The following is a 57,671-nucleotide window of genomic DNA, read 5'->3' as shown; positions in this document are numbered from 1 at the left end:
CCACATAATCATCTTCTTCTTTGATCACAGTTTCCAGATAATCCTGAAGATAATAATTATAATTTACATTTTTTGCAATGGAATCCACTTCCTCCAGATAGCTGTTCAGATAGGCTTCCATATTTACCAGATTTTCTTCTTCGTACTTTCCCCGTTCATTAAATGCCCTTGAATGAAAGACCATATAAAAAACAGTAACCATAATACACATGGTAACAATAATCAGCACCGCTGTCTGACTCAGGGCCCGGTTTTTCAGGCTGCTTTTCTGTTTTTTCTTCATGGCTTACTCCTTTGCCCTGAACTCGGAAGGAGACATTCCTGTATATTTTTTGAAAGAAACACTGAAATAATGAGGATTGGAAAATCCTGTTTCATAAGCAATCTCATAGGTTTTCATATCTGTTGATCGAAGCAGCTGCATGGATTTTTCCATACGGACATCTGTAAGATATTTTACAAAATTCGTTCCCGCTTCTTTCTTGAAGAGTCCGCTTAAATATCCTGTACTGACAGATGCAAATTCCGCTGCTGATGTAAGGGAAATCTCCGGATTTTTATAATTTCTCATTACATAATCCTTCACCTTGTCAATAACCTGCATTCCACTGTTTGTCTGAGCAGAATTCATTTCGTCACGGATACTGCATGCAAATCGGATCAGCTCATCCTCCATCTCTCTCAGGGAACTGTATGTTTCAAATTTCTGGTATAATACAAATCCTCTGTTCCACATTTCATCCGGGATATCCTTAAGCCCGGCAAGTTCTCTCAAAAGCGCATTCATTGCCTCCATATAAATAACCTTGACATTTTTTCCGGAAAGGGAACCGTTCTTTCCATTGTCATGAAATACAGAACGTACTGCTCGTTCGATTTCTTCCGTATTGCCGATCATGATACTCTTAGTAAGATGGTGAAGTTCCTGCTGCGGATAATAGAAGGAACGCTCCAGATAATTCAGGTCTTCAATATCATAAACATTATTGCTTCCCAGTGAATATTTACACTCCAGTGCTTTCTTTGCATTGCGGTAGGCCTGGTTCAGTTCATCCAGGGTGGCTGCCGTTGTCCCCAGTGCACAGGTGGTTTTCAGCCGGATCGTGTTATAGATAGACTTCTGGATAATACAGAGGACATCATAAATAAGATCATGCGATTCTGCTTCAAGTGTACCGCAGCGAAACAAAATTACCACTCTGTCTTTTCCATCTTCAAAAACATAATGCTCTTTTCCCAGACATTCTTTCACAATATTCCGGGATGCAAAAAGATAAAGATCATAATCTGCCCCTGAAATATTTTCCATATCAAGATCCATGACTCCAATCTCATATGGTGCCTGGCTCATATCCAGCTGAAGGCTTTTTGCCCTCTCCAGATACAGCCTGAGATTACGGTCTGCAGAACAGACGATCTTGTTCAGTGTCTGTTCCTGAAGTACAGGCAGGCTCTGGCGAAGCTGATTCTTCATTGACTGGATATACTGTCTCTGGCTGTTCTCTATATGAAGCTTCTCGCAGATCTCCTTCATTTCCTTATAAAGGCTTTCGGCACCGATAGGCTTCAGGATATAGTTCTTCACTCCAAGTCCGACAGATTTCTGTGCATACTGAAAATCCTCATGTCCAGTGAGGATCACAACATGGATCTGCGGAAATTCCCTTGAAAGGATCTCCGTCAGCTCCAGACCATCCATAAACGGCATCACAATATCTGTCAGCACAAGATCCACATGATTTTTCCGTATGATATCCAGTGCCTCCTGTCCATCCTCCGCAAGAAAAATCTCCGAAAATCCCAGAGATTCCCAGTCTATGATCTTTTTCACCCCATTGCGGATAAGAGGTTCATCATCAGCAATCAGAAGTGTATACATTTTCTTCCCCTCCCATCTGTACATTGCCCGTGATTATATATAATTTTTGTCTGTTTTTCGTGCACTTTTTCGTTGATTATACTATATTTTCACAAAAGTTACAACTTTTCCCACAATTATTCTTGTGTATATTGCATATTACAAAAAATTATCAAACGTGGTTTTTCGTCATCTTCTGAATATTTCATGAATCGTTGGATATCCATACATGCTGAACAGGTGATCCGCCTCTTCCTGTGCTGCTTTCAGCGCCTCCTCAACAGAGATATCTCCCTGATATGTTTTTCGCAGAGCCTGACACATGATCTTCTCAATCTGCTCTACAGGAATAATCAGGCGATTCTTTCGATACGGACTGTTTCGTCTTTTTGCATACTGAAGGCTCTCCTCAGTGCTGGCCAGCCAGGGATACAGCTTCAGCAGCTCACTGTTGCGGTACGGTGTCACAACTGTTGACGCACCATTCAGTATAGTCAGATACAGATTCGTATCACTGTTGCACAGCCAGGAAAAAAATCGGCAGACAGATTCTCTGTGTGAGGAAAAAGGATTCAGTCCCAGATTCCATCCTACACTGGCAGGTGCTTTTCCCGGAACCATACCGGAAGCGATCCGACCGGATACATTCTCTTTCACCCGCCGGTTTATTCCATGGGCAAACTCTGAATATGTGATCAGCATAGCTGTCCTGCCTGTACAGAAATCATCTACTGTCTGAGTGATAGATCTGTTCATATCTTTCTCCGGTATATAATCCAGCGTATGGAGAATACTCTCAAAAGCCATTCTGTTCTCCTTCGTATGAAAGGTTGGCCTATGATAATTATCCCACAGCTTTCCGCCGCAGGCCCAGAGCCTGATCAGGATCTCCGGTGCCAGTTCTTCATCGATCGCTCCCGCAAAAGAAGCTCCGTATTCTGTAGGTGACGCAGGATTCTCCTTCCTTGTAAAAAAGGCAGCCACATCATTAAATTCCTTCCATGTTCTCGGTGCGCGAAGTGATATCAGACTCCTTTTCTGATATTCAGCCTGAAGCTCCCTGTTTTCAAACAGATCTTTTCTGTAGAAAAGAAGCTGTGTTCCTCCGCTCACCGGGATTCCGAAATACCGTCCGTTCAACTGGCAGTTTTGGAAACCTGACTGAAAAAACTGATCCTTTCTGAAGCTGTCACTTTCAATAAAGGAAGAAATATCTGCAAGACACATATTCTGAACCATATATTCCAGCCACGGAACATCATAAGTATAAAAATCATAGGTCTGCGTCAGTGTAGCGCAGGACTCCGAGATCATGGAAAGCAGCTGGTTCTGAGGTACACAGTGAAACTCTACCTGAATCCCGGTTTCCGCTTCAAAATGTCCGGTAAGAAGCTGCAGTGCCTGGATAGTCGGATTGTCCACTGCCAGAAAACGGATTTTCTCTTTGCAGGATATCCGGAAGCTCTGTTTCTGCTGCTTTTCTTTTTCCGGCAGACTCACAAGCCGGATATCCTTTTCCGAAAAATCAATCTCCTGTATAGTCTGCTCATACAGCCTTGGGTTATGGATATTCTGCAAAAGTATCCTGGCTGCCTGCTCCCCCAGAACAGTACTGTTTCTGGAGATTTTGATCACACCATCATTCTGATTGATGTTGATCCAGGATTCCTCGGAACAGCTGATCAGAACAATATCCTCCGGGGTTCGCAATCCGCAGTATTCCATGGCAGTCTGAATTCCATATGTGATCTCACGACTTGTTGACAGCAAAACCTCCGGCGGCTTCCTGGAAAAAATTTTCATAAAACTGCTGAATGCATCTTCTCTGGTAAAATTCGTCGCACATATCTTCTCCGGTGCCAAATCTTCACCCAGTGTTTCCATGGCATCTCTGCATGCCCGGACATAATTCCGCTCAGAAGAAAACTCAAGAGGACCACAGACAATACTGATATCCCGGTATCCCTGTTCCAGAACCTGTTTTGTTATGCTGTAAAAGGTATCGTAATGACGAAACCCTACATAATTACAGAACACGGAATCCGGTTCACGCTCAACAAAAACCGCCGGAATCTGATAATCCATAATGTGGTTCTGAAAAAAAGCTGTATTACCGGGCTGTGTCGTCACGATAATAAGCCCTGCTGAATTCTGGGTAATAAATTCGTCGATCTTCGTACATTCCACATCTGCGGAATCATTGGAAAACGCAATATTAATGGAATATCCATGGGACTGAAGATAAGAAGATATTCCGTCAAAGAGCCCTGAGTAAAACTGGCTCCTCATTCCCGGAAGCAGCACGCTTACCATATTGCTGGCTTTTTTTTTCAGATTTCTGGCAGAATAATTCGGAATATATTTCAGCTTCTCCACCGCGTCCATTATCTTTGTATAGGTTTCCGGACGGACTGCTTTCTTTCCGCTCAGTGCACAGGAAACGGTTGCTATGGATACACCTGCTTCCCTTGCAACGTCTTTTAATGTTATCATTTTTATGTCCCTTCAAACGCCTCTGTTTCGTCGTTTTTCTCTCTGTTTTTATCTGTTTTTCATTATAAGCACTATGAGATCCGCTTCATTTAATATGGTAAAATTCGTAGTAAAACGTTTAGATTTTTATTCCGGCAACCGTATTGAAACACGCACTTTTTTTTCACATAATGTAGTTATAAGTTGAAGCAGATGAAAAACTACAGGAGGTAAAAATATATGAAAATGACACCAAGAGAACGTGTAATGGCGTCGATCAATCATCAGAATCCAGATTCGCTTCCTATGGATCTGGGAAGCAACGTAAGCGCCGGAATCAGCGGTATGGCTTACGGGAAATTAAAAGATTATCTCGGAATCAAAACCGGACACAACCGTATTTATGATGTTGTCCAGCAGGTTGCACAGCCTGAGATCCAGGTGCTTGATATCATCGGAGCAGATGTTCTTGATGTTGGTCGTGTGTTCAACACAGAAGACTCTGACTGGTACGATGTAACTCTTTCCAACGGAGTTGCCGCACAGTGGCCAAGCTGGTTCAAGCCGAGACATAACAAGGACGGCTCCTATGAATATTTTGACTGCGAAGGCACACTTATTGCCAAGATGCCAAACGGCGGAATGTGTTTTGACCAGCAGTACTTCCCATATAAAGAAGATTATCCGGAAAACTACAATGATCTGGATAAAGAGATGGGAAAAGTTATCTGGAGTGCTATGGTTCACAGTCCATGGGATCATTCCAGCGAAAAATATTTCTGGGAAACACTTCGTGAGAGATGTCTGGTACTGAAGAACAGCACAGACCGTGCCCTGATGATAACCTGCGGATGCAACTTCTTCGAATGGGGAACTTTCCTTCGCAGAATGGAAAATTATCTCATGGATATTTATGAGGAACCGGAGCAGGTTCTTGCACTTAATGACCAGCTTCTGGAACGCCACCTTAAAAATCTGGAAAACACATGTAAGTACCTTGACGGAATCGTAGATATCGTCCGCTTCGGTGATGACCTTGGAATGAACAACAACATGTTCATGTCCCTGGAAAAATACCGCACCTTATTCAAGCCGTATCATACCAAGATCAATGAGTATGTACATAAACACAGCAGCATGAAGACTTTCCTTCATTCCTGTGGTTCCATTTTCCCGGTGATCGGTGATCTGGCAGAAGCCGGCTTCGATATTCTTAATCCGGTTCAGACTTCTGCAGCTAACATGGATCCTGCGAAGCTGAAACAGGAATACGGCAAGGATATCACCTTCTGGGGTGGCGGCTGCAACACCAGGAAAATTCTGAACATGGGAACCGAAAAAGAGGTTTACGATTATTGCAGACGCATGATCGATATCTTCTTCCAGGATGGTGGATTCGTATTCAACCAGGAGCACAACATCCTCGGCGATGTTCCTCCTCAGAATATCATGGCTATGTATAAAGCTGTTGAGGATGCCAGAAGATAAAGTACAGACAATATGTTTCTGAAACCCCAAAAGGGATGCCGCATGAACAGAATCTCTGAATTCTGTTCCATACGGTATCCCTGATGGCATAGGTTTATCATAAGCGGTTGGATTATTCAGTTATGCTCCGATCAGCTGATTTGCCAGTGTTGCAGCACTTGCAGCATCCTCGGAATATCCGTCTGCGCCGATCTCGTCTGCGAATTCCTGAGTGATCGGTGCTCCGCCGACCATAACCTTGATATTGCTTCTGAAATCAGATTTGTTCAGTGCATCTACAGCATCACGAAGTGCAGGCATTGTTGTTGTAAGAAGAGCGGAAAGAGCGATGATCTTTGTATCCGGGTTCTCTCTGTAGCACTCGATGATCTTGTCATTGGAAACGTCAACACCAAGGTCGATAACCTCGAAGCCTGCACTCTCGATCATCATGGCAACAAGGTTTTTACCGATATCATGAAGGTCTCCTGCTACTGTTGCAATGATAAGTTTACCCTTTACGCCTGTAGCTCCGGATGCAAGATGCGGTTTCAGAACCTCAACACCTTTTTTCATGGCTCTTGCTGCTACCAGCATCTCAGGTACAAAGATCTCATTATTTTTGAACTTCTCACCTACAACAGCCATGGCATCGATCATACCTTTATTTAAGATCTCCTGTGGATCGCAGCCTTCATCAAGAGCTTCCTGCACTGCTTTTCCTACCAGTTTCGCTTTACCGATTTCTACTAATTTTGCAACTTCTTCGATTTTTGACATTGTTCTACCTCCAAATATTATGTATATTCATTATTTGCTACGGACAGGCTGATAATTTTTCGCACTCATCTCAGCTTTTATCGTATTTTTTATGGGATTCGTTTGCAGAGTCCTCCGCAGGCTCTGCAAACCTGAAGGGATCCTGATTATTTTTTTACAGGTCCAATAAGACCCTCTCTGTATGCTCCGATGTACTCCATACAGTAGTCATCTTCTCCAAGAAGAGCTTCTGTTGCATAAATAAGGCCAAGCATGTCTCTGTTTGTCGGATCAAGGATTCCACTGTCCAGTCCGGCATTCATAGCCAGTACCATAAATCCAAGGTTGATCAGCTTACGAACCGGCAGGTTGAAAGAAATATTGCTGATCGCTGCTGTAATGTGAATGGACGGATACTGCTCACGAACAGAAGTGATAACTTCGATATTTGTCTCAATTCCGTTCTCAGATGTACAAAGCATCTCTACCAGCGGATCAATGTGGATCCTGGATGGAGCGATTCCGTACTCTTTGGCTTTTGCCATGATCTTATCAAATACGCGAAGTCTGTCTGCTGCATTTTTCGGGATTCCGGTATCATCACTGAGAAGAGCGATAACTTCCCAGCCTTTATTTTCTTCCTGTGCCATAACAGGGAAAATCTTGTCGATCTTGTCGCCCTCGCCGGATACAGAATTGAAAAGTCCCGGACGTTTACAGAATTTATAAGCCTGAATCAGTACATCAGCACTTGGACTATCCACAGAAATCGGAAGGTCTGTTACTTCCTGAATACAGTCGATCATCCATTTCAGTGTTTCAACTTCCTCTTCCTCCGGAACAGATGCACAGCAATCGATAAATGTTGCTCCGGCCTCTGCCTGTTTTCTTGCACGGTCTTTGATAAACTCCGCATCTCTTTTTGCAATAGCCTCTGCAACAGAAGGAATGGAACCGTTGATTTTTTCTCCAATAATAATCATATTTTTCTTCCTCCCTATTCGTAGATCTTGGTTGCTTCGTCAAACAGCGCCTTGATATTGCTTGGCGGAACATCCGGCTGTAATCCCTCATGGCTTGGTGATACGATAAGGCCTGTCGGGAAGTAGGTACGAAGCTCTTTAACCTTTGCAGCTACCTGCTCCGGTGTTCCGTTCGGAAGAAGATCCTGTGTATCAACACCGCCGCAGAAAGAAATCTTTCCGTCGAATTTATCTTTCAGGTTTGCAGGATCCATACCTGCTGCAAGTGCCTGGATCGGATGGATAACATCAACGCCAGCCTCAATGAGAAGCGGGATAGCTTCAACAATAGATCCGCAGGAATGATATACAACCTTTACGCCATAGCTGTGTGCCAGATCGATAAGTTTCTTTGCTCCGGGAATAACGAACTCGCTGATAAGAGCCGGGCTGATCATCAGGCCTCTCTGACTTCCTACATCATCACCGATGAGGATTGCCTGTACTTTACCTTTTGTTGCCTCAAGGAAAATCTTAAGAGCTTTCAGATAAAAATCTACAATATGATCATCTACATAATGTACCATCTCAGGCTCTGCAACCATGTTCATAAGGCATGTCTGCATTCCGAATGCAGCACAGGTATCCTGGAAGTGGCAGGCCCAGAGCATACCCATAACTACTTTATCATCCGGTGCCTCATCAACAAGACGGCGGCACTCTTCCGGATCGATATAAAGCTCCGGATCCGGCCATGGGAAATTCACTGCCTCCACATCTTCAAGATCCTCACACTGTGCAAAGCATCCGTCTGCTGTCAGTGTTCTGTGCTCTGTATCTACATTGCTTCCGTTCATATACCAGTCAAATGCCGCGAAAATTGCGGAGCATGTCGGGGATTTGTACGGGATCTCTACTGCGTAGAAGTCATCTCCGCATACTTTTTTCAGTTCTTTGATATTGTCTACATGGTAGTAATCGCAAAGTGCAGGAACTGCCTCCGGTGTCGGATCACCCAGCCAGCAGGCCGGTCTGTCTACCGGTTTTCTTTCTACAGTTGCGATAAATCTTTCTCTACTGTTCATGTTTCTTTTCCTCCATATCTATTGCTTTTGCTTATTAGTTAAGGTGATAAATTTCTTCCATATCTGACCAGAATTCGCCCTCTGCTCTGTCAGGAAGGGGTGACATCAGCGGTTTTACAACATCCCACCATCTTTGTGTTGCCGGATCTGCTGCCATCTTTGCCATATCTGCATCGAAATCTTCGCCTTCGTACTCAAAATATGTAAAAAGATATTCTCCTCTGCTGTAGATAGAATAATTTTTCAGGCCGCATTCTTTGATCATTTCATTTACGCCCGGCATTGGATTTGCATGCCATTTTTTATATTCGGCAAGCTTTTCCGGTTTTACCTTGATCATCTGACCAAATCTTTTTTTCATACTTTCACCCTTTCCCTGCTGCTTCCAGTTTACAGTTCTTACATTCCGTTCTTTATGAAAATCATTATAAAAAAAGCCGGTAAAAATATAAATTCAATATTTTCATCGGTTTAGTCCTTTTTTTCATGTAAAAAATCTGAACATGTAAAAAATACACCTATAGCAATTCCAGAAATTAATAAAGTCAATCGGATATTCGCAATCCGCTTTCGCTACTTGCTCATAACCGAATAACTGCTCCGCAGTTTATCAGGAGGGGCTTGTACCCCTCCTGATACAAGTAAGTCCCACCCACTGCTTATTGCTCCTCGCAATTGAAGCAGGGGACTTACTTGATTCGGTTAAAAAGAAGTTGGACAGAGCATGATGCAGTGATTTCCGGAAGTGCTGTAATCTGATTAATGTAACTATTGAATAAAAACATGAATGTATTATACTGGAATCATACTCAGACAATGGGAAAATCAAAAAATTTACAGGGAGGTTTTTTATCATGGAATACAGACGTTTTGGAAACACGATCTATCTTCGACTTGATCCGAAGGAAGAGATCCTGGAGGAGATCGGCAAGGTTGCAGAGAAAGAGAACATCCGCCTTGCACAGGTCACAGGCCTTGGTGCCATCAATGATTTCACTGCAGGTGTATACAACACCGTAACAAAGGAATACCACTCTATCCAGTTTCAGGGAGCTTATGAGATTGTTTCTCTTACCGGTACCGTTACCCGTAAAGACGGTGACGTTTATCTTCATCTCCATATCGCGGCCGGTGACGAAAAAGGCCTTGTACACGGCGGCCATCTGAACCGTGCCATCATCAGTGCTACCGCCGAGATCCAGATCCAGGTGATCGACGGAGAAATCGGTCGTGAGTTCAACGAAGAGATCGGTCTGAATCTGTTTAAATTCTGATTTTGCCAGACGGAGTTCAGCTACAGTCTACTGCTTTACAGTTTTAGATTTCATCACACATAAAAAGGGTGAGACTACACAGCGTAATGCTGTCAGCTCACCCTTTTCTTATTCCGAAAAGCTATACCGACAAATCACCACATCTCCCTGAGCCAACCTTCCTACATATACATTGACAAATTTCTCCGTTATGATATACTTTGATGATAAAACTATTTTATATTAAAATCATTTAAAGAACGCAAATGAATGTGAGGATCTGATCATTATGAAGAATTTTAAAATCGGTGATAAACTTACGAGATTTCCCCTGATCCAGGGTGGAATGGGTGTCGGCATCAGCCTTGGCCGGCTGGCAGGCACCGTTGCAAAGGAAGGCGGAATCGGAATCATTTCCACCGCTCAGATCGGCTACCGCGAAAAGGATTTCGACCGGAATACCGAAGAAGCCAACCAGCGGGCTATCCTGTCCGAGATGAAAAAAGCACGCAGGATTTCTCCTGACGGTATCATTGGCTACAACATCATGGTTGCACTGAAAGAGTATGCATCTCATGTAAAGGCAGCTGTCCAGGCCGGTGCTGACCTGATCATCTCCGGTGCAGGACTTCCTACAGAGCTCCCTGCTCTTGTCAGCGGAAGCAAAACAAAGATCGCCCCCATTGTCTCAACGGACAAATCTGCAAAGATTATCCTGAAATACTGGGAAAGAAAGTACAAACGCACTGCAGATCTTGTGGTGATCGAAGGTCCCCAGGCAGGCGGTCATCTGGGCTTCCACAAGGAAGAGCTGGATTCCTATACACCGGAAGCCTACGACAATGAGATCCGAAAGATCGTCCAGACTGTAAAAAGCTATGCCGCAAAATTCGGCACGGAAATCCCTGTAGTAGCTGCCGGCGGCATCGCCACGCACGAGGATGTAAAGCATGTCCTTGATCTTGGTGTGGACGGCGTTCAGGTCGCCACCCGCTTTATCCCAACGGAAGAATGTGACGCAGACATCCGGCTGAAAGAATCCCTGATCCACGCCGCAAAGGACGACATTGCCATTGTAAAAAGCCCGGTAGGTATGCCGGGACGTGCCATTATGAATCCCTTCATGCAGCACGTCATGGCCGGTGAAAAAATCCCACACAGCCCATGCCACCGCTGCCTTGCCAAATGTTCCCCCGGCGAGATCCCTTACTGCATTACAGACAAGCTGATCGCCGCCGTAAAGGGCGACGTGGAAAACGGCCTGCTGTTCTGCGGAGCAAAGGCCTATATGGCAGATAAGATCGAAACCGTGCACGATGTGATCGCTGATCTGTTTGGCACAGAATCAGAATGCATCCGGCTGTCATAAAGATAAGCCTACGCTGTCAGGCACACTAAACAAAAAGCCCCTGCTTTCATTGCTTTTCGCAGTAAAAACAGGGACTTTTTGTTTTTCTACCGGTTATCGATCTTTTCCGGGTACATGTCATGCTCTGCAAGGCGTTTCCAGGCAATCTCCTCCCATCTGGTTCCGGCCTTTCCATAATTGCAGTAGGGATCAATGGAAATGCCGCCTCTCGGAGTAAATTTTCCCCAGACCTCAATGTATTTCGGGTCCATAAGACGGATCAGATCCTTCATAATGATGTTCACGCAATCCTCATGAAAATCTCCGTGATTGCGGAAGCTGAAAAGATACAGCTTCAGAGATTTGCTCTCCACCATTTTTTCACCGGGTACGTAGGATATCGTGATCGTCGCGAAATCCGGCTGTCCGGTAATGGGACAAAGGCTTGTAAATTCCGGGCAGTTAAATTTTACAAAGTAATCGTTGTCCGGGTGCTTGTTCAAAAATGTTTCCAGTACCTCCGGAGCATAATTGTCCGGATATTTTACTTTCTGATTTCCGAGAAGGGTGATCCCTTCTTTTTCCAGGTTTTTTCTGCTCATATTTTTTTCCTTTCTATGGTCAAACGGATATTTATGATCCGATCTATCTGTCAAGTGCCGGATCCTTCACTCCATTGAGCCGGAATGCCTCTGCTCTGTCAATACAGGTTCCACACACACCGCAGGGCTTTTCGCCGCCTTCGTAACAGCTCCAGGTCAGTTCATAAGGAACATTCAGCTCCAGGCCGGTTTTTACGACCTCTGCCTTTGTGCAGCTGACAAAAGGCGCCTCAACCTTCAGCTGGCCGCCGCTTCCCTGATAGATCGCCTCGTTGATCGCATTGTGAAACGCACTGCTGCAGTCCGGATATGCATTTCCGGCTGCATCATCCGCATGTGCTCCGTAATAGATCACACTGCAGTTTTTTGACAGCGCAATACTTGCTGCCGAGGAAAGAAATAATCCGTTCCGGAACGGCACATAGGTTGAAACCGGTGAGCCATCGGTTTCCTTCAGCTGCTCTGCATAGCTTTCGTGCGGGATCTCTCTGTCTGAATGCTTCAGCAGCGAGCAGTCACTGTACCGGAAGATCGGCTCCAGATCCAGATAAAGATGCTCCACTCCGTAATATTCTGCTGTTTTTCTGGCAGCCTCGATTTCTTTTGTGTGCTTCTGTCCGTAAGCTACTGTTAATGCAATTACATTCTCTTTTCCATATTTGTTTACGGCAAGCCCCAGGCAGGTGGTGGAATCCACACCGCCGCTTGCAAGTACAAGTGCTTTCATAGCGTTCTCCTTTTCTGCGGTATTTCTTGTTATATTGTGATATGTTTTCCTGTCATACTCCCCGTTTCTGCGGGTCCCAGATCACCTTATGAAGCTGGATCTGAAGCTTTACATCGTTGAGCTTTTTTTCCATAAGGAAATCCACGATCTCCACCGGCTGGATCCTGCCGAAAACAGGGCTGAAATAAACTGCCGTTTTTCCGACCAGCCTGTACTTTTCCAGGATTTCCAGAGCTTTTTCCATATCTCTGCGGCTGCTGACCACGAATTTCAGCGTATCCTCACTGCCCAGAAGCTCCAGATTGGAAAGGAGCATCTCTTTTTCCATGCCGCTGTCCGGTGCTTTATAATCCATGGTAAAGGACGGACGTTTTTTTAATATATGATAAGGCTTCAGATCTACGCTTCCATTGGTCTCAATCTCCACCCGCCGGAATGGATCCTCCAGGATTGCCTCGATCAGCTCCTCCATGCCTTTCCGTAAAAGTGGTTCCCCGCCTGTAAGTGTCACATTTTTTACGCCTGTTTCACGGATCCAGGAAAGGAGCTCTTCTTCTGTCAGCCTTTCACTCTCACATCCCGGCTCATTTGCCCAGCTGGTATCACAATAGCTGCACTGAAGATTGCAGCCCTTAAACCGGATAAAAGCGGCAAGCTCTCCTGCCCGTCTGCCCTCTCCGTTGATGCTGACAAATTTCTCTACAACCTGATAGGTACTCATAGCCATACCGCCTCCGTTTCTTCTTCCGTTTCCCGGTAAGCTGCACAGTTATTTGGTGTTTCGTAAACAACAGCTCTTTTTACAGGATAGCCCTTTTCTTCCATTTTCCTGAAAAAATATTCTGAAAAATTCTCTGCTGTAGGGCGAAAGGGAACCTTCACCAGATGAAAGCCTTCCTCATCCAGTGCTTCCAGCGTTTTCGGACGTAATGTATTTTCTTCATAGATCAGCGTGTGATCCATGGAATCTGCCAGCTCCCGAAGATCCTTTTTCAGATCTCCGAAGTCTACCAGCATCCCTCGCCCCTGACCGTTTTTCTCCAGCTTCCGGCTTTCGATCTCAATCTCCACATGCCAGCGATGACCATGGATGTTGGAACATTTGCCGGTGTAACCGGACAGAAAGTGTGCCGAATCGAAATCTGCTTCTGTTTTTAACTGATACATAAATTTTTCCTCCTTCTGGATCTGTCACACCACCCGGATATTTCCATAAATAAAAAAAGCCGGGATTCCCGGCCTTGATCCAGTTAAAGTAAAAAAAGGGCAGACCCGCCACGAGTCTGCCCTGATTCTCACATCTTCTTCAGCCCTGGTTTTATTTATAGACAGGATGGTACAAACGAACTGTCTTATATTAATTTGTATGGTATTTCCGGAGATACTGCATCAAACGATAAATCGGACCAGATCATCCGCGTTCGCTGCTCACTCATGAGCGCAGTCGCTCCGCAACGATCTATGGGAACTTTCAGCTCCGGAATTACGGTAAATTTTCTGCAGAATTATCTTCTTCCGCAGCACTTCTTATATTTCTTACCGCTTCCGCACGGACACGGATCGTTGGGATAGATTTTTCTTGCAGATGCCGGCTGCATCGGCATTGCTGTCGGCACAAAGCTGTTCGGCATTGCAGTGTGCGGCTTGCCTGTGGCAAACGGCCATACTGCTCCTGAGATCTCATTCGGTGTGTAACCGCGGAATTCCAGCATTCTTGTGTTATTGTTTGCCTCCATGATCAGCTTTGTAAATTTCTCAAGCTGCTCATCGTTAAACTGGATCCCCTTCTGGTTCAGGTTTTCCATGATCGCTGACATTCTGCCATCCATGGAGCATTCTTTGTAAATAAAGAACAGTACCTGATCCTTCACTGCATCGGAAACCTTTATCTCATCCAGCAGGAATCTGCCCAGTCTCTGGTAAGAAGCAGATTTTGTTGGATACCCGTTTTCGGAATAATCCAGGATCTCATCTACAGACGGAATATAGAATTTCCGTCCACCCTGACGTCTCTCGATATCCTTGTAAATGTTATTGACCAGTGCGGATTTCAGAATCAGCTGATCCTCCGCAAGCTCACAGATACAGGCCTTCTCCGGAATGGTATGATACAGCTCGATGAATCTGTCATATCCGATGTCAAAGCCTTTTCTCTGCTTAAACATCTCATATACGGTCTTTGCCGGTGCAGATACATACAGATAGCTTACCATAATAAGGCAATCCTTCAACCAGTTTACCTGGCTGCGAAGTGTCTGGAACTCCGGTGTATTGATCTGATCGTAAACAGCTACAACCTCTGCCGGAACTTCTGCGTAATCATCACTGTAGGAAACAAGGTAGCCCATATCGTTCAGCCATTCTAATGTATTCCACTCATCCTCTGCAACATGGAAGCATTTTCTCTGAATAGCCGCCTCAAAAGCCAGTACCTCCTGATCGTCTGCTACGAGGAAGCTTGCTTTCATAACCTCCGGTTTAAGAACCTCTGCGGCAACCTTTGCGGCGATCTCTTCCTGATCCATTCCCTTGCAGTGAAGTCCAAGCTCACCTGCAATGCTGAGAAGGTCTTCTTTACGATAGGACATGAGGAAATCTTTTACTGTAGGATTTCTTCTGCTGCCTGTGGCTGCCTCATCTGCTTTTGCAGCTCTGGCTGCTGCCTCTACTGCCGCTACTGTTGCAGCAATGTCTTCAGATGCTTTGGCTGTTTCCACCTCAGTTTCAACTGCTACAGTGCATCCCAGCTCTGGTGCCTCTGTCCAGTACGGATCATCCTCACCCTTTACTTCTTTTATAATAGAAGGAGCTTCTGCTGTTCCCTCGTCTTTCTTCTCAATATCAACTCTGTATTCCGGAGTTTCCTTATCCGCACCATACTGACGGAAGGTAAACCATTTCTCGGAATCCATAAGCTCTGCAGTCTCTGTCTCGCCTGCATTTAATAATGTGAAATTATTCTTCGCTTCTCCGTCACCGTTCTCACGGATCTGTACTTTTTTCTGAAAAAATTCAATCTCATATAGGCTGCCTGCCGGATACTGAACCAGTTTTTCAAGCATGGCTGCCATATTTGCAAATGTAACGTCAGCCGCAACAGTACAACGTCTCCATACCGGCGGTTTCGTTCCTTTTCTTGTGATTTTTAACTGATAAAACATTCCTGTGTTCCTCTCCTGTAAATATATGCCGGATCAGGAGATACGAATAACTCCTGATCCGGCGTAAGCAACTTCCCCTATGTTATACAAAAATAGAGAAATTGTCAATATTTGAGAGGCTTCTACAACACAATATCATATTTCTCAACCTGGATCACAGCATTTCCGTCACTGTGAAACAGGATCTCATCTGCTTCCACTGGTGTTGGGATCACGGTAGTCGCAGTTTTGCTTCCATCATTGATAAAAAGCTCTATGGAGCTTCGATCCAGGATAAAACGCAGCTTCAGATTTTGTCTGTCATCTGTGATCTGGAGCTTTCTTGTACATATAACATCACGCTGCACCCCGCTCCAGGTTCTGTCGATTTCCAGTATCTGTCTTTTTCGATCATAGGTAAAGACCGTTGTATATTCTTCATTGCGTGCAAGCTCAATCCGGAACTCATTGTACACATCCAATGCTTCCTGATTTGGATTTCCGGAGTTCCTGCTTCCATCCATGATGCCATCTGCGTTCTGCAGTTCCACAGTCAGATCGATCATTCGGCCACGGACGCCTTCAAGGCTTAAGCTCTCACCCACTTTTACATTCTCATAACAGCAACGGTTTTTCCGATAATTCTCAATTTCCCGGACCGGCTTCTGCCAGATCTTTCCGTCACGATATTCCAGCTCTCTCGGAAGAGTCATCATTCCCTGCCATCTCTGCTTTTCCTTGATCACACAGCTATCCCAGGATTTCATCCAGGCGATCATCACTCTTCTTCCATCTGGAAGAAGGGTTGTCTGCGGCGCATAAAAATCAAGTCCGTAGTCCAGACTTACCGGTGCGTCTTTTTCAAATGTATGTTTTTCGCTGTCATAATCTCCCGTAAAATATAGGGAATTATGTCCATTATGAAACTCATACCCTTTTGCCCGCATATGCTGCGGAGAACAGATCAGCACATGTTTATCCCCAAGCGGAAAGAAATCGGGGCATTCCCACATAACACCGATTTCTCCTGTGGAGTTCTCCGCAAGAATTGTTTCAAATTTCCATTCTTTCAGATCTTTACTGGAAAACAGAACTACCTGTCCAGGAATTTCTTCGCTGCGGCATCCTACGAGCATATGGTATGTTCCGTTATCTTCCCATACCTTCGGATCACGGAAATCAACTCTGCTGCATTTCTCCGGAAGCATATCCCCGGTGACTACCGGATTTTTCTCTGCCTTTACATAATCTTTTCCGTCACCCCAGGCAAGGCACTGATTCTGCCGGACTTCTTCTTTTCCATCCGGCAGCTTTTCTGTTGTAACTCCTGTGTAGATCAAAGCCTGTTTTCCATCCGCTTCAATAGCACTTCCGGAAAAGCATCCCTCTCGATCATATTCCTGATCCGGTGCAAGCGCTGTAGGAAGCTGCTCCCATCTGATCATATCCTCCGTCACACTGTGGCCCCAGTGCATAGGGCCCCAGTCACGGCTGTAAGGATGATACTGGTAAAAAAGATGTACCTTTCCTTTAAAAACAGAAAATCCATTGGGATCATTGATCCAGCCAACCGGTGCAGATACATGAAAGGCCGGTTTCTCTTCCTGCGGGATATTTTTTGCTTCCTCTATTTCATAAAGACGTGCTTTTTCAAGTTTTTCACTCATACTCTGCTCTCTCTTTCCTTTTTATGTTTCTGACCGGTATCTTTTTCTGTTTTTATTTCTCTGTCTCACTAAGAGACTTCTGATACTGGTCAAAATATTTCTGTTTGATTGCCAGATAATCAGACAGTCCATACTGCTCCATCTTTTTCAGATAGGAATCCCATTCTTTATCGATGCCGCCATTCAGGATCCAGTCTGCTTTTTTCTGTTCCGCATACTTCTTGATATCCGTGTCATACTGAGATACTTTATTGGTATCATCAATACTCATAAATACATTCGGATACACATATTTACTGTTCATATCCTTAAGATATGTTTCGTGCATATTGTCGAGACGCCATTTTGCATCTGCCGGCTCTGTTACATATACATCGTAATACTCGTTAAGTATTGCCAACGGTCCGTTTACAGACTGTGCTTCACGAACCTCTACCGGAGATGCATCTCCCAGATCCATATGTTTCAGCATCTGACCACCTTCTGCATTCTCGGACATCTCAAAGATATTAAATGAATCTTTTTCCCCGTAAGTACCCCAGTTATTCTGCGGAGACTGGATCGGTTCATACATCTGATCGATCCATGCTGCTGCCAGTGCCGTATTTCGACAGCTTGTAGTCAGAACGCAGCGTCCTCTGTCAAAGCCACTGGTTTCACTGTTATTCTGTCTTGTGATATTTACAAGACCATCCGGACCGGCCAGCGCCGGGAGCATTACATAATCTTCATTGTTATCAATATTTGCAATATCCCAGGTGAAACACAGACCATATCTGTGGTTCTTACCTTTTGCAACATAAGTTGACCATTCCTGGGTAAAAGCCTCCGGATCCACCAGCTTTTCTTCTACCAGCTGATGGAGCCACTGAATACCTTCTTTATAGCCTTCCTGTACAGTTGTATAAATAACGGTTCCATCATCTTTCACTGCAAAATGATCACCGGTGTCACCATATCCTTCTCCGAATCCGTTGATGAGAATTGCAGGATCCTGATCACCATTATTGATGATAAAGGACATCGGGATCACACCACCCTCAATGTTGAATTTCTTTTCCAGTTTATCTGCATTGTCGCGGAAAGCGATCAGAACCTGTTCCAGTTCCTCAGTTGTAGTCGGAACGTCCAGCTTCAGATAATCCAGCCATTTTTTATTAATGTAGGGAATATCTCCAATTGCCTGAATGGCTTCTTTCCCCGCACCAAGCTGCTCGATCCATGGGAAAGAATAAATATGTCCGTCCGGTGCTGTACACATTGTTCTGTATTCCGGGTATTTTTCAAATACAGCCTTAAGATTCGGCATGTATTTATCAATGAGATTTTCTACCGGAATAATGATTCCCTGTTTGGCATAACGAAGAAGATCATAATCACTCATCCCTGCGTTAAAAAGTCCATCCGGAAGATTTCCGAACTGTGCCAGCGCCAGATTTTTTTTGTCATCAAACTGATCCGATACAAAACAGGTCCAGTCAATGTGGACATTGGTCTGCTTTTCCAGTCTTTCAAAGATCGTTCTTTCATTAGGTTCCTGTGTAGATGTTGCAGGTGCACTGGTAATAAAAGACAGCTCTGCTTTTTCTTTCAGAGGAAAGGACACATCTTCCACCGGGGTATCCGGATCTGTTTCTGCTTTCATGTGTTCTTTTCCATTTCCACATCCGGCACTGCATACCATTATAATTGCAGAAAGCCCGATTGCCAATAATGCCTTCATTCTTTTTTTCATCATTATCAACCTCCTGTCATCAGCCTTTTACAGAACCAACCATAATGCCCTGGTCAAAATATTTCTGGAAGAATGGATACATGATCAGAAGCGGTAAACTTGATACAATGATCGTAGCATATTTCAGAAGTTCCGCTACCTTTGCCATCTGTGCAGTACTCTGGATATCTGCGATCATTCCGGGCTGCGGTGTATTCTGTACAAGGATGGAACGAAGTACCAGCTGCAATGGCTGCAGTTTCGCATCATTCAAATAAATCATAGCGTCAAAATAACTGTTCCACATTCCTACAAAGGACCACAGTGCAAGCACTGCGATGATCGGTTTGCATACCGGCATCATAATCTTGAAAAAATGCTCGATTTCCGTGGCACCGTCAATGGCAGATGCCTCTCTGAGTTCCTTGGGGATAGACTGATAATAGGTTCTGGCAAGGATCATGTTCCAGACATTAAACGCACCCGGAAGCAGGATTGCCCAGATTGTATTTACCAGATGCAACTGATTGATCAGGATAAAAGTCGGGATCATTCCTCCACCGAAAAACATGGTAATGAGAAAAATAACATTGAAGAAATTTCTTCCCACAAATTCTTTCTTGGACATTGGATATGCTGCCAGCAGAGTTACCAGAACTGAAATAATGGTAAACACCAGGGAATAAAAAAATGAGTTTGCAAAGCCTCTCCAGATCATATTATTTTCAAGAACTCTGCGGTACGCATCGATCGTCCACTTCCGCACATCAAAGCTGATCCCCTGGCTGTTCAGCACATTCGGATCCATAAAGGATGCGATCACAACATATAAAAGCGGAACCAGAATGGAAAGTACAAATGCACCCAGAAGTACGTATCCGATTCCTAAAATGGCTTTGTCAGATGCCGAATATTTCTTTTTCTTTGCTTTTGCCATAACAGCACCTCCTATAATCCCTCTCCGTCATTCAGTTTCTTGACTACCCAGTTTACAAAGATCAAAAGAATTACATTGATCACTGAATTAAACAGCCCCACTGCTGTAGAATATCCATAGTCTCCATTCAGAAGACCGATTCTGTATACATAAGTAGAAAGAATCTCAGATGCAGGAAGGTTCATATCTGTCTGCAGTGCATATGCTTTTTCAAAACCAATGCTCATAATATTTCCGGCCTGAAGAATAAACTGGATCACAATGATGTTTTTAATAGCCGGAAGCTGTACATACCAGATCTGCTGCAGAATATTTGCTCCATCCACCACTGCTGCCTCTTCCAGATCCTTACTTGCATTGGCAAGTGCTGCTGTATACATAATGGATGCCCATCCGGCTGTCTGCCAGATTCCGCTGGCTATGTAAATGGTACGAAATGCTGCCGGCATGGTCATCCAGTTGGCATCAGAACCGATCAGTTTATTCAGCGGACCTACCGGTGAAAGAAACATACGAACCATACCACAGAGTACGATAACGGAAATAAAATTCGGCGCATAGATCAGAAGCTGAATTTTTTTCCTGATCCCGGCTCTCCGGATCTGATTCAGAAGAAGTGCCAGGATGATTGGAATCGGAAATCCCCACAGTAGTCCGTAAATACTCAGTTTCAGAGTGTTCACAAGATAATTCATAAAATCCGGTGATGCCAGAAATCTCCGGAAGTATTCCAGTCCTACCCATTTGCTTCCAAATACACCATCAATGACATTGTAGTCCTCAAAAGCGATCAGTACGCCACCCATGGGCACGTATTTGAAGATGATCGTCAGAAGAAGTGCAGGCAACAGAAAAAACACATACAGCTGCCAGTTCTTTTTCACATATTGAAGCTTTTCTGCAGCAGTTCTTTTTCCTGCCGGGACAGCTTTCGCAGAACCTTTTTTCATTCTCTTTTCCTCCCTTTTTGTTCTTTCGTTCTTATTTAGTAACCGGTAAAGTAACCGGTTACTTTATAATTTGATACTACTATATGCCATAGCTTCTGTCAACCTTTTTTGTTAATTTATTTAAGAAAAGTTACCGGTAACTTAACTGGTTATTTTTTTATTGCTATTTAACGTCTGTATTGTTATACTTAATTACATCAATCCAATTATCCTGTACGGTCTGCAGATTTCTCTTATATGATCACATCTGCATTCCGTATCATAACTTTCTGCTGTTAAAAGGAGACTATTTTTTTATGGCTAAAAAACAGGTAACATTTGCCGATATTGCAGAATACACTGGTTTTTCCAAGACTACGATCTCCAGATATTTCAATCATCCGGATTCTCTGACCCTGGAAAATCAGGAAAAGATCGCAAAAGCCCTTGATGAGCTCGGCTACAGAAAAAACAAGCTTGCCAGGGTTCTTGCCAATGGAAAAAGCGAATTTGTAGGGATCATTGTCCCGAACCTTTATCTTCATTATTATTCCGAAATGCTGACACAGCTTCTTCGAAGTTACTCCGATTATCATTACAAATTTCTGGTTTTTGTCAGTGATGGCGGCCCGGAGAAAGAAATGCAGTATCTGGACGAGCTGATGGCTTATAAGATTGAAGGACTTATTGTTCTCAGCCATACTCTTTCCTCTGAAAAACTGGCTTCCTATAATATTCCTGTGATCGCCATTGAACGTGAAGCAGAACATATATGCAGCGTTACAACAGACAATTACATGGGCAGCATGCAGGCTACTTCTCTGCTGATACGTAATCAGTGTGATGTACTAATCCACATCAATGTCCATGTACCTGAGAATATTCCGGCTTATGACCGTATCCGTGCCTTTGAGGAAACATGCCGGGAATATCATGTTCCTTATGAACTGAACCTTAATGTTTCCGGTGATTCCTATCAGGAGCTTTTTGAACAGATGCGTGTGATCTTTCAGGATATTGACAGTAAATATTCCGGTCAGAAAAAAGGCATATTTTTATCCAATGATACTTACGCAAATATATTTCTCAATCTGATCTTCCAGAAATACAACTGTCTGCCGGATGAATATCAGATCATCGGATTCGATAATTCACCCATTGCTGCGGAGTCCATCATCCCGATCACTACTATTGGACAGCAGATTGATGTGATCGCACAGACTACCATGGAACTGCTTGTGGAACAGATGAACGAAATGAAGAAAAGAAAACCGGCACCGCTTCAAAAACCGATCCACAAAAAGATCACTCCTGTTCTGATACGACGGCAGACAACAGGAGACTGAAAATACTTACAACATTTTTCCATATTCCATAACAACCCGTATATTCATGTACTGGAAACTTCATGCTATAATTCTGTGGAAAAATGTCAGATAACCATTACCGCCGGGAAATATTTTACAGGTTTCCCGACATCTATAAATATCTATTCAGGGAGGAAATCATGAAAAAAGATCAGGAAATTTTTCAGGAACGTTTAAACCATCATCACGACGAGCTTCGATGGCTGTACACAGAGCTTTATCACAATGACGATATGTTTGCAGAGCTCTGCGACCAGATGTACCAGTATTTTACAGCACGCCGCCGCGCGCTCAAAAACCGCGACCTGGAAAGAGAAAAAAATCCGGACTGGTTCCGCCAGAAGGATATGCTTGGCATGATGCTCTATATTGACAATTTTGCCGGCAACATCAAGGGAGTTTCTGCCAAGCTTCCATATCTTAAGGAATGCAACGTGAACTGCCTGCATCTGATGCCGTTTCTGGACACTCCGAAGGGCCGTTCCGACGGTGGTTACGCAGTAGCCGACTTCCGCAAAGTCCGCCCGGACCTTGGTACTATGAAGGACCTGGCTGCCCTTGCAGATAAATGCCACAAAAACGGAATGAACCTGTGTATGGATTTTGTTATGAACCACACCTCCGAGGATCATGAGTGGGCCAAAAAAGCACGCCAGGGTGACGGCGAATATATGAGCCGTTACTTCTTCTACAACAACCGTGAGATCCCGGACGAGTACGAAAAGACCGTACCACAGGTATTCCCGACCACTGCTCCGGGGAACTTTACCTGGCTTCCGGATATCGGTCACTATGTCATGACTACCTTTTATCCGTACCAGTGGGATCTGAATTACGGCAATCCCCGTGTTTTCAATGAGATGATGTACAACTTCCTCTTCCTTGCAAACCAGGGAATGGACGTGATCCGTATCGATGCGGTTCCGTATATCTGGAAGGAACTGGGAACTCCCTGCCGTAACCTGAAGCAGGTGCATACGATCGTTCGTATGATGCGTATGATCGCCGAGATCGTCTGCCCAAGTGTTGTACTTCTGGGTGAGGTCGTTATGGAGCCGGAGAAGGTTGTTCCCTATTTCGGAACCGTAGAGAAGCCGGAATGCCATATGCTTTACAATGTAACAACCATGGCTACAACCTGGAACAGCATTGCCACTCGTGATATCCGCCTTCTGAAAAAACAGATGGATATTGTAAACAGCCTTCCGAAGCAGTACACCTTCCTGAATTATCTCCGCTGCCATGACGATATCGGCTGGGGACTTGATTTCGCCACCCTGAAAGAATGGGACATGGATGAGCCATCCCATAAGCGTTACCTGAATGATTTCTTTACAGGAAAGCATCCGGGAAGCGACAGCCGCGGAGAGCTCTATAATGATGACCCGGTAACTCAGGATGCCCGCTTCTGCGGAACTACTGCTTCCATGTGCGGGATCGAGGCTGCTCTTTTTGAAAAAGATGACGAGAAGCTGAAAAGGGGTATCCGCGAGGATTTGATGCTTCACGCATATATGCTTACCCAGTCCGGAATCCCGATGCTTTACAGCTCCGATGAAATCGGACGTCTCAATGATTATTCCTATAAAGAGGATCCGGATAAGGCTGCAGATTCCCGCTATATCCACCGTGGTGCTTTCCAGTGGGAGCTTGCCGGAAAAAGAAACTCAAAATCCTCCGTTGAGGGACAGATCTTCCAGACTCTTAGCCGCATGGAGCAGATCCGCAGCCAGGAATCTGTTTTTGATAAGGACTGTGATGTGTATACATATGATGTTCATGATGACAGTATTCTCTGTATCCTCCGTCAGAAGGGAGATGACCGCTTTATCGGAATCTTCAACTTCAGCGACAGTGAAAAAACTGCCTGGATGCAGGAGGAGGGAACTTTCCGCGATCTGATCACCGGACAGACACTGGAACTTAAGGACGTAGTACTTCCAGCCTATGGATTTATGTGGTGTAAGAGGATATAATGATCCTGTGGCAATTTCCAGGATCATGAAATCACGGACTTACCTTTAATTTGTTATTCAAGTAAATAAAAAAGACGCGGACTTACGGATCGCTATATTTCGTTCATTAACAACTCAGTAAATGAACGAACATATCAATCCGGGTCCACGTCTTTTTATTATGTTATATCTTTATTTTTTATAAGCTGTTCTGACATTCAGAAATTACTTGCAGAGCTCCTCTGCCATTGCATCGATCTCTGCCACATTCTCATCGCTGAGAGAGGACATGATCTTTACATTGTTCTCAAGCCATGTGATATTTTTGCTCTTCTCGAACATTCCTTTCATGACTTTGGCTGCTGTCGGTGCCCAGCTTCCGTTCTCAATGAGGCCGATGGTGCGGTTCTGGTAATTACGTTCTGTCAGGTTCTCGATGAATGTACGCATAAACGGGAATGCTTCTCCGTTGTATGTAATGCTGGCCAGTACCAGCTTGCCGTAGCGGAAAGCATCCCCCACTGCCTCTGCCATGTCTTCTCTTGCAAGATCGCAGACAACAACCTTCGGGCAGCCCTTTTCCTCCAGCTTCTGTGCAAGAAGCTCTGCTGCTTTCTTTGTATGTCCGTATACAGATGTGTAGGCGATCATTACACCTTCACTCTCTACTTTATAAGAAGACCAGATATCATATTTCTCCAGATAATGTCCAAGATTCTCGGTAAGAACCGGTCCGTGGAGCGGGCAGATAGTCTGGATATCCAGAGTTGCTGCTGCTTTGAGAAGCTTCTGTACCTGCGGGCCATATTTTCCGACGATTCCGATATAATAACGGCGTGCTTCGTAGTCCCAATCCTCTTCTACATCAAGAGCTCCGAATTTGCCGAAGCCGTCTGCTGAAAACAGAACCTTGTCTGTGCTATCATATGTAACCATAACCTCCGGCCAGTGAACCATCGGTGCAAATACGAAAGTAAGGACATGTTTTCCAAGTGTCAGGGTGTCACCATTTGCTACAATATGTTTCTTTCCTTCCAGATTCATTCCACGAAAGAAATTCTCCATCATAGTGAAGGTTTTTGTGTTGGCAACAACAGTTGTATCCGGGTATGCTTTCATGAAATTCTCAATGTTTGCGGCATGGTCCGGCTCCATATGCTGAACTACAAGATAATCCGGTTTCGCGCCATCCAGAATTTCTGCTACTTTTCCAAGCCATTCTTCTGTGAAGCCGGCATCTACAGTGTCCATAACTGCGATTTTCTCATCTTTGATCACATAGGAGTTGTAGGACATTCCGTTTGGCACTACATACTGTCCCTCGAACAGATCTACCTGATGGTCATTTACACCTACATAGTAAATATCATTTCCGATTTTCATTGTATTGAGTTCCTCCTTAGTCTGCTGTATTTTATATTTCCAATATTTCTGAAAATACTTTCTTATTGCTCTCATTTATTATATCATTGTTCGTACTGAAATCAATGTAGAATCTATAAATAAAAACAAACCTCTGCGCCTGGCGAAAGAGCCATTTTCCCCTCTTTACAAACCTATTTCAACATAGTATTGTATACCTTGGATGAAGGAATTTTTTATAATTTTTTATGAGGTAAGCTATGTGTGAAAATGAAAAAAAGAATACGCATTCCATAGAGATGACCTCCGGCTCTCTCTGGAAAAATCTCCTCCTTTTCAGCCTTCCCCTGATGGGGTCCCAGGTGTTGGAGGTTCTTTTTAACTTAAGTGATGTTGCGGTTGTGGGGCGATTTGCAGATTACATGGCACTTGGAGCTGTGGGTTCCACAACTCTGCTGGTCACTTTATTTACCGGAATCCTGATCGGAATGGGCGCAGGAGTCAATGTTCGTGTAGCCCACGAGCTTGGTGCCGAAAACAGAAAAGGTACCGAAGAAACGATCCATACATCTCTTCTTCTCTGTGCCATCGCAGGACTTCTGGTCTGTGTCGTCTGTCTTCTGTTTTCCGGACAGATGCTGTCCATGATGAATACGAAACCGGAGCTGATGGATCAGGCTGTTTTATATATGAAGATTTATGCTCTGGGTATGCCGGCCATGGCCGTATACAATTTCGGTAACGGCGTATTAAGTGCCCGCGGAGATACGAAAAGACCACTGATCTATCTTTCCATTGCCGGAGTGATCAATGTTCTTCTGAACCTGTTTTTCGTTATCGTCTGTCATATGGCTGCCGCAGGTGTGGCAACTGCCAGTGCGATCGCCCTGTATATATCCGCAGCTCTGGTAATGATCCACCTCCTCCGGAGAAAAGATGAATGCAGGGTATCCCTGCGTAAGCTCCGTCTTCACCCGAAGGCCTGTAAAGCAGTACTGCTTCTTGGCATTCCCACAGGTTTGCAGAACGGAATTTTTGCCATTGCAAATCTGTTCGTACAGGCCGGCGTCAACTCCTTCGATGCAATCACGGTTTCCGGAAATGCCGCCGCTGCAAATGCAGACTCTCTGGTCTACAACGTCATGTTTGCTTTCTATACTGCATGCGCAAGCTTCATCGGTCAGAACTGGGGTGCCGGAAATAAAAAACGTATGCTGAAGACTTATGGGATCAGCCTTACATATGCCTTCATCGCAGGCGCGATCCTTGGTGGGCTGCTTCTTGTTTTCGGTCCGCAGTTTCTGTCACTGTTTGCCACAGAACCGGCCGTCATAGATGCAGGCATGGAGAGGATCCGGATCATGGGCTTCAGCTACGCCTTCAGCTGTTTTATGGATTGCAGTATCGCCGCTTCCCGTGGCATCGGAAAAAGTATCCCACCGACCATCATCATCATTCTGGGATCCTGTGTATTCCGTGTTATCTGGTTCTATACGGTGTTCGCACACTTCCAGACCATTTCCTCACTTTATCTTCTGTATATTTTCTCATGGGGAATTACTGGCTTTGCGGAAGTTCTGTTCTTTGCTGTAAGCTTCCGGAAAATTCGGACCTGAAACTTCAAATATATAGCGCCAGACGAAGCATTGATCTGGTGCTTTTTTATATCTTCCTCGCGTTTTATGTACATTTGTCTTTACAAGACGGACATAATTGTATATAATTATCTTATTGTGCTTTTACGTGATGCAGTAGTACCGGCTTATAATGATCTGTCTTTTACATCGGATCATTGCTTTGCGGCTCAGCATTTTCCAGCACACTCACACAATAGGAAAGAGGAAACTAGTTATGAAAAACCTGATTCAAAAATGGAACAGCATCAACCTGATCAAGCGTATCATATGTGGTCTGATCATTGGTATCATTCTCGGACTTGCGATCCCTCAGGCATCTGTGATCTCCATTCTCGGTGATCTGTTCGTCGGTGCTCTCCGTGGAATTGCCCCGCTTCTGGTGTTCTTCCTGGTAATGAGCTCTCTGTGCCACATGGGAAAAGGCCAGAAAACAAACATGAAATTCGTTGTTGTACTTTATCTTCTGGGAAATGTACTCTCAGCACTGGCAGCTGTGATTTCCAGTCGCCTGTTTCCGATCATGCTGACTTTCTCCGAAAATACAAATACTTCCGACGTCACTCCGCCAAGCGGTGTTGCAGAGGTCCTCAAAAATCTTCTGATGAACATTGTTTCCAACCCGGTTGACGCACTTGTAAATGCAAACTACATCGGTATCCTTGCATGGGCAATCATCTTCGGTATCGCGCTGAAGGCTGCAAGCGAAACTACCAAGACTGTCATCGAAAACATTTCCGATGCAACCTCCACAGCAGTAAGATGGATCATTAGCCTTGCTCCATTTGGTATCATGGGTCTGATCTTCACAACCATCTCCGAGCAGGGACTTGGCGTTCTTTTAAGCTATGGCCGTCTGATCTGTGTACTGGTGGGAACCATGTTCTTTGTTGCACTGGTGATCAACCCGATCGTTACCTTCATCTGCACACGCCAGAATCCGTATCCGCTGGTTCTGCGCTGCCTGAAGGACAGTGGTATCACAGCTTTCTTTACAAGAAGCTCTGCTGCCAACATTCCGGTAAACATGGAGCTCTGCAAGGATCTGGGACTTGATGAGGATACATACTCCATCTCCATCCCTCTTGGTGCAACCATCAACATGGGTGGTGCAGCGATCACCATTTCCATCATGGCTCTGGCTGCTGCACATACACTTGGTATCAGCGTAGACTTCCCAACCGCTCTTATCCTCTGCATCCTTGCTGCTGCAAGTGCGGCTGGTGCTTCCGGAGTTGCCGGCGGTTCTCTTCTTCTGATCCCGATGGCCTGCAGCCTTTTCGGAATCCCAAATGATGTTGCCATGCAGGTTGTTGGTGTTGGCTTTATCGTAGGCGTTATCCAGGATTCCTGTGAGACAGCACTGAACTCTTCCACAGACGTACTTTACACAGCATGCGCCTGCAGGATCAGAAAGAATAAATGATCACACTTATAAACCGTCAGTCGGATATTCATGATCCGCACTCGGTTAAAAAAGAGCAGATATTCCGCATTTGGAAAATCTGCTCCTTTTTTGTCTTAACCTTCAGTTCCTGCAATATCCGCCCCATATAAAAATATCCGTAATCGGTAAATAAAACATTCCTACATCTGAAAAAGCTTCCAGCTCTCTCCCATCTGCACAGCCAGATATACGATCTCAAAGATCACAGCTACAGATCCAAGCTTAAAAAGCAGGGAATCCACAAAGCCTCCTGCCTTACAGAAATCCAGTGCAATGCCTCCCGGCAGCGGATACAGGATCCGTACCCGTTTCCGGTTAAAGCAGTCCAGTACCAGATGTGATGTAAATCCAACCACAAAGTAAAAGACCAGCTTCATTGACACCATGGATATGGCCGCACTCAAAATAGCCATAGCCATGATCGAATGCATAAATGACCGGTGTGGCTGATTTTTTCCAAAGGCACAGACTGCAATAAAAAGAATAACTCCCATGGCAACCGGCGCCATAGACTGGTTATTGCGGATCTTTTCCCAGATGGAAAAATCATAAAAATAATTCAATGCGATCTCTGCTGCCACAAGCAGAACCGCGACCAGCGTGATCCGGTCCGCATCCTTATGGGATTTGGAGGTTCCCACATCAATATCGCTGATCAGTGCTCCAAGCATTCCTGTTCCTGCCGCAAGTATCATCCCGTGAACTGTGGACGGCTGCGTTACGGCCAGTACCGTTCCAAGTCCCACTGCTGCGTGTGTTTTTCCTGTCATAATTCTCCCCTTATTGAAAAAATCTGACGCATCCAAAGCAGATATTTCCCTCCGCTTCCCTGCATCCTTATAAACGAATAAGGCAGCTGTCAGCCTCCCCTTTACTGACAGCTGCCTCTACGAAACAGCATTATATCACACAAAAAAACACTATTCTATCTAAATTCTTCGCACTCTCTTACACGTCCCGTTTAAACGGAATATACCTCACAAACGTACCAGTTAATCGGACCAGTTCATACGTCCGTAGCGAAGCGCAATACCATGGATCTCTTTCTGAAGCTTCACATTCAGCTCCCTTTTGCGGATCCTCCATTTCCAGTTCTTTCCTACTGTGGAAGGCTGATTCATTCTGCTGCTGTTATCCAGTCCCATGTAATCTTGCATGGGGATCACGCAGAGCTTTGCGCTGCTTCTCATAACCAGGCTGATAAAGCATTTATACAGATCCTTGTCCGGTGTACAACTGTCACAGAGATAATCTCTGGCAAGCTTACGCTCTTTTGCAGTAATGCTCTTCCACCATCCGGCAATGGTCTCATTATCATGAGTTCCTGTGTATGCTACACTGTTCTCCGGATAGTTATGCGGAAGATAATCATTGGCACATCCGGAATCTCTGGAATCAAAAGCGAACTCCAGAACCTTCATTCCCGGAAATCCGCTGTCATGGACAAGCTGACGAACAGAATCTGTCACATAACCAAGATCCTCGGCAATAACCTGCTTCCATCCAAGAGCCTGCTCTACCTTGCGGAACAGATCGATCCCAGGACCTTTTTCCCAGTGACCGCTAATAGCATTTTCCGCACCGTACGGAATGGAAAAATACTCATCAAAGCCACGGAAATGGTCGATCCTTACCACATCATAAAGGCGGAATACATAGCTCAGTCTGGAGATCCACCACTGATATCCTGTATTTCTGTGGTAATCCCAGCGATACAGTGGATTTCCCCAGAGCTGTCCTGTTGCTGAAAATCCGTCCGGCGGACATCCGGCTACAGCCACCGGTACATTCTCCTCATCCAGCTGGAAAAGCTCCGGATGAGCCCAGGTATCCGCACTGTCCATAGCTACATAGATCGGGATATCTCCGATGATCTGGATACCTTTTTCGTTGGCATATTTTTTCAGTTTCATCCACTGTTCATAGAATTTAAACTGCATATACTGCTGGAATTCAATATCAAAATATAATTCTCTGCGATAGTAATCCATGGCATTTGCCCAGCGAAGGCGGATATCCTCTGCCCATTTTGTCCACTCAACACCGCCGAACTGATCCTTTACTGCCATAAAAAGTGCATAGTCGGAAAGCCACCAGCTGTTTTCTGCAACAAATTTCTGATAATCCGGATTCTCGCTGATGTTACTGTTTTCATAGGCTTTGCGGAGAAGCTTGTAACGGCCTTTGTAGATTTTCTCATAGTCTACACTGTCTGCTCTTCTTCCCCAGCTGACCTTATCACAGTCCTCCTTTGTAAGGACTCCTTCTTCCACCAGTGCCTTCAGGCTGATAAAATACGGATTTCCCGCAAAAGTGGAGAAGGACTGATACGGAGAATCTCCGTAACTAGTAGGTCCCAGCGGAAGGATCTGCCAGTAGCTCTGCCCAGCCTCCTTCAGCCAATCCACAAAATCATAGGCACTCTTTGAAAAACAGCCGATGCCGTACTCTGACGGCAGGCTTGTGATCGGCATCAGAATGCCGGCTGCTCTTTTATCCATATCTTTTCTCTCCTTATGTTGAGCCCTGCATCTCAGAGCATCTTATCTATTATCCTCTCACGGATGCATATTCATATAATTTACGCAACCGTTTGCGTAAATTATACGTCCATTTTGCATGAAGTGCAATGCATTTTTGTCTTTTCTACCTTTCTTACAATTTTTACATCATGATTTTGTGCAGTTTTTCATCATGCCAAGCAGAAATCTGTCTGCATCTCACTACCTGATTCTCTGTGCATCTGTTTTTACGCAATTTCATGCAATTTTCTATGCAATATGTTTGACAGTATCCTTGTTATGAACTACAATATATCTATCAAACTGAGATATAAAAAAGCCAGATCAGATGCATACTTCCGCTTTGATCCGGCATATCCGTAAGGAGGCAAATTTATGGCAGTAACCATCAAGGATGTGGCAGCTCTGGCCGGGGTGTCCCCGTCCACCGTTTCCAGAACCTGCAAAAACAATCCATCTATCAGTGAAGAAACCAAGGAACGTGTACGCAGAGCCATGGCAGAGCTTGGCTATGAGCCGAATTTCCAGGCCAGCAACCTGGCAGCACAGATTTCCCGCTCCATCGGTATCATCCTGCCTCCGTCCCCAAAGGAGACATACGAAAATTCCTTTTACCTTGAGACGATCCGGGGAATCAGCCACTACTGTAACGCACATCAGTATATCAGCACCATTGTTACCGGTCAGAATGAAGAAGAAATCCTGACTGCGGTACGTTCCATGTCCAGAAGCGGTAAGGTTGACGGATTTATTGTTCTTTATTCCCGTGTGAATGATCCTGTTATTGATTTTCTTTTCAATGAGGGACTTCTCTATATCCTGATCGGAAAACCGGCACAATACACCAATCATACGATCTACATCGATAATGACAACCTTCTGGCCGGACAGGAGGCAACAGAATATCTTTATGCTCTGGGCCACCGGAAGATCGCTTATCTGGGTGTAGATAATTCTCTGGTCTTTTCCGCAGACCGTAAAACCGGCTACATGACTGCGCTGATCAGTCACGGATTAACCGTACAGCCCGAATACTGTATAGAGGTTCCGGCAGCTTCCCAGGATGAGTTTCAGGAGCTTCGAAAGCTGCTTTTAAGCGAAAATCGTCCTACAGCTGTGCTTGTCAGTGATGATATTCTGGCGCTTTCCCTGGAGCGGATCTGTATGGAAGCAGATATTTCCATACCGGAGGATCTGTCCATTCTTTCCTTTAACAACTCACTTTTTGCCAGACTGACTTCGCCTCAGCTGACCTCTATTGATATCAATTCCGGACAGCTTGGAATGGAAGCAGCTACACAGATGATCAGTCATATCGAAAATCCGAGCCTTCCGGCCACAAAGATCATTGTGCCTCATCAGCTGATCGAGAGGGACAGCTGCCGGAAGATCTGATCTGCTTTCAAACAAAAAACAGGTATCTTCTCTGCTGACTGTATATTGACTACCACTTATCGATCTGACATTGGTGGTCGATCTACCGCCCGGCAAAAAGATACCTGTTTTTCATTTTTATAGTGTTTTTTTATAATTCTTTCTCATAACACCAGTACATATGTCCCCAGAGTTCACACTCTCCCACATTCTCAAAATTCAGCTTATCATAAGAGCGGAGTGCTTTTACATTGTCCTTCGCAACAAGGAGATGTACGGCTTGATAGCCCCGCTTCTTCAATTCTTCCATCACACCCTCAAGAAGCTTCCTAGCAATTCCCTGGTTCTGGAATTCCCGGCATACTCCCACCCGGGAGACCTCCGCTGACGGCACCATTGTTTCTGACCAGCATGTGAGCCATTCCACATTTGGATCATCATCAATGGAGATCACACCTGCGATATTTCCTGCATCGTCCCGCATACAAAACAGCGCATCTCTGGAAAGATCAAATTCCACTTCTTTTTCTGAAGGATAATCTTCTGTCCACACACAATAGGGCGTCCCCAGCAATGAACGATACAGCTTCAGAACTGTATCTGCTTCTTCTCTTTTTACACGCTCGAAATTCATTTTTTATCTTTTCTCCTCACACTATCTTAGCAATTTGATATTCACAGCTTTCAGTCCTGGATTTCTTCTGAAAATATATTCTGCCCGGATCCCGGTTTTCGTGAATATTTATATTCTTCCATCAATAATAACACTTTTCACTGCACCCATGTGGAAACAATATCCTTTTTATCATACATTGAAACGCTGTTTCATTTTCTGCAACGTCCAAAATTTCCAGCGCTTTTCGCAGGTTCCGGATATCTTTTTCCATATAATCCACATAATTCCCCCGGCCAACCAGCTTCAGATGCGTGATCCCTGCCTTCTTCAGCTGATACAGTGCACACAGGCCACAGCCTGTCTCGCCGCAGAGATATCCGGATTCATCATATGCTTCCGGAGCTGGTTCCTGCTCCCAGGCCTGCTCCTGAAGAGCCTTTATTTTTTCCGGAACAGCCTCACCATTCCGTACAGTTCCCAGCCAATAGGGCACCCTGCAAAGATATCCCATCTCATCACAGTGAAGAGAATTACAGAATGCTCCCGTAAACTGGCACATTTCATTCAGCACAAAGGCCTCGAACTCCATTCCCTCCTCCGGCCGGATCCCGGCCTGTTTCTCCACCTCTCTCTGAGATGCAATAACAGACTGCATATCCCGGAACGTGTTTTTCCGATGAAAGATCAATCTCTTCAGAGGAAAGCGCCGGAACATCTTCAGCATTTCGCTGTTCACTTCCCCTGTCTCTCCGCTGAGATGGATCTCGCAGGAAAGTCCCCTGTTTTTCAGATAAACAAGAAGCGCCGGATCTGCAATGATATAGCTTCGAAATCCTATTTTCATGCACTTCTCTATGATATCTCCGATCTCCGGATACTGTTCCGGCAGATAATATAGGGAATTGAAGGTGAGATGTACCGGCTTTTTATATTTTTTTACCATCCGGGAAAGGATCTCCAGCTCACTGTATGCACCAAGCTGAACATTACAGCAGAGAACCTCCCTACGATTTAACGGCATTACTGTGCCGTATTTTTCCGCCCAGAAAAATGGTACATAACCACAGAAAAATTCATCTGCGCCTGCCTGCACAAAACGTTCATATTCATCTATGGAGCCTAACCCGGCTGTTATTTTCATACTGTTATCCATGTCCTGTTCCTTTTTTCTGCAATATATTTTTGTCAAACAGATATTCGCGATCCACCTTCGCAGCCTGCCCATCACCTGTCATATATTAACAACAATACGATCCGGCTTTGTGCCTTTTATATTTTTCCACATTTCCGTTGACTCCGGAAGTGTTTTATCCACACCAAACAGGGAGTTATACCGCCCTGCCATGTGTAAATGTTCCGGATAAAGCAGTGCGTATTTTTCACAAAATTTCGGACAGTGCTCCGCAAGCTGCTGTGTACCACGATCCCCGGTAGTGCACAAAGCATACAATGGACAGTACTGAGAAGTGTTTGTCTGATAAAAAGGCAGATGCAGACTGTTTTTTCCCGGCGGAAGCTCCTGCGGATATCCGCAGGATTCCCATTCGTATCTGTGGATATGAAATTCTTCTGCCAGGAAATCCCGGTAAAACCTGGCATTCAGACTGTTCTGCTGAAATAATGAGGTATCACCGGATTTATATTTCATTCGCGGATCCTTTTTTCGTTTATTGAGCAATGTCCCCAGAACAGGACGCAGGCGAGATGTTTTTCCACAGAGCATTTCCACCATGGCCCAGTCATTGACTACGATTTCCACATTCACTCCATGAATACAGCACCAGTTATCCACTTTTTCCAGAAACTTTCCCACAGACAAAAGCATAAATTCCCGGATATAAGAAAATACCAGTGCGATCTCCAATCCCTCCGAATACATTTTATCCATAATAGAAAAAAGCTGCTCTTCTGTCGGAAACAGGTTATGGCAGAACTGATTTCCAATATAAAATCTGTCCGGTGTCCGGCCTGCAAAATAACTGTGAGTAAGGTAATTCTTCTGCCAGTAAGACGCCAGAAAGGCCTGCAGCGGCTGGCGCAGATATTCTTCATACAGGGAAGTGCAGTTTAATTCCAGGGCAAACTCTGCGTTATCCAAAAGCCTTAGTTCTTCTGTATCCATTGTATTCTGTGGATTTCCGGAAGCCTTTTCACTTTCTCTGAAAAACCACCGCTTCTTCTGTTCTTCCAGACTCCTGCAGTGCATCTCATCCAGCTCTGCAGGATAACCGGTCAGTGATTTCGCCAGCTCTCCATCGTCTCCATCCAGCTTCAGACAGATATATCTGTTGTACTCTCCGGCCAGACGCCGAACCTCCTGTACATAGTCCTTCTGTTCCACTCTCACAGAATATTCCCTGTAAAAATATTTTCCGGTTTCCTTTTCAGATGGCTGTTGATCCTGCAGGCATTGCTCCTCTGCTGCACTCATCCCAAACCTCCGGATCTCCACTCTCCTGTACCCGGCTTTTTTCATATCGTAAAAACAGATCAGAAATTGCTCCGGTTCCGGGCATTCCTCTGCCAGGCGAAACCGAAATCCATCTTCACCCAGCTCTGTGATCCGGATTTCTTTACTGTCCATAAAACCGGACAATAATCCAAATGGTATCATAGCGATCCTCATCAGGAAAGTTTCCTCCCTTCAGGTAAAAAAGGGAGATGCCATATGCTCCCATACAGCACCTCCCACTGTTCCTGCTTATTTCACTTCTACTAATTCGATTCTGAAATTCAGCTCTTTACCTGCCATCTCATGATTGGCATCGAAAGTAATGGTTTTTTCATCTTTTGCGTTAACTTTAACCGGGAACGGCTGACCATACTGATTGGAGAGGTATACCTGCTGTCCTACAGTAAGATCCTCAGCGCCCGGAAGCTGTTCGATCTCAAGTGTAAAAATCGCATCCGGATTCGGCATACCGTAAGCTTCCTCAGGCATCAGATGAACATCTATCACCTGGCCAACCTCCATGTTTGCAACTGCCGCATCAAAGCCTTTGATCATCTGGCCTGCTCCGCAGATGAATTCCAGTGGCTCGCCACGGTCGTAAGAAGAATCGAACTGTGTTCCGTCGTTAAAGGTTCCTCTGTAATGTGTACGACAGGTTTTTCCGACATTAGGACCTGTGATAGATGGCTGGGAACCACATCCGCCGCCACAGCCTCCGCAGGAGTGTCCGTCTTCATGACCGCCGCAGGAGTGTCCATCCTCATGGCTTCCGCAGGAATGTCCATCTTCATGATGGTGATGATCACAGTTCACACCTGTGGATACCAGCTCGCCCTTCAGATAAGCATCCACAGCTGCATCTACGTCCCCCTGTGCTCCGGAACATAACTCAACACCAGCCTCAGCAAGTGCTGCCTGAGCACCGCCGCCGATTCCGCCACAGATCAGAACGCTGATTCCCTGATCTGCAAGAAGTCCGGCAAGTGCACCATGTCCGGTGCCATTGGAGCTGATAACTTCACTGGAAATAACCTTGTTATCCTCCACCTCATATACCTTGAAAAACTCCGTTTTTCCAAAATGCTGGAAAATATTTCCGTTGTCGTATGTTGCTGCAATTTTCATTTGTAAAACCCTCCATTAATCAGATATGTATTGTATTAGTATATCGTGCAGGCAGGATAAAAGCAAGGTTTAAGTTCTCTGCCGGCTCTTGCTGTCATTCAATGAATCCAGTATAATAGAAGAATCTGTAAAAATAAACGATTTTTTGAATAAGAAGGTTTGAACTAAAATGAAATCATACGAAGAATTACTTTCAGATATTGAAGAAGACATGGAGCTCATGGGTTCCTCACACATTGTTTATTCCATGGAAGAGGACGGCGTTGTTACCGATTATGATTATCTTCCATCCGATTCCTGTACGATCTCCATTACCTTAAAGGAGCTTCAGGAAAAGCTTCAGCTGCAGATGCTCTATACAAAAGTTTCCGCTCATACAGCTGGAGCCGATAAAAATGCCCCGAAATTAGCTATTGTTTTTCCGGGCATCGGATACACTGCCGACAAGCCGCTTCTGTACTATACCAGCCGCCTTGCCAGCAAGCACGGCTACCAGATCCGCACTGTATCCTATGACAACCTTCCGGAAAATGTCAAAGGAGATCAGACAAAAATGAAACAGGCCTTTGACCTTGCCCTGGAACAGACAGAACGCTCCTTAAGCAGCATCGACTGGAATTCCTATGGCAGCATTCTGTTTATTTCCAAAAGCATTGGTACAGTCATCTCCTCTGCCTATGCTTCCCGACACGATCTGACTGTAAAAAGCATCCTGTTTACACCTCTTGCAGAGACCTTTTCCTTCCCACTTGCCGGAAGCATCGCCTTCCACGGCACCGCAGATCCCTGGGCCGAAACCGATTCCATCCGGGAACTGGCAGCGCAGAAAGAAGTACCTATCTTTCTCACCCAAAACGCCAACCATTCTCTGGAAACCGGGGATGTACTGACGGATATCTTTATTCTAAAAACTACAATGGAGCGGGTCCAGCGTTTTATCTAACGCCGGCCCGCTCGTTTTTTCTCAGGAAAGATCTCCCCAGCTTTTATATATTCCATCATACGGATCTGCTACCGCATCCTTTCTTATGACTTTTGTTTCCGGAAGTCCTGCCTCATAAGACTTCTTTATATTTCCGTATAATGATCATATAACTTACGAATAATAAAACAGCTGCGCTGCTCCACGCACAGATCTCTGCATAGTATATTCCATCTTCGCCGATCAGTTTTGGCAGCAGCAGCGCAACACTGACGCGCATGATAAATTCTGCAATGCCGCTGGCAAGCGGAATCAAAGTATTACCCAGGCCCTGGATAGCGGAACGATACACATACAGCAGATACAGCACCCACAAAAAGACAGCCATAATAAACAAATACTTATATGCTATATCCAATACCTGTCGGGTCTGATCCGGTTCACCGGATACAAACAGGGACAGTACATTACGTCCAAACAACACCATCATACCAGAAATGAAAGCCGAAGTGAGCACTGCCATATAAGTGCCGCTGCGCACACCTTTTCGAATCCTCTGGTATTTTTTTGCACCAAGATTCTGGCCCACATAGGTTGTAATGGCGTATCCATATGAAACGGCAGCCATCTCCAAAACTCCATACAGCTTGTTCGCTGCCGTAAATCCGGCTACAAACAGAAAACCAAATCCATTGATCACATACTGTACCACAAGTCCTCCCACGGAGATGATCACATTCTGTATTGCAAGAGGAACTCCCAGTTCCAAAAGTCGCAGGCTCATAGAGGGCTGCCTGTAAAAATCCTTCTTTTCCAGGCGGATATCCGGGATTTTACGTAATACGATCAAACAGTATAAGGCTGAAAATCCCTGTGCGATAACGGTCGCCACTGCTGCTCCGGCTATACCCCAGCCAAAAACCGCCACAAATAACAGATCCAGTCCCACATTGATCACTGCTGCCACTGTCATTGCGATCAACGGAGATCTGCTGTTTCCAAGTGCCCGAAGGATCGCTGCAAATATATTATAAGCAGCTATGATCGGAATTCCTGCAAAAATCAGCCGCAAATATAGCATTGTCAGATCAATGACATTATCCGGTGTCTGTAAGAATAAAAGAACATGATAAACTGTACCTTCACTTACTGCGAGTACGACCACAGACAGTAATGCTGTCATGATATAGCTTTTCGCCACTGCACATTTCAGATTTTCCTTTTCCCTTGCTCCATAATACTGAGATACAAGAATAGAAAAACCCTGTGTGATACCTGTCATGATCCCCAACACCAGCCATACCAGCCAATCACCGGCACCTACTGCCGCCAGTGCCTTAACTCCTACCACTTGTCCGACGATCATGGTGTCTGCCATTGTATAAAACTGCTGAAAAATATTTCCAAGCATCATTGGTATGGCAAAAGTTATGATCAGTTTTCCGGGAGATCCGGCAGTCATATCTTTTTCATTGGTTCCCATAAGATTCTCCTTTTCTTTTCATCCTTGTCCGCTATTTTACAAGGGACTCTTACGAAACACAATCCTATTTTTTCACAAAGTTTTTCTCATATTTTTGGTAGCTATTGCATCCATATAATCATTATTTTTAATGGAGCATTTTTGCCACGCCTAGCTTAAAACTCTTTCTTCTTCATAGCACTCATACTATACTTATACGAAACAAACCATATAAGCAGACTAAGCACAATAAGGGCAATCGCGATTTCAAAATCCCCTATTCCCCCTATCATATGCAGAATACTTTCTTTTAATCCCAGGTTAGTCTTCACAAAAGATCTAATTGTATAACAAATCGCAAAAATAATTAAAATTGCGATTGGCAGCACAATTCGCCCTTTCTCTCCTTCGAACCTTATCCTGATCGCGATCATAATTCCCGCAATTGCCTGAAACACAAAAAATGTGATCAACTCCATTGCCAGCATTTCCAGATCAAACACCTCTTCAGGATTTATGAGTACCATAATTCCTGCACAGATCATTCCAATGCACCATCCACATGCTGTCATGATAAAGGAAAAAATATATTTTTCTCTGACATATATTTTTTTATTTACGGGTAAAGAAAATAAATATGTGTAACCATGGCCATTTTCATCATAACTGATCGTATTACCTGAATATATCGCCAGAACAGATGGGATATACATTGCAATGAAAGCAGCTGCCGTTTTTCCTGTAAGTATAAAAAACAATGCTACAAACACTAACACCAAAAAAAGATTACCACCCTGTCGAAAAAACAATCGAAAATCCTTTTCCAAAAGCCCTCTGATTCCTTTCATCATCTTTCGCCCCCTGTCAACATCAGGATCACCTGATCGAGTGATCCGCTCTCTACTACGATTTCCGGATAATTTTCTATATAATACTGCTTCTCGTTCGTCAGACAGGCAACTCCAAAAAACTCTTTTTTCTCTTTCAAAAGATACCTTTTATCCACTGCCTGATATTGTTCCTCACTGACCTTCAACACTGCATATTTTTCAAGAATCGTATCCATCGCTTCATGAAGTATGATCTTTCCTTTATGTATCACATAAATGTCATCACACAGATGTTCTAAGTCCGAAGAAATATGTGAGCTGATCAGGATACTTCTCTCCGGCTCTTCTTCCATATACGCTCTTAAAATATCCAGCATCCTTTCCCTCGCTCCGACATCAAGCCCTGCTGTCGGCTCATCCAGCATCAGGAATTCTGCCTGATGTGTCAATGCAATGATCAGATTCAGCTTTGCTTTCATTCCTGTTGAGTACTCTTTTATAAATTTATCCAACGGAATCTGATATTCTTCACACATCTGATGAAATTTTTCTGCTTCAAACTTTGGATATAATTTGGCAAGGACTGCCTCAACATCTTTCCCTTTCAAGTATCCACTGAATCCGGCTTCTGCCAGGACAACTCCCAGCTCTTCTTTCTCTTTTTCACTTAACTCTTCCGGTATTTTTCCCAGGATCTTTATCTCACCGGCATCATAAGAAATGAGTCCGAGCACTGCCTTGAACAAAGTACTCTTACCGGCTCCGTTCTCTCCAACCAGACCGGTGATTCTTCCTTTATCTACATTTAACGAACAGTCTAACTGAAATTCACCGTAGCTTTTCTTTACTCCTTTGATCTCTAACATAATCATTCATCCTCCATGATGAGTTCAAACAACGAACGGATCTCTTCCTCCTTCATTCCGCAGCGCCTTCCCTTCTGAATCGCTTCTTCCAGATCCGCCTCAACCTCTTTCCTGCGCTCTTCTTCCATCAGCTGTGTATTCGAAGCCGCTACATACGTTCCTTTTCCATGAACTGTGACTGTCATGCCCTCTGCTTCCAGATTGTCATATGCTTTCTTCACAGTAAGTGCACTGATCTTCAGTTCTTTTGCCATTGTTCTCACGGACGGCAATATATCATTTTCTTTTAATTCTCCGGAGATGATCTGCGCCTTGATCTGCTCCATGATCTGCTCATAAATTGGTACCATCGATGTATTATTGATTATAAGCTTCATATGTTTCCTCCTCTTGTAAACAGTATATAACAGTATAATACTGTTGTCAACTGTTATATACTGTTTTGCAGTAGTTGACTGCCGGGATTCTGTCATCTGCCATCAGAAGGTATGGGAAGTCTTAGTCATTTACTTTTCATGATCATTAATTTTTATTTGTTACGCAAAATGTATTGACTTTATAGACCGATTAGTCTATTTTGTAAATAACTACAACAAAAATATTCTTGGAGGGATATATGACAAAAGCTCTCACTAATTATGATAAAACAAAAATTTCAATGGCACATGTTTTCCTGCAATATGATCAGGCTACAATGATACATAAATATTCATTAGATTACAATTCTGACTGGTTATATATTACTTTTATTAACCGTACCTATCGTATTAACCGAAAAACGGGAAGTGTTCAGTGGTCAGATAATGATTTTGAAACAGTTCATGAAGCCAATCATAATGAAGCAATGACTATTTATGATGTTTTATGTTATTCAAAGGATAGATGCCATCTGTCACATGAATTTGTAAATATAAACAGCCTTTCCTCTGTCCGAACAGGAAATCTCTCACCGAACAGAGGATTTTTTCAGAATACCGCTGACTTTTTTAACGGAAAAACCATTGAATTGCGTAATGCCTGTATATCACTTTCCGGAAAAGAACTGGAAAAAGGAGATGTTGCTTTTAAATTAAATCTTTTTCCTTTTTTGCCGATTATCATTCGTTTCTGGGAAGCTGATGACGAGTTCCCGGCAAGTCTTCAAATTCTTGCAGATAGGAATACTTTAGATTACATGCATTATGAAACGCTTATGTTTGCACTTACACATCTGTTTTCCAGACTGAAGGAGGAAATGCGAATTGAAAAAGGGTGAAGAATCCAGACAACGCCTGATCGAGTGTGCTGCTGAATTATTTTGGAAAAATGGGTATTCTGCTACTGGAATCAGCGAAATCCTCAAACAAACAGACCTTCCAAAAGGATCTTTTTATTTTTATTTCAAAAGCAAGGATGACCTGGCAACAGCGGTAGCGGAATACTATCAAAAAATCTTACTGGAACAATTTCAAAATAGTTCTCAGGGAAATGACTGGGAAAGTTTTATTGAAGAAATCTTTGATTTTTTATCTGAAAGGACAAATGGACAAACATTTGCAGGCTGCCCGTATGCGGTGATGGGTATGGAAACAGCACTTAGCAAGCCTGCAGTTGCATCTGTATTTATGGAAAGACTGAAAAAATTTGAGCAGATTTTTCAGGAAGTATTGTTATACTCCGGATTGTCTCCAGATCATGCAAAAATTCTTTCTCAGCGCATGCTTTCTATCTATCAGGGATATTTTCTTCTTGGACGAATCAGCGCCGATACTTCTTATTTGAAAAATGCAAGAAAAAATATGATTGAAATGTACCGGGAATACCGGGCATTTCATGGAATCTGAGAGGAACTTATATGAGTACGGTAATTCGGGCTTGTAACTGCCCAGTCGCAGTAACGGCTTTCACTCCGTATTATTCAATTTCGTCAGTCCAATGCTATAAAGCTCTGCACCCTCTTGATAGCGCACAAATTTCTTTGCTATTTTCTTTGTTTTCTCTACATCTTTACGTGCATATCCCATACACGGCACCTCCTTTTTTACATGAAAAAAGCAGCTAACCTATTTTTCATAGACTAACTGCGCGTGTTTTAGTTCCATATTCTGTTTTAATTTACTGAAACGTCTTCTGTTTGATTTAACTGTTTATGAACATCACGTCCACCATACATAATTCGCACTACATATACCGCTTCAGTTTCATCATCTGTTTTGTAAAATACCAGATAATTATCCACCGGAAAGAATCGAAGTCCTCTGCTGTGCCACGGTTCTTCCTCATAGAGCCGATTTCTGTTCGGCATAGTATCCAGCATCCGCTCTGTCTGTCCTGCAGCATTCTCTGGAGCTAACAGTTCCTCTGAAATATATCTGAAAATATTTCGCAGATCTTTCTTTGCTCCTGCTGTATACATCACTTTATATTTCATATACCAAATTCCCGTTTCATTTCTGCTTCAACTTCATCTGCTGAATACACTCTGCCAGCCTTAATATCTTCCATGCCTTTTTCTATTTCTGCATTGAACTGTTCCTTTGTCAGAGAACCATATGCCACAGGCTCCTCATAAGCTGGAAGTTTCATTTCAAAAGGAATTCCTCTCTGGAGCACAATCTGTCTCAGAAACATTCCTACTGCATTGGACATTGGAATTCCAAGTCGATCAAGCACCTGCTCTGCCTGTTCTTTTATTTCAGGTTCGACACGTGCAAATACATTTGCTGTTCTTGCCATAGATATCGCCTCCTCTTTTTTCTTCATTATATCTTGTTTGATTGCAAGTTGCATGCGATTCGCAATCTGTTTTCGTAATTTCATACACCGGCAGACGGCAGGTGGCAGATAAGGTATCTATAAAAATCTGTATTTGCTTCAATGACTCTGCCACCTGTCATTCTTTTAATCGAATACTGTTCTCCTGCTTTTCATTTACTTGGTAATATGAAGTTTTGGCTTTATCTTGTAGTTTGCGAATATCCGTATAAATAGAAAAAGCCCTTTGAGAAAGGGATTTCTCCTCTCTCAAAGGGCAAGTTGGCACAACTGGAAGTTATCTATTTCTCCTCTTCGTTAAGACCTAGTTCATTACATATTACTTGCTATCCCTGATACCTTATTCTTTCTACCAGCGTTTCCTTTTTCAGATTACTGCTTAAAACGCAGGAAAGTACAATCTGCAACAGACCGACCAAAAAAATCATAATAAAAATTGGTACGATTGGAACATGATAGATATTCATTCCAAATATTCCATTATGTTTTGCATAGGAAAAAAGTGCATAGCCGAGCGGCAGACCAATAATCAAAGCTACGCATATGGTACCAACCGTAAACATCAGTCCCTGTAACTGCAGGCATAAATTTAATTGTTTATTTGTCATACCCACAGCCTGTAATATACCATATTCCTGCTTTTTTGTCGTAATATTCATGATCATGGTATTCGCCATATTCATAAACCCGATGAGTCCTACAATAGCCATAAACAGATAACAGCCAAGCTTCATCATGCTGCTTGCAAATTCGGCAGATTGTAACTGCGCATGATAAGTATCCATTTTTATATGCGAAGTATTAGAAATCAAAGTATTCAGACTTTGTTCTACAGATGCCACATCTTTTTTATCACAGTCCACCCACAGATAGCCATAGGCTGTTCCTCTCGGATTCATGGAACGGTATACACCTTCCGGAATGACAAGATAAGTGTCCGCGCTTACAAAGGATCCTGCAATCTTTCCCTGATAGGTATAGGTTTCACTTCCATTCTCAAAGTCAAATGCAATGGATTCACCCGGAGCATATCCATCTTGTTCCATCCACATCAACCAACCAAAGAAAATTTCACCATTCTTTACCGCCTGATCATAGTCCATAGAGCCAATATCCCCTTCTTGGCGCATAAAATCAAAATCATTTTTACTCACAATATCAGCCGGAAATCTTGTTCCGTTCAGATTTACAGAGACAATCTCTCTCGTCATGACATCTGTCACTCCTGGAATGCTTTTGATTTCTTCAATCATTGAATCATTCAATGGATTATCCGTCAGAATCGTATCCAGATTATTCTCCGGATATCTTTCATCGTACTCAGCAGAATAGTCAAGCTGCAGTTCAAATTGTCCATGATTAACGGAAAGACGTGCTTCATGCTCCGTGTCAATATTTCCCACATAATTAGAGATAATCACAAACAATACGCAAGAAAAACCCATTGTGAGGATAGTACCAATAGTTCTTTTGGGATTACCCGTTACATTTGCCATTGCCATAGAAAACACGGTGACATTTTTTCTGCCATTTCGTTTTCCTTTTTTTTGTGTTTCTGCATTTTCTAAATACCGTGTTGCTTCGATAGGTGAAATCCGTGAAACAATTTTCATTGGTTTACGCAGTGCCAAAGCAACGGTAAGAAATGATACGAAAATACAGAGAAGCATAACAGGCAGGGAAAACAGAGGCACCTGCTGATTTTGAACTCCCATAGAGCCAGTTCCGGTTGATACAAGGTTCCCCTGTTCTACCAGCCAGTTAAAACCGCATTTTGCAATCAGAAAGCCAAAAAGCAATCCAACTGGTATTGAAAAAAATGTCAAAAAAATGCCCTCTCTGAAGATCAGTTGTTTCATCTGCTTTTTTGTCGCTCCCAGAGCCTTGATTTTTCCATACTCCTGTATTTTGTTGGCAATACCGACCTGAAAAATATTATAAATGACCACAACAGAGAAAAGTACAATTGCAAGAATCAAAACCCCGCATACCGCAATCGTTTCATAACTCGGCTGCAAGACCCATTGCAAATAGAGATCATTGACTATAACGTTTTTTTCTTCGATCCCACAAGCTGCTGCAATCTGCTTCATAACCGAATCAATATTATTCATAGATACATTTGCAGAATCATTTAAAGTAAAATAAATATTATACTGTCTGTCATTCTCTGCGACGTGCTCATCATAAAACTCCTGTGACCCGAAAGCAACATAAGATGCCTCGATGGTATACTCATCCCGATCATATAGGATTCCGCTGACAACAAATTCTTCCGGCTTATATTCTGACTGCATCCCTGCGCGGTAATCCAGTGTAACCGTATCTCCGATCTTTACATCACCATATCCCATTGCACGAAAAAATGCTCTTCCTGCGGCAATTTCCTGCATTTTTTCCGGATACTTTCCTTCCTTCAACTCATATTCTTTATTATAAGGAAGCATTTTTCTTGCAGTCTCATCCATGCAGACAAACCCGCCTTTTTCATTGCCTTTTATGATACCTTCGGTGCACATAGTGCCTGTAGCATCTATTTCCGCACGGCGGTTTACTTCTTTTAACTGCGATCCGTCTGCGGAAACAAACAGACCATAATTGCTTCCATATGATCCTGCCGCCTGACTTTTCTGTAAATGAATTACCCCATTTCCCACAGTACTGATGATAACAAGCAGCATCGTGGTCAGACAGATTGCCATCATGATCAGTATACTTCTTGTCCTGTTCCTTTTGTCATTGCTATATGCAATCCTGCTTATTGTCTTCATCTGAAATCCACCACCTGTCCGTCCTCAATCACCAGAATACGGTCAGCGACCTGTGCAATTTCGTCATCATGGGTAATCATTACAATTGTCTGTCCATATTTTTTTGCTGTCATCTTAAGCAGAGCGATTACCTCATCACTGGTCTTAGAATCAAGATTTCCTGTCGGCTCATCTGCAAATATAATTTCCGGACGATTCACCAGTGCTCTTGCAATTGCTACTCTCTGCTGCTGTCCTCCGGATAACTGATTTGGCAGATTATAAATCCGGTTTTCAATCCCCAGAGTTGCAATAATATCATTTACATACGCTTCATCCACTTTTCTTCCATCCAGCCCCAGTGGCAGTACAATATTTTCCCAGACATTAACAGATGAAACCAGATTAAATGCCTGAAAAACAAATCCGATTTTTCTTCTGCGGAAAACAGCAAGGGCATCTTCCTTCATCCTGTATAAATCTTTCCCTGCTAAAGTAACACTGCCTTTTGTCGGGGTGTCTAGCCCTCCAAGCATATGAAGTAATGTACTTTTACCGGAACCTGACTTTCCAACAATTGCGACAAATTCTCCCTGCTCAATCTGAATGTCCACCTGATTGACCGCTTTGACCTGATTCTCACCTGCGCCATAAAACTTACAAAGCTGCTTGGTTTCTAATATCACACTCATGTGTTGCCTCCTTTTCAATTCTGTAAAGCGTACCTTTTCAGCACGCTTTCTTTGCCTGTTTATATATTTGGTCATTTTTCAACCTACATCCAAATTGTATCAGGATAATCTTTCATTTCACTTTCAAAAAACGAGCAGAAATCTTACAGAATTGTAAGATTTCTGCTCACTTAAAATTTAACCAACATATGGTAATTGAATCACAAACGTGCTTCCTTTTTTCTTTTTGCCGGAGGTTACCATGATTGTACCTGCGTGTTTTTCGATAATTTCTCTCGATAGAAAAAGTCCGATTCCTGTACCACTCTTTTCCATAACCTCCTTGGAACTTCCTCTGTAAAATCGTTGAAAAATTTTGTGATACTCATTCTGCGGAATACCAATTCCCTGATCCTCAATTTCCATTCTTACAAGATAGTTTCTTTTTTGTAACCGGATAAATATTTTTGAACCACACGGACTGTACTTGACCGCATTATCCAGAACGTTGATCACAGCTTCACCAAGCCACCTTTTATCCTGCATAATCGTGCATGTTTCCAGCTCTTTTTCATAGTCAAAAACGAATTCAATTTCTTTCTCATCCGCTTTAGGATAAGTGCGGTTCACAGCAGATATGACAGTATCCATAAGCGGAAGTTTTTTCTTATTAATCTGAATCAGTCCAGTTTCCATCTTGGATATTTCAAGAAGCGACTGCAATAATGTCTCCAGTCCATCCAGAGCACTCCGACAACGGATACGAAACTCCTCCTGTTCTGTGGCACTTAAGTCATTCTGCATCAGCACACTAAAACATGTATCCAAAGCTGCAACCGGTGTCTTTAACTGGTGAGAAATATCAGAAACCATTTCTTTCGTGTTCTCCTTTTCTGCCCTTGCTTCTTCCTTTATCAACTGAATATGATGTCCGATTGCTTCAAGCTGGTCATTCAATTTTTCCAGTTCTGCATGATTTTCCGTTTTCAGTAAATCATCAAATTTATTTTCACGGAATCTGATCAGAATTCCTTCCAACTGGTCTAAAATTTTCTGATGACACGCATCTTCTTTTTTCTTCCAATAAAGTAAAAAAGTCAAAAGAAGCACGCATATCACAGTGCTTACAGCACCGGTCACCATAACCTGATGCCGGAATTGCGAATAAAATGCATTCCCTTTATTCCCCCAGTATCCATATTGCTCCAATAATCGCCTTCCCTGTTCGTTAGTTTCAATATCCTTATCCTTAAGCAATTCCGAAACAGCATCCAGCCCGGAAAATTCTTCCTTTGCAGCAATCTCTGTCATAAGATTCATTTTATATTTATAATCTTCATAAAACACATACGTGGTAAAGCAATTTAATATTGCAAACAATAATATGACAGGTAATACCAAGGAGAGCACTACTGTAATCTTCTTGCAATATCTCTTTGTCACCGCCTTACCTCCTGATTCCATATATACCCAAGACCTCTGATATTCTTTATATAGACCGGTGCAGCCGGATTGTCTTCGATTTTCTCACGGAGTCTTCTGATATTGACAGCGATTGTATTTTCATCCACAAAATCCCCTTCCAGATCAAACACATTTTCCAATATTTGTGTTTTTGAAAGAATCTGTTTCGGATTCTGAAGAAAAAAAGTCAGCATTTTCAACTCCGTTTTTGTCAGACTGATTTCACGACTCTTTATCAGGACTTTCATTTCTCCTGCGATAAATACGATATCTCCCGAAATCATCTTTCCGGCTTCCGTTTTCTCCTGTCTGCGGCGGAAATGTGCTTCTATTTTCAAAAGAAGTACCGAAAGACTAAACGGCTTTGTAATATAATCATCTGCCCCTGCTTCATATCCCATGACCTGATCCATCTCCTGATCTAGTGCTGTAAGACAAATAATGTATGTATTATAATTGCATCTCATCCACCTTACAAATTCCAGTCCATTCCCATCCGGAAGATTCACATCACAAATGGTAACATCCACATTATTATCACTTGCAATTCTTTTCGCTTTTTTCACTGATTCTGCTGAAAAAACCTCATATCCGGATTTTTTCAGTGAAAATGTAATTCCACGATTTAAATTTTCATCATCTTCAACCACGAGTATACCTGGCATAGCATATGCACCTCTCTTTATTAACTATTTTTCCTCTTCGTTACATATTTGTTCTGCCTCAATATCCTCGGTAGTGACTTTCCCTGTAATATCCCTATAGGCTTCTTTTATTCCATTTTTGACCGCCCACTTAATTATAAAATATAATGCAAGTAAGACGATTAGTGCTGTGCCAAAACTAATTCCTAATTCTTCAAACATTTCATTACCTCTGTCAATTCCTATTTATATTTCTGTTTGTTTTAAAAATGGGCAACTCCGATTGGAATTGCCCACTCATTGCACTAATTATGCGATTTTTTCTTGCTTGCACTTAATTTTGCATCAAATGATGTAAGTTTGATGTAAATCGCTGTTTTTTCAGTTTTTTATCAAATGAAGTACGTCCCGTCTATTCGGTAAAACGGTACATCTTTACATCATCTTAATAGAGCTTTGCACCAGCCGGAATATGGTTATCAACCATCAGAAGATGAAGTTTTTCTTCGCCCTCTTCCTCATGGATTGCACTGAGAAGCATTCCACAGGATTCAATTCCCATCATGGCTCTCGGCGGCAGGTTAGTGATAGCGATAAGCGTCTTTCCAACCAGTTCTTCTGGTTCGTAATAAGCGTGAATACCGCTTAAAATCGTACGATCTGTGCCTGTTCCGTCATCCAGAGTAAACTGTAACAGCTTCTTGGATTTCTTAACTGCTTCACAAGCTTTTACCTTTACAGCTCTGAAATCTGACTTGCTGAAAGTATCGAAATCAACAAATTCCTCAAATAAAGGCTCTACCTTTACCTTGGAGAAGTCGATAACTTCTTCTTTCTCCGGTACTGCTGTGTCAAACACAACAATACTTAGCAAGTATAACATATTTGCCACAGTATGAATAGGTATATTTTTCAATCTTCGAAGAGTTCAATCGCAGGACTCTTTTCTAAAAAATATCCATATTTTTTGATAATTTCTCAATTACTGATTTGGTAACATCTGGATTTGCCTCTGCATATATGTTCATGGTAGTCGATACATCAGCATGTCCCATTATCTCTTGAATTACTTTGATGTTGGTTTCATTCTCGCAAAATCTTGATGCAAACGTATGTCTGAAGATATGGCAGGAGAATCTTGGAATCATAACAGGTTCTCTCTTCTCCTTTTTAGCAGCCACCTCTTCTTCTGAATTATGTGTATCCACAATTCTTTTGATTGCCCGGTTTACTGCTGATGGGTTATGTGGCATCCCAAATCGGTTGGTAAATACAAAATTGGTCATTCCATCCACATTCTCAACACAAAAGCCTTCCTGCTTCTGTCTCTCATATTCTTCCTGAAGCACATCATATACCTGCTGCATCATAGGTATTCTACGATTACCAGCTTCCGTCTTTGGCAAAGATACTCTAAACTCACATTTATATGAATCATCCGCTCTCTGGTAATAGGTTAAGCTATGATTGATATCAATGATTCGATTTTCCAAATCAATATCATCCCAGCGTATCCCAATTGCTTCTCCTATTCTGCATCCAGTTCCTAACAAAAATACAAAGAATGGATACCAGTGATAAAAGAACGGATTCTTTGCTACATACTCCATGAATTTTCTCTGCTGATCCACAGTCAACGCTCGCCTTGTTTTTCTGGCACCACCATTACGCTTTTTTACTTCACAGTATGCTCCGTCTACCGGATTCTTCCTTATGATATCATCTCTGACAGCAAGTTGAAATGTAGGTCTTAGTACTGTGTTAATTGTCTCAAGCGTATTAATCTGTAATCCCTGATTATTAATCAAGTCTGTATAAAAGAACAACACGTCTGAGTATTTCACATCTCTTACTTTCTTCTTGCCAAATGTATCACGAATAAAATGATTCCATGTATACAAATAATTACTGTAAGTAGTGCTGCGCAATTCTGTTTTAGTTGATATGTACCTGTCAAACAAAAAGTTCACATCAGCCTTTCCTGCGACATAGACATGAAGGCAGGGAAAAAGCTATGGATTATATTAATCTGCTCCACGCATCCGGAATGTATGAAAAGCAGACTGCTAAGATAATTCCATTCCGAAGCATTGATATTTTTGAAAATGCTGTATCAGCCGGAACCGGTAACTTCCTTGTAGACGGACCGAAAGAGACTGTATGTATAGATGAATCTATCTTACCGGAAGATACTACTTTCGGTGTCCGTATTAGTGGTGACAGTATGGAACCTGAATTCCACGATGGTCAGATTGCATGGGTATTACAGCAGGAATCTGTTGCTAATGGAGAAATCGGCATCTTCGCTCTAAACGGAGAAGCCTATATTAAAAAATTGCAAAACGATACAGACGGAATCTTCCTTATCTCGCTTAATGAAAAGTATGCACCTATCAAGGTTAGTGAAAATGACCGCTTAGACATATTTGGAAAAGTTCTTGGAAAATCTGATGCTTCTGCTATTACAGGACATTACCGATAAAATTGCAAGTCCTTTTTATCGGACACATCATTTTGCATAATTGACAATAAGAAAATTCTATAGAACTGAAAGAAGGGATTTTTATGGCGGTTACCAATAATATCCGAGAAATCCGAGAACAGCGTGGCATTTACCAAGATGACCTTGCCGCTGCTATCGGATTCAGCACCAAAACTGTCGGCAGGATAGAACGTGGGGACAGCACCCCATCTGCCGAGTTTATGCTACGGATTTCTAAATACTTTAATTTATTGGTGGAAGATGTCTTCCATGTAGAAGATTGAGCTGGGTAGATGCCACCCAGCTCTTTTTATGTTTGAATCGTCAACCTTCAATTCGATTATGTTTTCATCTCCAAACACATTTTTTCATCCAATGCAATGTTATATTAAATGAAAAAATCATTTGATATCATAACAAAAGTTATATTATTCTCTTCTTATATGTGCATATAATCCCAACTATAATGATAGTTATGTAATAAAGAATAGTACGAGCATTTTTAATTTTATCAGCTATCATAATTCTGTATGCCTCCTTCTTCCATGAGATTACAGCAAACGTAGTAGTAATGTCTATCAAAAGGCTTTTACATATTAGATAAAAGCATGTAAAATTTCTTTTACATAGCTTAATTGCGGTCTATTTAGCTTGTTTCTTGACTACTCAGGAAAAATATTTCTACCCTCGCCCCACCTGTATTTTCAGAATTTGAAAGTTTAATACCTCCACCATATTTTTCAGCCACAGTTTTTGCAAAAAATAGTCCCATCCCATAATGGGCTTCGCCATTTCTACTTGTGTCATCCATAAAAAACTGCTCTGTGCCATGCAATAATGCTTCTTTTGTAAATCCTGATCCGCTATCCTCCACAATGAATGTCAGCCGGCCATCCTGCTCCTTTGCGTCAATATAAATGATTCCATTTTCTTTTGTATGCTCCACTGCATTCTGAATCATATTCATTACGGCCCGGAACATTGGATCATAAGCAATCGTTACCTTTTTATCACTTTGTCCCGCCTTCCAATCTATTTTCTGGTGATAGATTTCTACCAGTCCGAGTGCCTGTTCCTTTATATCTGCGAAAAAATCTTCTAACCTCACCGTTGTATAGGTAACATCACTGCAATTCCATGATTTTGTGACATCTATCAACTGTTTTACATAACTTTGTATCTGTGTTGTGCCGTTCAAAACATAAGTGATATTATTCTTCTGTTCTGTGGTCAGTTCAGTCTCTGAAAGTAGTTCTGCATTTCCCCGTACAATCGTAAGAGGTGTTTTAATATCATGCGCCAAAGCAGACATCTGTTTTTTCTTTTCCTGCTCTGTTTTCCACTGCTTTTCTAAAGATTCTCGCAATGCATCTCGCATATCATCGATTGCCGATAAACAGTCATCAAACTCTTTGATACCGGAACAGGATGTCTCATATTCCAGATTTTGATCCTTTATTTGTCTGATTGCGTCTAATACAGGCTGCATCTGCTTTTTGATTCTTTTTCCAAAACGTATGGACGGAATGATGATAATCGCTACCGCTCCAATCACTGACATAATACTCATCACATTCTGTGGTCCTATAAAATGCTCCCTCAAAAAAGCTGAATGATATTGAGGTGTCAGGCGATATTGCAATACAACATATTCATTTTCCCTTACAATTACTTTATAAAAATATTTCCCGGATGCGTTTCCGTACTTTGCAACATTCCATGCTATCTGTTCGTATTGTTCTGACAGATCTCCACCTATTTTCTCTCCATTCTCTGAAAAGATTACATAATCACAAAGTGCAGGAATCATCTCAGCAGTTACTTTATCCGCACGTAAAATCGTATCATATGCTTCATTAATCTTTTGCTCTGCATAATTCGCCGGATAGATACAACCCACACTAATCAAAAGGTACAGCAGCAGCCAAGCAACAATCACCAAACCTACTAATGATCCAAGCATGACTAGTACATATCTCATAAAAATCCAGCTGAGTGCATTGCTTCTCTTTACTCTTCCCATTTATATCCAATCCCCCAGACTGTTTTTATCGGTGTATAATCATAATCCGCAAATTTTGCTCTTATATTTTTGATATGCGTGATAATGGTACTGTCATTACTCTCACTGTCAAAACCAAAGACCTCTTCTAAAATCTGTTCTTTCGAGAAAACCTGTCCCCTGTTTTTAGCCAGGAATTCACAAATTTCGTACTCCGCTTTCGTAAGAGGAAGTTCCTTATCATCAACCAATAGTTTCTTTTGAGATATTTGAATACAGACCCTCCCCAAAACCATCCGGACAGAATGTTCCCTGTGCTCTCTTCTAAGATGTGCATGAATCCTTGCCCGAAGTTCCATCACTCCAAATGGTTTTGAAATATAATCATCTGCTCCCAACGAAAGTCCGTTCACCAGACTTTTTTCCTCCGTTTTTGCGGTAAGAAACAAAATCGGACAATCCACAAGTGCCCTGATTCTTTTGCATAATTCAAAGCCGTCCATTCCAGGCATCATAATGTCAAGTAAAATCAGGTCATAACGATGTAATTCTTCCATATTAAGTTTCAGCGGATTACTTACTTTGGTAACCAGATGTCCATCCTTATTCAAAATGCTTTCTATCATTTCCAGAATTGCCGGTTCATCATCAACTGCCAGTATTTTTGCCATAGTTTCCCTCGATTCTATTCCGATATTCTGTTTCCTTCCCAGTGGTTTACCCACCAAAAATAGTATACCATACTAATCCCTATAAATATTAAGCAACCTGGTATGAATGACAACCATTCACCTACACTAGTTTCTCCCAATACAGATTGCAGATAAGTATATGGTACTCTACCCGTCCAGCAGACAAATACATATTTCCACACATAATCTCCAAGTCCGGTAAGCATCAATGCACTAATTAGTCCTGATATAATCCCTGCTCCAATGGATACCCCTTTTCCAAACTGAAAAGCCAGAATCAGCTGCCACAGATAAAGTGGAACACTGCTTCCCCACAGCAGCAATGCTGCAAATATACATCCTTTCATGATTTCGATATCGCTTGATGCGATTCTTCCAAATCCAATTCCGAATATGATTGCTGTCAATAGGATAGAGCACAGACACAAAACCAGTAGCATCAACAGTTTCGATAAAAATGCTGCAGGTTTATCCGGTAAAGACAACAGATTTTGAAAATCACCTGCATTTTGTTCCTGTTCCATCACACTTGCTGTAAAAATTCCAATAAGTACCGGAAGTCCTGCTCCTATTGCCTGATAAAATGCAATCACTTTCATATTTTCATTCCATGGTGAAAAAAAGTAATATATTAAAAATATAACGCTGGTTATAATCGGAATCAGTAAGTGTGCCAGAATCACAGATGTTCCTTTCATCTTTCGCAAGTCTGCATTAAGAGATCTTCCAATCATCTTATTTCACCTCTCTTCTCTCAAACCATTTCAAAAACAGAACCGTTACAAAAACAAACCAGATGATTGAGAGACACATTCCCGGAACAATGACTCCCGTATCCAAAAGAGGATTCCCTGCTTCTGCGGCAAGTCCATTTGGTAAAACATGAAGCAACGGGCACATCATTCGCATAGGGATTGCAGAAACAAGTACATACCAGATTCTGGTTTGTGATATTACCACACCGCTGACGGTAATAAATAGGCAGACGAACAGGTTTACAATCATTCCAAATCGTTCACTTAAAAATAAAGCTACCGGAATCTCCCATAACTCAGAAACCGTCAGAAACAATACTGCAATCAACGCTCCTCCAACTGGAACATGTGTCGTTAGAAGAAAGCCTCCAAGCGTTGCTCCTGCAAACACAAGCACATTAGAAAACAAAATCATGTACCCAATATAAATAATTTTCCCCAGCAACAATTTTCTTCTGTCTGTGGGAATAGTCATTAAATGATAGTATTTTATCTTTTTCTCCTGCGCCACAGAAAGATAACAAAATAGAGCAATCATCCCCGGCAGCAAAAGTGTATACCACCAGTTCCAAACACTTTCTGCATAAGCATTTGTCATCCCAAGAGTAAATATAAATGCCATGACAAATGTAAGAAGAGGAAATCCCCAGATAAACTTTTTTCGCATGGTTCTTTTGGCTTTTTGATGTTCTGCTTTTATAATATTAACCATGGATTTCACCTGCTTTCTGGTTTTTTCTTACCACATTCATAAACAAATCTTCAAGATTATCTCCCTGCTTTAATGCTCCTTCGTATCCTAAGATTCCACCTGAAATAATCCCGACTTTATCTGCAAGTAACTGTACCTCTGAGAGAATATGACTGGAGAGAATTACAGTGATTCCCTGTTCCGGAAAAGACCGGATCAGCTCTCGTAATTCCTCGATGCCTATTGGATCTAATCCATTCGTAGGTTCATCCAATATCAAAAGTTCCGGTTCTCCAAGCAATGCCATTGCAATGCCTAGTCTTTGCTTCATCCCCAAAGAAAACTGTCCTGCTTTCTTCTTTCCGGTGTTTGTAAGTGATACAATCTGCAAGACCTCATCAATTCTGTTTTCATCTGTACCAAGCAATAATTGTCTTACCTTCAAATTCTCTCTGGCGGAAAGATTTTCATAAATAGGCGGATTTTCAATTAACGCTCCTATTTTTGATAAATCTTTCCTATCCAAAAGTTTTCCATCAAAGTAAATCTTTCCTGCAGTTGGTTTCATCATACCGGTCAGCATTTTCAATGTGGTAGATTTACCAGCGCCATTCGGTCCAAGCAGTCCATAAATCTGTCCCTTTTCGATATTAAGTGAAACATTATTTACCGCTTTCTGTTTTCTAAAATATTTACATAGATTTTGTGTCTGTAACATCATTTCCATCTTTACTATCCTTCCTTCTATATTTCATTTCTTACTGAAATATAACCTAACAGAAAAAAATAAAGATTTGATGAAGATTTATTCCCGTATGGAATAAACCATCAATTGAATATCATTATCAGAACTCGGCTTTCCACTAAAATCAGCAAAGCTGTTACAAATACGAAGTCCTAATTTACCGAATATCTCCGTGATTTCATCCAAACTATATAACCTTATAGAATTTCCTTCTTTCATTTCAGGCTTATAAAGTGCTTCTCCATACATATAGTCTACCTGCCCATATATCAGTGTTTTTCTTTCCTTCTCCCATTCAAAAGCAGATAATGTAAGTCCCTTTTCTCCTGCATCCCATAACTTGCAAGGGAAATGTGTTTGGGCATAGCTTCCATTCATGATATCCATAAAGTGCTTTCCACCATTTTTTAATGCTTTCGCAATGACAGAAAAAATCTTATGATTTTCCCCATCGTCTTCAAGATATCCTATTGCTCCATCCGCCATATTCAGCACAACATCAAATTCCTTATCAAATGTGATCGTGCGAATGCCCTGACAAATGAACTTTGCATTCAAATTTTCTTTTTTTGCCTGCTCGTTTGCATAATCTATGTACGCCGGTGTAATATCAATACCGGTAACATCATACCCACGTCTGGCAAACTCCAGTGAGTGCCGACCAAATCCACATGCAAGATCAAGTATTTTTTCCGTTCCTTTTAACTGTAACTGCTTGATTAGAAAATCTACTTGTCTGCCTGTATCTTCTACCCATGACATATTCTGAATATCCAGCGTCCAATTTTTCTGATACCAGTCTTTTTCCATTGCTTTCATCTAAATTTACCTCCTGCTTTTCATCATTCAAAAATCTGTCCCAGAAGTTTTTTCTTCTCCATATACGGGAACTCTCTATCAAATGCCTCTGCTTCCTTTTCATTTACCAGATACCCTGCCGGAGGTGCATACTCTCCTGTAATTCCATTAAGATATCCCGGTATCAGTTCTTTGCACAGAAAGAAAGATGCATCCTCGCCTTCCGGCAATCCATGATAGCGGATGCCAAACTCGCTTGCCTGTTTAAATCCGCTTTTTCCATAAAAATCAATATTTCCTTCAAAGCATACTGCTCCGCATCCAAGCTCTTTTGCTTTTTCCAGAGAATAATCCAGTAAAATCTTTCCA

General features: G+C 42.8%; 55 protein-coding genes and 2 pseudogenes (2 of these 57 cut by a window edge). 13 read left to right on the top strand and 44 right to left on the bottom strand.

What is annotated here, in order from left to right; all coding sequences use genetic code 11:
- From HFM85_RS10680 to HFM85_RS10670, 3 genes are all read right to left on the bottom strand, one after another.
- A protein-coding gene (locus HFM85_RS10680) for a cache domain-containing sensor histidine kinase (protein ID WP_173738061.1) crosses the window boundary here: on the bottom strand, positions 1 to 283 show its 5' end (the start). It extends 1,526 nt beyond the left edge of the window; the window shows 283 of its 1,809 coding nt (coding positions 1-283); its start codon is at positions 281 to 283; its stop codon lies beyond the left edge, outside the window.
- Positions 284 to 286: 3 nt separating this feature from the next.
- The gene (locus HFM85_RS10675) at positions 287 to 1,879 is read right to left on the bottom strand and encodes a response regulator (protein WP_015526629.1); all 1,593 of its coding nucleotides are present in this window, start codon (positions 1,877 to 1,879) and stop codon (positions 287 to 289) included.
- A gap of 168 nt (positions 1,880 to 2,047) precedes the next feature.
- Positions 2,048 to 4,351 (bottom strand): extracellular solute-binding protein, encoded by a 2,304-nt coding sequence (locus HFM85_RS10670; RefSeq protein ID WP_173738062.1) that lies wholly within the window; start codon positions 4,349 to 4,351, stop codon positions 2,048 to 2,050.
- Positions 4,352 to 4,570: 219 nt separating this feature from the next.
- Here HFM85_RS10670 and HFM85_RS10665 point away from each other — a divergent pair, with 219 nt between their 5' ends.
- Positions 4,571 to 5,818 (top strand): uroporphyrinogen decarboxylase family protein, encoded by a 1,248-nt coding sequence (locus HFM85_RS10665; protein WP_173738063.1) that lies wholly within the window; start codon positions 4,571 to 4,573, stop codon positions 5,816 to 5,818.
- 120 nt (positions 5,819 to 5,938) lie between these two features.
- Here HFM85_RS10665 and HFM85_RS10660 read toward each other — a convergent pair whose 3' ends face one another.
- The 4 genes from HFM85_RS10660 to HFM85_RS10645 form a co-directional block, all read right to left on the bottom strand.
- Entirely contained in the window at positions 5,939 to 6,577 is a 639-nt protein-coding gene (locus HFM85_RS10660; protein WP_015526633.1) for a corrinoid protein, read from the bottom strand.
- 146 nt (positions 6,578 to 6,723) lie between these two features.
- Positions 6,724 to 7,539, bottom strand: coding sequence for a methyltetrahydrofolate cobalamin methyltransferase (locus tag HFM85_RS10655; protein ID WP_015526634.1), 816 nt, complete (start codon positions 7,537 to 7,539; stop codon positions 6,724 to 6,726).
- A 14-nt stretch (positions 7,540 to 7,553) separates the two neighbouring features.
- Entirely contained in the window at positions 7,554 to 8,603 is a 1,050-nt protein-coding gene (locus tag HFM85_RS10650) for a uroporphyrinogen decarboxylase family protein (RefSeq protein ID WP_015526635.1), read from the bottom strand.
- A 34-nt stretch (positions 8,604 to 8,637) separates the two neighbouring features.
- Positions 8,638 to 8,964, bottom strand: a complete 327-nt coding sequence (locus HFM85_RS10645) for an L-rhamnose mutarotase (RefSeq protein ID WP_059086402.1) — start codon at positions 8,962 to 8,964, stop codon at positions 8,638 to 8,640.
- Between the two features lie 493 nt (positions 8,965 to 9,457).
- Between HFM85_RS10645 and HFM85_RS10640 the strand changes: the two genes are divergently transcribed.
- Both HFM85_RS10640 and HFM85_RS10635 read left to right on the top strand, forming a co-directional pair.
- Positions 9,458 to 9,877: a PPC domain-containing DNA-binding protein gene (locus tag HFM85_RS10640; RefSeq protein ID WP_173738064.1), complete on the top strand. Its 420-nt coding sequence runs from the start codon at positions 9,458 to 9,460 to the stop codon at positions 9,875 to 9,877.
- A gap of 268 nt (positions 9,878 to 10,145) precedes the next feature.
- Positions 10,146 to 11,225, top strand: a complete 1,080-nt coding sequence (locus tag HFM85_RS10635) for an NAD(P)H-dependent flavin oxidoreductase (protein ID WP_173738065.1) — start codon at positions 10,146 to 10,148, stop codon at positions 11,223 to 11,225.
- 86 nt (positions 11,226 to 11,311) lie between these two features.
- Here the strand turns inward: HFM85_RS10635 and queF are convergent, their stop codons facing one another.
- The 9 genes from queF to HFM85_RS10590 form a co-directional block, all read right to left on the bottom strand.
- A complete protein-coding gene (gene queF, locus HFM85_RS10630) occupies positions 11,312 to 11,806 on the bottom strand; it encodes a preQ(1) synthase (RefSeq protein WP_173738066.1) in 495 nt (164 codons plus the stop codon).
- Positions 11,807 to 11,849: 43 nt separating this feature from the next.
- Entirely contained in the window at positions 11,850 to 12,566 is a 717-nt protein-coding gene (gene queC / locus HFM85_RS10625; protein ID WP_256164017.1) for a 7-cyano-7-deazaguanine synthase QueC, read from the bottom strand.
- A gap of 19 nt (positions 12,567 to 12,585) precedes the next feature.
- The gene (queE, locus tag HFM85_RS10620) at positions 12,586 to 13,254 is read right to left on the bottom strand and encodes a putative 7-carboxy-7-deazaguanine synthase QueE (RefSeq protein ID WP_173738067.1); all 669 of its coding nucleotides are present in this window, start codon (positions 13,252 to 13,254) and stop codon (positions 12,586 to 12,588) included.
- Entirely contained in the window at positions 13,251 to 13,700 is a 450-nt protein-coding gene (gene queD, locus HFM85_RS10615) for a 6-carboxytetrahydropterin synthase QueD (RefSeq protein WP_021976186.1), read from the bottom strand. The genes queE and queD overlap by 4 nt, the downstream gene beginning before the upstream one ends.
- Positions 13,701 to 14,038: 338 nt before the next feature.
- A complete protein-coding gene (locus tag HFM85_RS10610) occupies positions 14,039 to 15,694 on the bottom strand; it encodes a YecA family protein (RefSeq protein WP_173738068.1) in 1,656 nt (551 codons plus the stop codon).
- A 122-nt stretch (positions 15,695 to 15,816) separates the two neighbouring features.
- On the bottom strand, positions 15,817 to 17,340 hold the full coding sequence (locus HFM85_RS10605) for a glycoside hydrolase family 32 protein (protein WP_173738069.1): 1,524 nt from the start codon (positions 17,338 to 17,340) through the stop codon (positions 15,817 to 15,819).
- 52 nt (positions 17,341 to 17,392) lie between these two features.
- Positions 17,393 to 19,024, bottom strand: a complete 1,632-nt coding sequence (locus tag HFM85_RS10600) for a type 2 periplasmic-binding domain-containing protein (RefSeq protein ID WP_408609591.1) — start codon at positions 19,022 to 19,024, stop codon at positions 17,393 to 17,395.
- Between the two features lie 70 nt (positions 19,025 to 19,094).
- On the bottom strand, positions 19,095 to 19,991 hold the full coding sequence (locus HFM85_RS10595) for a carbohydrate ABC transporter permease (protein ID WP_015526648.1): 897 nt from the start codon (positions 19,989 to 19,991) through the stop codon (positions 19,095 to 19,097).
- 11 nt (positions 19,992 to 20,002) lie between these two features.
- Positions 20,003 to 20,941, bottom strand: a complete 939-nt coding sequence (locus HFM85_RS10590) for an ABC transporter permease (protein WP_015526649.1) — start codon at positions 20,939 to 20,941, stop codon at positions 20,003 to 20,005.
- A gap of 296 nt (positions 20,942 to 21,237) precedes the next feature.
- Between HFM85_RS10590 and HFM85_RS10585 the strand changes: the two genes are divergently transcribed.
- Positions 21,238 to 22,266, top strand: coding sequence for a LacI family DNA-binding transcriptional regulator (locus tag HFM85_RS10585; RefSeq protein WP_015526650.1), 1,029 nt, complete (start codon positions 21,238 to 21,240; stop codon positions 22,264 to 22,266).
- A gap of 161 nt (positions 22,267 to 22,427) precedes the next feature.
- Positions 22,428 to 24,263, top strand: coding sequence for an amylosucrase (locus HFM85_RS10580; protein WP_173738070.1), 1,836 nt, complete (start codon positions 22,428 to 22,430; stop codon positions 24,261 to 24,263).
- A gap of 207 nt (positions 24,264 to 24,470) precedes the next feature.
- Here the strand turns inward: HFM85_RS10580 and HFM85_RS10575 are convergent.
- A pseudogene (locus HFM85_RS10575) lies at positions 24,471 to 25,625 on the bottom strand (FprA family A-type flavoprotein); the annotation flags it as partial.
- A gap of 239 nt (positions 25,626 to 25,864) precedes the next feature.
- On the opposite strand from HFM85_RS10575, the gene HFM85_RS10570 reads away from it, so the two are divergent.
- On the top strand, positions 25,865 to 27,220 hold the full coding sequence (locus HFM85_RS10570; RefSeq protein WP_173738072.1) for an MATE family efflux transporter: 1,356 nt from the start codon (positions 25,865 to 25,867) through the stop codon (positions 27,218 to 27,220).
- A gap of 235 nt (positions 27,221 to 27,455) precedes the next feature.
- Positions 27,456 to 28,664: a serine/threonine transporter SstT gene (gene sstT, locus HFM85_RS10565; protein ID WP_173738073.1), complete on the top strand. Its 1,209-nt coding sequence runs from the start codon at positions 27,456 to 27,458 to the stop codon at positions 28,662 to 28,664.
- Positions 28,665 to 28,825: 161 nt separating this feature from the next.
- On the opposite strand, the gene HFM85_RS10560 is transcribed toward sstT, so the two are convergent.
- Both HFM85_RS10560 and malQ read right to left on the bottom strand, forming a co-directional pair.
- The gene (locus HFM85_RS10560; RefSeq protein WP_173738074.1) at positions 28,826 to 29,455 is read right to left on the bottom strand and encodes a metal-dependent hydrolase; all 630 of its coding nucleotides are present in this window, start codon (positions 29,453 to 29,455) and stop codon (positions 28,826 to 28,828) included.
- Positions 29,456 to 29,677: 222 nt separating this feature from the next.
- The gene (gene malQ / locus HFM85_RS10555) at positions 29,678 to 31,186 is read right to left on the bottom strand and encodes a 4-alpha-glucanotransferase (protein ID WP_173738075.1); all 1,509 of its coding nucleotides are present in this window, start codon (positions 31,184 to 31,186) and stop codon (positions 29,678 to 29,680) included.
- Between the two features lie 396 nt (positions 31,187 to 31,582).
- Here malQ and HFM85_RS10550 point away from each other — a divergent pair, with 396 nt between their 5' ends.
- The gene (locus tag HFM85_RS10550; RefSeq protein ID WP_173738076.1) at positions 31,583 to 32,602 is read left to right on the top strand and encodes a LacI family DNA-binding transcriptional regulator; all 1,020 of its coding nucleotides are present in this window, start codon (positions 31,583 to 31,585) and stop codon (positions 32,600 to 32,602) included.
- A gap of 130 nt (positions 32,603 to 32,732) precedes the next feature.
- Here HFM85_RS10550 and HFM85_RS10545 read toward each other — a convergent pair whose 3' ends face one another.
- From HFM85_RS10545 to HFM85_RS10530, 4 genes are all read right to left on the bottom strand, one after another.
- Positions 32,733 to 33,215, bottom strand: a complete 483-nt coding sequence (locus HFM85_RS10545) for a GNAT family N-acetyltransferase (protein ID WP_173738077.1) — start codon at positions 33,213 to 33,215, stop codon at positions 32,733 to 32,735.
- Between the two features lie 121 nt (positions 33,216 to 33,336).
- Positions 33,337 to 34,350 carry a U32 family peptidase gene (locus HFM85_RS10540; RefSeq protein WP_330596753.1) on the bottom strand — a complete coding sequence of 338 codons (1,014 nt, stop codon included), beginning with the start codon at positions 34,348 to 34,350 and terminating at the stop codon, positions 33,337 to 33,339.
- A gap of 78 nt (positions 34,351 to 34,428) precedes the next feature.
- Positions 34,429 to 35,823: a hypothetical protein gene (locus tag HFM85_RS10535; RefSeq protein WP_173738078.1), complete on the bottom strand. Its 1,395-nt coding sequence runs from the start codon at positions 35,821 to 35,823 to the stop codon at positions 34,429 to 34,431.
- A gap of 75 nt (positions 35,824 to 35,898) precedes the next feature.
- Positions 35,899 to 36,774: a NifB/NifX family molybdenum-iron cluster-binding protein gene (locus HFM85_RS10530; protein WP_173738079.1), complete on the bottom strand. Its 876-nt coding sequence runs from the start codon at positions 36,772 to 36,774 to the stop codon at positions 35,899 to 35,901.
- 169 nt (positions 36,775 to 36,943) lie between these two features.
- Between HFM85_RS10530 and HFM85_RS10525 the strand changes: the two genes are divergently transcribed.
- Positions 36,944 to 37,717, top strand: coding sequence for an alpha/beta hydrolase (locus HFM85_RS10525; RefSeq protein ID WP_173738080.1), 774 nt, complete (start codon positions 36,944 to 36,946; stop codon positions 37,715 to 37,717).
- 112 nt (positions 37,718 to 37,829) lie between these two features.
- On the opposite strand, the gene HFM85_RS10520 is transcribed toward HFM85_RS10525, so the two are convergent.
- The 4 genes from HFM85_RS10520 to HFM85_RS10505 all read right to left on the bottom strand — a co-directional run bounded on the left by HFM85_RS10520 (position 37,830) and on the right by HFM85_RS10505 (position 41,231).
- Positions 37,830 to 39,179, bottom strand: a complete 1,350-nt coding sequence (locus HFM85_RS10520; RefSeq protein WP_173738081.1) for an MATE family efflux transporter — start codon at positions 39,177 to 39,179, stop codon at positions 37,830 to 37,832.
- Between the two features lie 155 nt (positions 39,180 to 39,334).
- Complete coding sequence (locus tag HFM85_RS10515) at positions 39,335 to 40,009, bottom strand: ABC-2 transporter permease (RefSeq protein WP_173738082.1); 675 nt, start codon at positions 40,007 to 40,009, stop codon at positions 39,335 to 39,337.
- Positions 40,006 to 40,854, bottom strand: coding sequence for an ATP-binding cassette domain-containing protein (locus tag HFM85_RS10510; protein ID WP_173738083.1), 849 nt, complete (start codon positions 40,852 to 40,854; stop codon positions 40,006 to 40,008). Before HFM85_RS10510 ends, HFM85_RS10515 begins: the two co-directional genes overlap by 4 nt.
- 2 nt (positions 40,855 to 40,856) lie before the next feature.
- Positions 40,857 to 41,231, bottom strand: coding sequence for a GntR family transcriptional regulator (locus HFM85_RS10505; RefSeq protein WP_173738084.1), 375 nt, complete (start codon positions 41,229 to 41,231; stop codon positions 40,857 to 40,859).
- Positions 41,232 to 41,470: 239 nt separating this feature from the next.
- Here HFM85_RS10505 and HFM85_RS10500 point away from each other — a divergent pair, with 239 nt between their 5' ends.
- Together HFM85_RS10500 and HFM85_RS10495 are read left to right on the top strand one after the other, a co-directional pair.
- Complete coding sequence (locus HFM85_RS10500) at positions 41,471 to 42,109, top strand: DUF3786 domain-containing protein (protein WP_173738085.1); 639 nt, start codon at positions 41,471 to 41,473, stop codon at positions 42,107 to 42,109.
- Positions 42,096 to 42,677 carry a TetR/AcrR family transcriptional regulator gene (locus HFM85_RS10495; protein WP_173738086.1) on the top strand — a complete coding sequence of 194 codons (582 nt, stop codon included), beginning with the start codon at positions 42,096 to 42,098 and terminating at the stop codon, positions 42,675 to 42,677. Before HFM85_RS10500 ends, HFM85_RS10495 begins: the two co-directional genes overlap by 14 nt.
- Before the next feature lie 60 nt (positions 42,678 to 42,737).
- On the opposite strand, the gene HFM85_RS16300 is transcribed toward HFM85_RS10495, so the two are convergent.
- The 10 genes and pseudogenes from HFM85_RS16300 to HFM85_RS10450 all read right to left on the bottom strand — a co-directional run bounded on the left by HFM85_RS16300 (position 42,738) and on the right by HFM85_RS10450 (position 51,107).
- Positions 42,738 to 42,857: a DUF6462 family protein gene (locus HFM85_RS16300; protein WP_226844454.1), complete on the bottom strand. Its 120-nt coding sequence runs from the start codon at positions 42,855 to 42,857 to the stop codon at positions 42,738 to 42,740.
- Positions 42,858 to 42,943: 86 nt separating this feature from the next.
- Positions 42,944 to 43,264: a type II toxin-antitoxin system RelE/ParE family toxin gene (locus HFM85_RS10490; RefSeq protein ID WP_173738087.1), complete on the bottom strand. Its 321-nt coding sequence runs from the start codon at positions 43,262 to 43,264 to the stop codon at positions 42,944 to 42,946.
- Positions 43,261 to 43,569, bottom strand: coding sequence for a type II toxin-antitoxin system RelB/DinJ family antitoxin (locus tag HFM85_RS10485; RefSeq protein WP_173738088.1), 309 nt, complete (start codon positions 43,567 to 43,569; stop codon positions 43,261 to 43,263). Before HFM85_RS10485 ends, HFM85_RS10490 begins: the two co-directional genes overlap by 4 nt.
- A 365-nt stretch (positions 43,570 to 43,934) precedes the next feature.
- Complete coding sequence (locus HFM85_RS10480; RefSeq protein ID WP_173738089.1) at positions 43,935 to 46,379, bottom strand: ABC transporter permease; 2,445 nt, start codon at positions 46,377 to 46,379, stop codon at positions 43,935 to 43,937.
- On the bottom strand, positions 46,376 to 47,050 hold the full coding sequence (locus HFM85_RS10475; RefSeq protein ID WP_006426335.1) for an ABC transporter ATP-binding protein: 675 nt from the start codon (positions 47,048 to 47,050) through the stop codon (positions 46,376 to 46,378). The genes HFM85_RS10480 and HFM85_RS10475 overlap by 4 nt, the downstream gene beginning before the upstream one ends.
- Before the next feature lie 177 nt (positions 47,051 to 47,227).
- A complete protein-coding gene (locus tag HFM85_RS10470; RefSeq protein WP_173738090.1) occupies positions 47,228 to 48,493 on the bottom strand; it encodes a sensor histidine kinase in 1,266 nt (421 codons plus the stop codon).
- Complete coding sequence (locus HFM85_RS10465; protein WP_173738091.1) at positions 48,469 to 49,158, bottom strand: response regulator transcription factor; 690 nt, start codon at positions 49,156 to 49,158, stop codon at positions 48,469 to 48,471. The genes HFM85_RS10470 and HFM85_RS10465 overlap by 25 nt, the downstream gene beginning before the upstream one ends.
- A 24-nt stretch (positions 49,159 to 49,182) precedes the next feature.
- On the bottom strand, positions 49,183 to 49,359 hold the full coding sequence (locus HFM85_RS10460; protein WP_021939191.1) for a DUF6019 family protein: 177 nt from the start codon (positions 49,357 to 49,359) through the stop codon (positions 49,183 to 49,185).
- A 223-nt stretch (positions 49,360 to 49,582) separates the two neighbouring features.
- Positions 49,583 to 49,966: pseudogene (locus tag HFM85_RS10455) on the bottom strand (methionine--tRNA ligase subunit beta); the annotation flags it as partial.
- A gap of 118 nt (positions 49,967 to 50,084) precedes the next feature.
- Positions 50,085 to 51,107: a site-specific integrase gene (locus tag HFM85_RS10450; protein ID WP_173738092.1), complete on the bottom strand. Its 1,023-nt coding sequence runs from the start codon at positions 51,105 to 51,107 to the stop codon at positions 50,085 to 50,087.
- Positions 51,108 to 51,151: 44 nt separating this feature from the next.
- Between HFM85_RS10450 and HFM85_RS10445 the strand changes: the two genes are divergently transcribed.
- Together HFM85_RS10445 and HFM85_RS10440 are read left to right on the top strand one after the other, a co-directional pair.
- Positions 51,152 to 51,619: a S24 family peptidase gene (locus HFM85_RS10445; RefSeq protein WP_173738093.1), complete on the top strand. Its 468-nt coding sequence runs from the start codon at positions 51,152 to 51,154 to the stop codon at positions 51,617 to 51,619.
- Positions 51,620 to 51,702: 83 nt separating this feature from the next.
- Positions 51,703 to 51,903, top strand: a complete 201-nt coding sequence (locus HFM85_RS10440) for a helix-turn-helix transcriptional regulator (RefSeq protein WP_004853407.1) — start codon at positions 51,703 to 51,705, stop codon at positions 51,901 to 51,903.
- A 362-nt stretch (positions 51,904 to 52,265) separates the two neighbouring features.
- On the opposite strand, the gene HFM85_RS10435 is transcribed toward HFM85_RS10440, so the two are convergent.
- The 7 genes from HFM85_RS10435 to HFM85_RS10405 all read right to left on the bottom strand — a co-directional run.
- Positions 52,266 to 53,642 (bottom strand): sensor histidine kinase, encoded by a 1,377-nt coding sequence (locus tag HFM85_RS10435; protein ID WP_173738094.1) that lies wholly within the window; start codon positions 53,640 to 53,642, stop codon positions 52,266 to 52,268.
- The gene (locus HFM85_RS10430) at positions 53,630 to 54,292 is read right to left on the bottom strand and encodes a response regulator transcription factor (RefSeq protein ID WP_072521435.1); all 663 of its coding nucleotides are present in this window, start codon (positions 54,290 to 54,292) and stop codon (positions 53,630 to 53,632) included. Before HFM85_RS10430 ends, HFM85_RS10435 begins: the two co-directional genes overlap by 13 nt.
- 14 nt (positions 54,293 to 54,306) lie before the next feature.
- The gene (locus tag HFM85_RS10425) at positions 54,307 to 55,047 is read right to left on the bottom strand and encodes a lantibiotic immunity ABC transporter MutG family permease subunit (RefSeq protein WP_118640790.1); all 741 of its coding nucleotides are present in this window, start codon (positions 55,045 to 55,047) and stop codon (positions 54,307 to 54,309) included.
- A gap of 1 nt (position 55,048) precedes the next feature.
- Complete coding sequence (locus HFM85_RS10420; RefSeq protein WP_173738095.1) at positions 55,049 to 55,780, bottom strand: lantibiotic immunity ABC transporter MutE/EpiE family permease subunit; 732 nt, start codon at positions 55,778 to 55,780, stop codon at positions 55,049 to 55,051.
- Positions 55,773 to 56,486 (bottom strand): lantibiotic protection ABC transporter ATP-binding protein, encoded by a 714-nt coding sequence (locus HFM85_RS10415; protein WP_005609481.1) that lies wholly within the window; start codon positions 56,484 to 56,486, stop codon positions 55,773 to 55,775. Before HFM85_RS10415 ends, HFM85_RS10420 begins: the two co-directional genes overlap by 8 nt.
- A 78-nt stretch (positions 56,487 to 56,564) precedes the next feature.
- Positions 56,565 to 57,323 (bottom strand): class I SAM-dependent methyltransferase, encoded by a 759-nt coding sequence (locus HFM85_RS10410; protein WP_243873864.1) that lies wholly within the window; start codon positions 57,321 to 57,323, stop codon positions 56,565 to 56,567.
- Between the two features lie 23 nt (positions 57,324 to 57,346).
- Positions 57,347 to 57,671, bottom strand: partial view of a GNAT family N-acetyltransferase gene (locus tag HFM85_RS10405; RefSeq protein WP_173738096.1) — the 3' portion only. Its footprint extends 302 nt past the window's final position; the window shows 325 of its 627 coding nt (coding positions 303-627); the start codon falls outside the window, past its right edge; the stop codon is at positions 57,347 to 57,349.

Source organism: Blautia schinkii, assembly GCF_013304825.1.
GTDB lineage: Bacteria > Bacillota > Clostridia > Lachnospirales > Lachnospiraceae > Blautia_A > Blautia_A schinkii_B.
This window is presented reverse-complemented; position numbering and strand designations above follow the sequence as displayed.

Bases quoted from the DNA above. Each gene is read 5' to 3' on its own strand.
- HFM85_RS10675 (WP_015526629.1), bottom strand. From the start codon at position 1,879: ATGTATACACTTCTGATTGCTGATGATGAACCTCTTATCCGCAATGGG.
- HFM85_RS10670 (WP_173738062.1), bottom strand. From the start codon at position 4,351: ATGATAACATTAAAAGACGTTGCAAGGGAAGCAGGTGTATCCATAGCA.
- HFM85_RS10665 (WP_173738063.1), top strand. From the start codon at position 4,571: ATGAAAATGACACCAAGAGAACGTGTAATGGCGTCGATCAATCATCAG.
- HFM85_RS10660 (WP_015526633.1), bottom strand. From the start codon at position 6,577: ATGTCAAAAATCGAAGAAGTTGCAAAATTAGTAGAAATCGGTAAAGCG.
- HFM85_RS10655 (WP_015526634.1), bottom strand. From the start codon at position 7,539: ATGATTATTATTGGAGAAAAAATCAACGGTTCCATTCCTTCTGTTGCA.
- HFM85_RS10650 (WP_015526635.1), bottom strand. From the start codon at position 8,603: ATGAACAGTAGAGAAAGATTTATCGCAACTGTAGAAAGAAAACCGGTA.
- HFM85_RS10645 (WP_059086402.1), bottom strand. From the start codon at position 8,964: ATGAAAAAAAGATTTGGTCAGATGATCAAGGTAAAACCGGAAAAGCTT.
- HFM85_RS10640 (WP_173738064.1), top strand. From the start codon at position 9,458: ATGGAATACAGACGTTTTGGAAACACGATCTATCTTCGACTTGATCCG.
- HFM85_RS10635 (WP_173738065.1), top strand. From the start codon at position 10,146: ATGAAGAATTTTAAAATCGGTGATAAACTTACGAGATTTCCCCTGATC.
- queF (WP_173738066.1), bottom strand. From the start codon at position 11,806: ATGAGCAGAAAAAACCTGGAAAAAGAAGGGATCACCCTTCTCGGAAAT.
- queE (WP_173738067.1), bottom strand. From the start codon at position 13,254: ATGAGTACCTATCAGGTTGTAGAGAAATTTGTCAGCATCAACGGAGAG.
- queD (WP_021976186.1), bottom strand. From the start codon at position 13,700: ATGTATCAGTTAAAAACAGAAGCAGATTTCGATTCGGCACACTTTCTG.
- HFM85_RS10610 (WP_173738068.1), bottom strand. From the start codon at position 15,694: ATGTTTTATCAGTTAAAAATCACAAGAAAAGGAACGAAACCGCCGGTA.
- HFM85_RS10605 (WP_173738069.1), bottom strand. From the start codon at position 17,340: ATGAGTGAAAAACTTGAAAAAGCACGTCTTTATGAAATAGAGGAAGCA.
- HFM85_RS10600 (WP_408609591.1), bottom strand. From the start codon at position 19,024: ATGGTATGCAGTGCCGGATGTGGAAATGGAAAAGAACACATGAAAGCA.
- HFM85_RS10595 (WP_015526648.1), bottom strand. From the start codon at position 19,991: ATGGCAAAAGCAAAGAAAAAGAAATATTCGGCATCTGACAAAGCCATT.
- HFM85_RS10590 (WP_015526649.1), bottom strand. From the start codon at position 20,941: ATGAAAAAAGGTTCTGCGAAAGCTGTCCCGGCAGGAAAAAGAACTGCT.
- HFM85_RS10585 (WP_015526650.1), top strand. From the start codon at position 21,238: ATGGCTAAAAAACAGGTAACATTTGCCGATATTGCAGAATACACTGGT.
- HFM85_RS10580 (WP_173738070.1), top strand. From the start codon at position 22,428: ATGAAAAAAGATCAGGAAATTTTTCAGGAACGTTTAAACCATCATCAC.
- HFM85_RS10570 (WP_173738072.1), top strand. From the start codon at position 25,865: ATGTGTGAAAATGAAAAAAAGAATACGCATTCCATAGAGATGACCTCC.
- sstT (WP_173738073.1), top strand. From the start codon at position 27,456: ATGAAAAACCTGATTCAAAAATGGAACAGCATCAACCTGATCAAGCGT.
- HFM85_RS10560 (WP_173738074.1), bottom strand. From the start codon at position 29,455: ATGACAGGAAAAACACACGCAGCAGTGGGACTTGGAACGGTACTGGCC.
- malQ (WP_173738075.1), bottom strand. From the start codon at position 31,186: ATGGATAAAAGAGCAGCCGGCATTCTGATGCCGATCACAAGCCTGCCG.
- HFM85_RS10550 (WP_173738076.1), top strand. From the start codon at position 31,583: ATGGCAGTAACCATCAAGGATGTGGCAGCTCTGGCCGGGGTGTCCCCG.
- HFM85_RS10545 (WP_173738077.1), bottom strand. From the start codon at position 33,215: ATGAATTTCGAGCGTGTAAAAAGAGAAGAAGCAGATACAGTTCTGAAG.
- HFM85_RS10540 (WP_330596753.1), bottom strand. From the start codon at position 34,350: ATGGATAACAGTATGAAAATAACAGCCGGGTTAGGCTCCATAGATGAA.
- HFM85_RS10535 (WP_173738078.1), bottom strand. From the start codon at position 35,823: ATGAGGATCGCTATGATACCATTTGGATTATTGTCCGGTTTTATGGAC.
- HFM85_RS10530 (WP_173738079.1), bottom strand. From the start codon at position 36,774: ATGAAAATTGCAGCAACATACGACAACGGAAATATTTTCCAGCATTTT.
- HFM85_RS10525 (WP_173738080.1), top strand. From the start codon at position 36,944: ATGAAATCATACGAAGAATTACTTTCAGATATTGAAGAAGACATGGAG.
- HFM85_RS10520 (WP_173738081.1), bottom strand. From the start codon at position 39,179: ATGGGAACCAATGAAAAAGATATGACTGCCGGATCTCCCGGAAAACTG.
- HFM85_RS10515 (WP_173738082.1), bottom strand. From the start codon at position 40,009: ATGATGAAAGGAATCAGAGGGCTTTTGGAAAAGGATTTTCGATTGTTT.
- HFM85_RS10510 (WP_173738083.1), bottom strand. From the start codon at position 40,854: ATGTTAGAGATCAAAGGAGTAAAGAAAAGCTACGGTGAATTTCAGTTA.
- HFM85_RS10505 (WP_173738084.1), bottom strand. From the start codon at position 41,231: ATGAAGCTTATAATCAATAATACATCGATGGTACCAATTTATGAGCAG.
- HFM85_RS10500 (WP_173738085.1), top strand. From the start codon at position 41,471: ATGACAAAAGCTCTCACTAATTATGATAAAACAAAAATTTCAATGGCA.
- HFM85_RS16300 (WP_226844454.1), bottom strand. From the start codon at position 42,857: ATGGGATATGCACGTAAAGATGTAGAGAAAACAAAGAAAATAGCAAAG.
- HFM85_RS10490 (WP_173738087.1), bottom strand. From the start codon at position 43,264: ATGAAATATAAAGTGATGTATACAGCAGGAGCAAAGAAAGATCTGCGA.
- HFM85_RS10485 (WP_173738088.1), bottom strand. From the start codon at position 43,569: ATGGCAAGAACAGCAAATGTATTTGCACGTGTCGAACCTGAAATAAAA.
- HFM85_RS10480 (WP_173738089.1), bottom strand. From the start codon at position 46,379: ATGAAGACAATAAGCAGGATTGCATATAGCAATGACAAAAGGAACAGG.
- HFM85_RS10475 (WP_006426335.1), bottom strand. From the start codon at position 47,050: ATGAGTGTGATATTAGAAACCAAGCAGCTTTGTAAGTTTTATGGCGCA.
- HFM85_RS10470 (WP_173738090.1), bottom strand. From the start codon at position 48,493: ATGGAATCAGGAGGTAAGGCGGTGACAAAGAGATATTGCAAGAAGATT.
- HFM85_RS10465 (WP_173738091.1), bottom strand. From the start codon at position 49,158: ATGCCAGGTATACTCGTGGTTGAAGATGATGAAAATTTAAATCGTGGA.
- HFM85_RS10460 (WP_021939191.1), bottom strand. From the start codon at position 49,359: ATGTTTGAAGAATTAGGAATTAGTTTTGGCACAGCACTAATCGTCTTA.
- HFM85_RS10445 (WP_173738093.1), top strand. From the start codon at position 51,152: ATGGATTATATTAATCTGCTCCACGCATCCGGAATGTATGAAAAGCAG.
- HFM85_RS10440 (WP_004853407.1), top strand. From the start codon at position 51,703: ATGGCGGTTACCAATAATATCCGAGAAATCCGAGAACAGCGTGGCATT.
- HFM85_RS10435 (WP_173738094.1), bottom strand. From the start codon at position 53,642: ATGGGAAGAGTAAAGAGAAGCAATGCACTCAGCTGGATTTTTATGAGA.
- HFM85_RS10430 (WP_072521435.1), bottom strand. From the start codon at position 54,292: ATGGCAAAAATACTGGCAGTTGATGATGAACCGGCAATTCTGGAAATG.
- HFM85_RS10425 (WP_118640790.1), bottom strand. From the start codon at position 55,047: ATGATTGGAAGATCTCTTAATGCAGACTTGCGAAAGATGAAAGGAACA.
- HFM85_RS10420 (WP_173738095.1), bottom strand. From the start codon at position 55,780: ATGGTTAATATTATAAAAGCAGAACATCAAAAAGCCAAAAGAACCATG.
- HFM85_RS10415 (WP_005609481.1), bottom strand. From the start codon at position 56,486: ATGGAAATGATGTTACAGACACAAAATCTATGTAAATATTTTAGAAAA.
- HFM85_RS10410 (WP_243873864.1), bottom strand. From the start codon at position 57,323: ATGAAAGCAATGGAAAAAGACTGGTATCAGAAAAATTGGACGCTGGAT.